The 56,275-nt window shown below is 71.5% G+C and carries 52 protein-coding genes, 1 pseudogene and 1 riboswitch (2 of these 54 only partly in view); of the genes and pseudogenes, 8 read left to right on the forward strand and 45 right to left on the reverse strand.

The window, feature by feature from the left end:
* Window positions 1–1,737: the 5' portion of an ATP-binding protein gene (locus BGP73_RS14705; protein WP_069814911.1), read on the reverse strand. 483 nt of this gene lie to the left of the window's left edge; the window shows 1,737 of its 2,220 coding nt (coding positions 1–1,737); it begins with the start codon at window positions 1,735–1,737; its stop codon lies beyond the left edge, outside the window.
* 351 nt (window positions 1,738–2,088) lie between these two features.
* Between BGP73_RS14705 and BGP73_RS14710 the strand changes: the two genes are divergently transcribed.
* Together BGP73_RS14710 and gabT are read left to right on the forward strand one after the other, a co-directional pair.
* Entirely contained in the window at window positions 2,089–3,399 is a 1,311-nt protein-coding gene (locus BGP73_RS14710) for an ABC transporter ATP-binding protein (RefSeq protein ID WP_069814912.1), read from the forward strand.
* A gap of 430 nt (window positions 3,400–3,829) precedes the next feature.
* A complete protein-coding gene (gene gabT / locus BGP73_RS14715) occupies window positions 3,830–5,179 on the forward strand; it encodes a 4-aminobutyrate--2-oxoglutarate transaminase (RefSeq protein ID WP_069814913.1) in 1,350 nt (449 codons plus the stop codon).
* A gap of 389 nt (window positions 5,180–5,568) precedes the next feature.
* On the opposite strand, the gene BGP73_RS14720 is transcribed toward gabT, so the two are convergent.
* From BGP73_RS14720 to BGP73_RS14740, 5 genes are all read right to left on the reverse strand, one after another.
* Window positions 5,569–6,036, reverse strand: coding sequence for a hypothetical protein (locus BGP73_RS14720; RefSeq protein ID WP_069814914.1), 468 nt, complete (start codon window positions 6,034–6,036; stop codon window positions 5,569–5,571).
* Between the two features lie 193 nt (window positions 6,037–6,229).
* Complete coding sequence (locus BGP73_RS14725; RefSeq protein ID WP_069814915.1) at window positions 6,230–7,069, reverse strand: ABC transporter permease; 840 nt, start codon at window positions 7,067–7,069, stop codon at window positions 6,230–6,232.
* Window positions 7,066–7,980 (reverse strand): ABC transporter permease, encoded by a 915-nt coding sequence (locus BGP73_RS14730; RefSeq protein WP_069814916.1) that lies wholly within the window; start codon window positions 7,978–7,980, stop codon window positions 7,066–7,068. The genes BGP73_RS14725 and BGP73_RS14730 overlap by 4 nt, the downstream gene beginning before the upstream one ends.
* Window positions 7,977–9,110 (reverse strand): ABC transporter ATP-binding protein, encoded by a 1,134-nt coding sequence (locus BGP73_RS14735; RefSeq protein ID WP_069814917.1) that lies wholly within the window; start codon window positions 9,108–9,110, stop codon window positions 7,977–7,979. Before BGP73_RS14735 ends, BGP73_RS14730 begins: the two co-directional genes overlap by 4 nt.
* Window positions 9,111–9,156: 46 nt before the next feature.
* Window positions 9,157–10,404 (reverse strand): polyamine ABC transporter substrate-binding protein, encoded by a 1,248-nt coding sequence (locus tag BGP73_RS14740; RefSeq protein ID WP_069814918.1) that lies wholly within the window; start codon window positions 10,402–10,404, stop codon window positions 9,157–9,159.
* Window positions 10,405–10,641: 237 nt separating this feature from the next.
* On the opposite strand from BGP73_RS14740, the gene BGP73_RS14745 reads away from it, so the two are divergent.
* Entirely contained in the window at window positions 10,642–11,676 is a 1,035-nt protein-coding gene (locus BGP73_RS14745; protein ID WP_069814919.1) for an adenosine deaminase, read from the forward strand.
* Entirely contained in the window at window positions 11,673–12,410 is a 738-nt protein-coding gene (locus tag BGP73_RS14750) for a glycerophosphodiester phosphodiesterase (protein ID WP_079127536.1), read from the forward strand. Before BGP73_RS14745 ends, BGP73_RS14750 begins: the two co-directional genes overlap by 4 nt.
* A 117-nt stretch (window positions 12,411–12,527) precedes the next feature.
* Here the strand turns inward: BGP73_RS14750 and BGP73_RS14755 are convergent, their stop codons facing one another.
* Window positions 12,528–13,967 carry a gamma-aminobutyraldehyde dehydrogenase gene (locus tag BGP73_RS14755; protein ID WP_069814920.1) on the reverse strand — a complete coding sequence of 480 codons (1,440 nt, stop codon included), beginning with the start codon at window positions 13,965–13,967 and terminating at the stop codon, window positions 12,528–12,530.
* 468 nt (window positions 13,968–14,435) lie between these two features.
* Here BGP73_RS14755 and BGP73_RS14760 point away from each other — a divergent pair, with 468 nt between their 5' ends.
* Window positions 14,436–15,188 (forward strand): ABC transporter ATP-binding protein, encoded by a 753-nt coding sequence (locus tag BGP73_RS14760; protein ID WP_069814922.1) that lies wholly within the window; start codon window positions 14,436–14,438, stop codon window positions 15,186–15,188.
* Window positions 15,170–16,366, forward strand: coding sequence for a hypothetical protein (locus BGP73_RS14765; protein ID WP_069814924.1), 1,197 nt, complete (start codon window positions 15,170–15,172; stop codon window positions 16,364–16,366). The genes BGP73_RS14760 and BGP73_RS14765 overlap by 19 nt, the downstream gene beginning before the upstream one ends.
* Window positions 16,367–16,473: 107 nt before the next feature.
* On the opposite strand, the gene BGP73_RS14770 is transcribed toward BGP73_RS14765, so the two are convergent.
* The 9 genes from BGP73_RS14770 to rpsB all read right to left on the reverse strand — a co-directional run bounded on the left by BGP73_RS14770 (window position 16,474) and on the right by rpsB (window position 26,407).
* Entirely contained in the window at window positions 16,474–17,523 is a 1,050-nt protein-coding gene (locus BGP73_RS14770; RefSeq protein ID WP_069814926.1) for an ABC transporter ATP-binding protein, read from the reverse strand.
* A gap of 1 nt (window position 17,524) precedes the next feature.
* Complete coding sequence (locus BGP73_RS14775) at window positions 17,525–19,132, reverse strand: ABC transporter permease (protein WP_069815375.1); 1,608 nt, start codon at window positions 19,130–19,132, stop codon at window positions 17,525–17,527.
* A 107-nt stretch (window positions 19,133–19,239) separates the two neighbouring features.
* Complete coding sequence (locus BGP73_RS14780) at window positions 19,240–20,331, reverse strand: thiamine ABC transporter substrate-binding protein (RefSeq protein WP_069814928.1); 1,092 nt, start codon at window positions 20,329–20,331, stop codon at window positions 19,240–19,242.
* A 39-nt stretch (window positions 20,332–20,370) separates the two neighbouring features.
* A riboswitch (TPP riboswitch) is annotated at window positions 20,371–20,475 on the reverse strand.
* A 96-nt stretch (window positions 20,476–20,571) separates the two neighbouring features.
* Window positions 20,572–21,678, reverse strand: coding sequence for a 23S rRNA (adenine(2503)-C(2))-methyltransferase RlmN (rlmN, locus tag BGP73_RS14785; protein ID WP_069814930.1), 1,107 nt, complete (start codon window positions 21,676–21,678; stop codon window positions 20,572–20,574).
* Between the two features lie 184 nt (window positions 21,679–21,862).
* Window positions 21,863–22,951, reverse strand: coding sequence for a phosphatidate cytidylyltransferase (locus BGP73_RS14790; RefSeq protein WP_069814932.1), 1,089 nt, complete (start codon window positions 22,949–22,951; stop codon window positions 21,863–21,865).
* Window positions 22,951–23,508 carry a ribosome recycling factor gene (gene frr, locus BGP73_RS14795; RefSeq protein ID WP_069815377.1) on the reverse strand — a complete coding sequence of 186 codons (558 nt, stop codon included), beginning with the start codon at window positions 23,506–23,508 and terminating at the stop codon, window positions 22,951–22,953. The genes BGP73_RS14790 and frr overlap by 1 nt, the downstream gene beginning before the upstream one ends.
* A gap of 142 nt (window positions 23,509–23,650) precedes the next feature.
* A complete protein-coding gene (pyrH, locus tag BGP73_RS14800; protein WP_069815378.1) occupies window positions 23,651–24,418 on the reverse strand; it encodes a UMP kinase in 768 nt (255 codons plus the stop codon).
* A 166-nt stretch (window positions 24,419–24,584) separates the two neighbouring features.
* Window positions 24,585–25,439 (reverse strand): translation elongation factor Ts, encoded by an 855-nt coding sequence (gene tsf, locus BGP73_RS14805; protein WP_069814935.1) that lies wholly within the window; start codon window positions 25,437–25,439, stop codon window positions 24,585–24,587.
* Window positions 25,440–25,519: 80 nt separating this feature from the next.
* On the reverse strand, window positions 25,520–26,407 hold the full coding sequence (gene rpsB / locus BGP73_RS14810; RefSeq protein WP_069814936.1) for a 30S ribosomal protein S2: 888 nt from the start codon (window positions 26,405–26,407) through the stop codon (window positions 25,520–25,522).
* A 353-nt stretch (window positions 26,408–26,760) separates the two neighbouring features.
* On the opposite strand from rpsB, the gene BGP73_RS14815 reads away from it, so the two are divergent.
* Complete coding sequence (locus tag BGP73_RS14815; RefSeq protein ID WP_079127537.1) at window positions 26,761–27,504, forward strand: M23 family metallopeptidase; 744 nt, start codon at window positions 26,761–26,763, stop codon at window positions 27,502–27,504.
* On the opposite strand, the pseudogene BGP73_RS14820 reads toward BGP73_RS14815, so the two are convergent.
* The 19 genes and pseudogenes from BGP73_RS14820 to nsdA form a co-directional block, all read right to left on the reverse strand.
* Window positions 27,504–28,040: pseudogene (locus tag BGP73_RS14820) on the reverse strand (TetR/AcrR family transcriptional regulator); the annotation flags it as partial. The gene BGP73_RS14815 and the pseudogene BGP73_RS14820 sit on opposite strands and share 1 nt — an antisense overlap.
* 91 nt (window positions 28,041–28,131) lie before the next feature.
* On the reverse strand, window positions 28,132–29,004 hold the full coding sequence (whiG, locus tag BGP73_RS14825) for an RNA polymerase sigma factor WhiG (protein ID WP_069814941.1): 873 nt from the start codon (window positions 29,002–29,004) through the stop codon (window positions 28,132–28,134).
* A 239-nt stretch (window positions 29,005–29,243) separates the two neighbouring features.
* A complete protein-coding gene (gene dprA, locus BGP73_RS14830) occupies window positions 29,244–30,419 on the reverse strand; it encodes a DNA-processing protein DprA (RefSeq protein WP_069815380.1) in 1,176 nt (391 codons plus the stop codon).
* 26 nt (window positions 30,420–30,445) lie between these two features.
* A complete protein-coding gene (locus BGP73_RS14835) occupies window positions 30,446–32,065 on the reverse strand; it encodes a YifB family Mg chelatase-like AAA ATPase (protein WP_069814943.1) in 1,620 nt (539 codons plus the stop codon).
* Window positions 32,065–32,439, reverse strand: coding sequence for a YraN family protein (locus tag BGP73_RS14840; RefSeq protein WP_069814945.1), 375 nt, complete (start codon window positions 32,437–32,439; stop codon window positions 32,065–32,067). The genes BGP73_RS14835 and BGP73_RS14840 overlap by 1 nt, the downstream gene beginning before the upstream one ends.
* Window positions 32,440–32,633: 194 nt before the next feature.
* Window positions 32,634–32,957: a DUF2469 domain-containing protein gene (locus tag BGP73_RS14845; RefSeq protein ID WP_069814946.1), complete on the reverse strand. Its 324-nt coding sequence runs from the start codon at window positions 32,955–32,957 to the stop codon at window positions 32,634–32,636.
* Window positions 32,958–32,995: 38 nt separating this feature from the next.
* Entirely contained in the window at window positions 32,996–33,487 is a 492-nt protein-coding gene (locus BGP73_RS14850) for an NUDIX hydrolase (protein ID WP_069814948.1), read from the reverse strand.
* Entirely contained in the window at window positions 33,488–34,222 is a 735-nt protein-coding gene (lepB, locus tag BGP73_RS14855) for a signal peptidase I (RefSeq protein ID WP_069814951.1), read from the reverse strand.
* 95 nt (window positions 34,223–34,317) lie between these two features.
* Window positions 34,318–35,229 (reverse strand): signal peptidase I, encoded by a 912-nt coding sequence (lepB, locus tag BGP73_RS14860; RefSeq protein WP_069814953.1) that lies wholly within the window; start codon window positions 35,227–35,229, stop codon window positions 34,318–34,320.
* On the reverse strand, window positions 35,156–36,250 hold the full coding sequence (lepB, locus tag BGP73_RS14865) for a signal peptidase I (protein WP_069814955.1): 1,095 nt from the start codon (window positions 36,248–36,250) through the stop codon (window positions 35,156–35,158). The genes lepB (BGP73_RS14860) and lepB (BGP73_RS14865) overlap by 74 nt, the downstream gene beginning before the upstream one ends.
* Window positions 36,243–37,049: a signal peptidase I gene (lepB, locus tag BGP73_RS14870; RefSeq protein WP_079127539.1), complete on the reverse strand. Its 807-nt coding sequence runs from the start codon at window positions 37,047–37,049 to the stop codon at window positions 36,243–36,245. The genes lepB (BGP73_RS14865) and lepB (BGP73_RS14870) overlap by 8 nt, the downstream gene beginning before the upstream one ends.
* Window positions 37,050–37,094: 45 nt before the next feature.
* On the reverse strand, window positions 37,095–37,442 hold the full coding sequence (gene rplS, locus BGP73_RS14875) for a 50S ribosomal protein L19 (protein WP_069814959.1): 348 nt from the start codon (window positions 37,440–37,442) through the stop codon (window positions 37,095–37,097).
* A 139-nt stretch (window positions 37,443–37,581) separates the two neighbouring features.
* The gene (gene trmD, locus BGP73_RS14880; protein WP_069814961.1) at window positions 37,582–38,397 is read right to left on the reverse strand and encodes a tRNA (guanosine(37)-N1)-methyltransferase TrmD; all 816 of its coding nucleotides are present in this window, start codon (window positions 38,395–38,397) and stop codon (window positions 37,582–37,584) included.
* The gene (rimM, locus tag BGP73_RS14885; protein ID WP_069814963.1) at window positions 38,394–38,957 is read right to left on the reverse strand and encodes a ribosome maturation factor RimM; all 564 of its coding nucleotides are present in this window, start codon (window positions 38,955–38,957) and stop codon (window positions 38,394–38,396) included. Before rimM ends, trmD begins: the two co-directional genes overlap by 4 nt.
* 166 nt (window positions 38,958–39,123) lie before the next feature.
* Window positions 39,124–39,363: an RNA-binding protein gene (locus BGP73_RS14890; RefSeq protein ID WP_069814965.1), complete on the reverse strand. Its 240-nt coding sequence runs from the start codon at window positions 39,361–39,363 to the stop codon at window positions 39,124–39,126.
* 2 nt (window positions 39,364–39,365) lie between these two features.
* A complete protein-coding gene (gene rpsP / locus BGP73_RS14895) occupies window positions 39,366–39,809 on the reverse strand; it encodes a 30S ribosomal protein S16 (protein ID WP_069814968.1) in 444 nt (147 codons plus the stop codon).
* 193 nt (window positions 39,810–40,002) lie between these two features.
* Window positions 40,003–40,644, reverse strand: coding sequence for a hypothetical protein (locus BGP73_RS14900; protein ID WP_079127540.1), 642 nt, complete (start codon window positions 40,642–40,644; stop codon window positions 40,003–40,005).
* 236 nt (window positions 40,645–40,880) lie between these two features.
* Entirely contained in the window at window positions 40,881–42,440 is a 1,560-nt protein-coding gene (gene ffh / locus BGP73_RS14905) for a signal recognition particle protein (protein WP_069814972.1), read from the reverse strand.
* Window positions 42,441–42,561: 121 nt separating this feature from the next.
* Window positions 42,562–44,040, reverse strand: coding sequence for a transcriptional repressor NsdA (gene nsdA / locus BGP73_RS14910; protein WP_079127566.1), 1,479 nt, complete (start codon window positions 44,038–44,040; stop codon window positions 42,562–42,564).
* Window positions 44,041–44,566: 526 nt separating this feature from the next.
* Here nsdA and BGP73_RS14915 point away from each other — a divergent pair.
* Complete coding sequence (locus BGP73_RS14915; protein ID WP_069814976.1) at window positions 44,567–45,241, forward strand: bifunctional DNA primase/polymerase; 675 nt, start codon at window positions 44,567–44,569, stop codon at window positions 45,239–45,241.
* A 143-nt stretch (window positions 45,242–45,384) separates the two neighbouring features.
* Here the strand turns inward: BGP73_RS14915 and ftsY are convergent, their stop codons facing one another.
* The 10 genes from ftsY to coaD all read right to left on the reverse strand — a co-directional run.
* Window positions 45,385–46,587 (reverse strand): signal recognition particle-docking protein FtsY, encoded by a 1,203-nt coding sequence (ftsY, locus tag BGP73_RS14920; protein WP_069814978.1) that lies wholly within the window; start codon window positions 46,585–46,587, stop codon window positions 45,385–45,387.
* Window positions 46,588–46,666: 79 nt separating this feature from the next.
* Complete coding sequence (locus BGP73_RS14925) at window positions 46,667–50,476, reverse strand: AAA family ATPase (RefSeq protein WP_069814980.1); 3,810 nt, start codon at window positions 50,474–50,476, stop codon at window positions 46,667–46,669.
* A gap of 233 nt (window positions 50,477–50,709) precedes the next feature.
* A complete protein-coding gene (locus BGP73_RS14930; protein WP_069814982.1) occupies window positions 50,710–50,922 on the reverse strand; it encodes a hypothetical protein in 213 nt (70 codons plus the stop codon).
* 408 nt (window positions 50,923–51,330) lie between these two features.
* Entirely contained in the window at window positions 51,331–51,612 is a 282-nt protein-coding gene (locus tag BGP73_RS14935; RefSeq protein ID WP_069814984.1) for an acylphosphatase, read from the reverse strand.
* Window positions 51,613–51,690: 78 nt separating this feature from the next.
* Window positions 51,691–52,665: a bifunctional DNA-formamidopyrimidine glycosylase/DNA-(apurinic or apyrimidinic site) lyase gene (mutM, locus tag BGP73_RS14940; RefSeq protein WP_069814986.1), complete on the reverse strand. Its 975-nt coding sequence runs from the start codon at window positions 52,663–52,665 to the stop codon at window positions 51,691–51,693.
* A gap of 104 nt (window positions 52,666–52,769) precedes the next feature.
* The gene (gene rnc / locus BGP73_RS14945) at window positions 52,770–53,645 is read right to left on the reverse strand and encodes a ribonuclease III (RefSeq protein ID WP_069814988.1); all 876 of its coding nucleotides are present in this window, start codon (window positions 53,643–53,645) and stop codon (window positions 52,770–52,772) included.
* A 19-nt stretch (window positions 53,646–53,664) separates the two neighbouring features.
* Window positions 53,665–53,838 carry a 50S ribosomal protein L32 gene (gene rpmF, locus BGP73_RS14950; protein WP_069814991.1) on the reverse strand — a complete coding sequence of 58 codons (174 nt, stop codon included), beginning with the start codon at window positions 53,836–53,838 and terminating at the stop codon, window positions 53,665–53,667.
* 2 nt (window positions 53,839–53,840) lie between these two features.
* Entirely contained in the window at window positions 53,841–54,470 is a 630-nt protein-coding gene (locus BGP73_RS14955; protein ID WP_170837849.1) for a YceD family protein, read from the reverse strand.
* A gap of 146 nt (window positions 54,471–54,616) precedes the next feature.
* Entirely contained in the window at window positions 54,617–55,762 is a 1,146-nt protein-coding gene (locus tag BGP73_RS14960) for an ATP synthase F0 subunit B (RefSeq protein ID WP_069814995.1), read from the reverse strand.
* Window positions 55,763–55,902: 140 nt separating this feature from the next.
* Window positions 55,903–56,275, reverse strand: partial view of a pantetheine-phosphate adenylyltransferase gene (gene coaD, locus BGP73_RS14965; protein WP_212732819.1) — the 3' portion only. It continues 110 nt past the right edge of the window; 373 of the gene's 483 nt are visible here — the last part of the coding sequence; its start codon lies beyond the right edge, outside the window; its stop codon occupies window positions 55,903–55,905.

Consider the following 56,275-nt stretch of genomic DNA (forward strand, 5'->3'; position numbering starts at 1 on the left):
GAACAGCGACCGGTCGGCTCGGGCCACGACGGACTCCGTGAACTGGGCGAGGACGAGCCGGGCCAGCACCCTCGACGCCTCCGCGTGACCCCGCTCGGGCAGGTCGATCCGCACCCGGAGCGGATGTTCCAGGGCCCGGAGCGAGAACGGGCGTGCTTCACTCCCGGTGTCGAAGAAGTCGGCGAACGCCGGCCGGTCCAGCAGGGCGATCCGGTCCGCGAGCAGCGTACGGAGGTCTTCGGACCGCTCCGAGTGGCGTTCCCGGGCGTCGAGCTCCCGGGCCTGCGCGGTCTCGCCGGTCTCGGCGAGCGCCTCCCGCAGGGCGTGCAGGGCCGTTTTGGAGCCGTCGAGCAGCTCCCGTAGTTCGGGCACCGAGGGGAACCGGCCATAGGCCGCACGGAACGGCCCGAGCAGCTGGGCGAGTGTGGTGGCCGCCCGCCGTCCCTGGCCGCCGGGGAGGGTGGGAGCGACATCGCCGACCAGGGCTTCGGCGAGCATCCCGGCCGCCTCGTCCGGGTCGCCGGTCCCGCCGTAAAGGTCCAGGTCGTAGGCCGAGTCGGGGCGGCCGATCCTGACCACGACGTCGAAAGCGCCGTCGGGGGCGAGCCCCGTGCCGGCCGCTCCGACGGCGACCACCACCGCCTGGCCGGCCAAGGCCTGCAGGCAGAGGGTCTCCAGGACGGGGCTGACCAGGCGTCGGGTCTTCCCGGATCCGGAAGGCCCGACGGCCAGCAGGGAGGTGCCGAGCAGCTCGGGGGAGAGGGCGAATCCGGTGGCCCGCCGCTGGTACGGGTTCCGGGCGTCGTCGGCGGCCGTTCCCAGCCGCACCTGCCGGGCGATCAGGTCGTGGTGGGCGGTGCGGACGGGGAGGTCACGGGCGCCGGAGGGGTGCGGGCAGGCCGCCGCACCGTGCCGCAGCACGGTGTCGGTGAAGGTCGGCAGCCTCCCGGGGTGGGCGCGTACCGACTGCCAGGCACGGCCGATACGGGCGTGGTCCACGTCGTTCATCCGGCCGGCGTGCGCTTCGGCGGTGAGCCGTTCGGCGGCGTCCGGGGCCCCCTGCGTACGGAGTTCCGGCCACTGTGCGGGGTCCTCCTCGGGCTCCGGCGGGGGCGCGCCCGCCTCTTCCCGGAGGCGCTTGAAGAGGCGCCCGGGCCAGCGATGCCAGATCTCCGGCCAGCGGCCGAGCCTGCCGAAGAGCACGATGAGACCGCCGGCCACGATGGCGTAGTAGAGGTAGGAGGCACCGACGTACGCGAGTTGTTGGCCTCCCGCCTCACGCCAGGAGTCCGGTGTGAGCAGGAACAGCGGCCAGAGCCAGTAGCTGCCCAGGTAGCCGTTCCAGAGCAGCGACCAGAGCAGCCAGCCGCAGAGGAAGGAGATCAGCGCGCCGCTGATCAGGGACCGGCTGGGGATCCGCTCGGGTTCCTCGGGGGCGCGGGGACGGTACCCGTATGTCCAGACACCGGGCGGCCCCTCCGGGCGGGGGGTCCGGAGCCAGGAGAGGAAGACGTCCGGCTTGCCGCTGGACGTCGGCTGGCCAGACGGCGGTGGCTGCCCCGGCAGGTGCTTGCTGAGGCGGTCGGGAGCCGCCTCGGGGGGGCGCCTGGGCGGCGGAGGGACGGCTGGCGGCTCACCGGTCGCCGCGGCCGGGCCGCCGGGGTGGACGGCTCCGGTTCCCGGAGCGGGCTGCTCCGGACGGCTCCCGCGCGGTTCGTACGTTCCCTCGGTTTCCATCTGCGATTCCCTGCCCCCTGAGCGGCCAACCAGCCTCTGTGCGCGACTACTTCAATCTAAGGGCTGTTCCTCGGCGAAGAGAGCGATCCCGGGACCGCCACGAAGCCCCCGACGCGGGACTGGGTGACGGGGTGTGGCGCACCACGGCTCGGAGGGCGGCTTCCCGCGCCCGACACCGGACCGGCGACACCCGCGCGCCGCGGCACCAACCGGCCATTCCCGGTTGCCAATACGTTCCCCTCCTCCCCCACATGGGCTATTTTCCTCCTGAGCGCCCCCGGTATCCCCAATCTCCCTCCATCCATGACCCGCGTCGTTGCTCGACGCCGCTTCAGAAACCACGGCGGAACCATGACTCGCGCGATTTCCCTCCAGGACGTGTCCAAGGTCTACCCACGCGGGACCCGGGCGGTGGACCGTTTCTCCCTCGATGTCCCGCCGGGCGAGTTCGTCGTGCTGCTCGGACCGTCCGGGTGCGGCAAGTCGACGGTGCTCCGCATGATCGCCGGGCTGGAGCGGATCGACGAGGGCGCGTTGCTGCTCGACGGCGAGCCCGCCAACGAGCTGCCGCCGGCCGCCCGCCGGATGGCGATGGTGTTTCAGAACTTCGCCCTGTACCCGAACATGACCAGCCGGGACAACATCGGCTTCCCGCTGCGGATCGAGCACCCGGGGCAGTCACCCGCCCCGCGGGTCGAGCAGACCGCCCGCACCCTGGGCATCGAGGACGTGTTGGACCGTTTCCCGGCGCAGCTGTCCGGCGGCGAGCGGCAGCGGGTGGCCATGGGGCGGGCCATCGTCCGCCAACCGACCGCCTTCCTGATGGACGAGCCGCTGTCGAACCTCGACGCCAAGCTGCGGAACCGGCTGCGGGCGGAGATCGCCGCACTGACCCGGGAGATGGGGGTGACGACGGTGTACGTGACCCATGATCAGGCGGAGGCGATGTCGCTGGGCGACCGGGTGGTGGTGATGCGCGACGGGGTCCTCCAGCAGGTGGACGCGCCGCGTCAGGTCTACCACCGGCCGGCGAACGTCTTCGTCGCCGCCTTCGTCGGCACCCCGCGGATCAACCTGCTGCGGGCCACCGTCCACGCACCGCTCGGCCAGGGCATGTGGATCGATCTGGGGCGGCAGCAGCTCGGACTGCCGCAGCCGCTGAGCCGGGACCACCAGATGCTCCGTATCCAGGTGGGCCGCCGGCTCATCGTGGGGCTGCGTTCGGAGGCGGTACGGGTCGGTTCCGTGGAGCGGGCCCGGCCGGGAGAGGTCGCTCTCGGCGGGATCGTGGAGCACCTGGAGTTCCAGGGGCACGAATGCCTCCTCCATCTCCGTATCGGGGCGGAGCAGGCCGTGGTGCCGGAGCTGGAGGAGGCCCGCCCCGAGGCCTCGCGGACCCGTTCCCGGAGCAGGCCGGGCCGGAAGGCCCGGTGGGCGGCGCTGGGCCGCGGCGGGACGGCCGCCGTGCAGGAGGCCCCGGTCCCGGAACCGGCGCAGCCGCCAGCGGCGGGAGACCTGGTGGTCCGTACCGGGCCGGAGATCCGGGCCCGGCCGGGCGACCAGGTACCGCTGCTGGTCGACCTGGCCCAGTTGTACGTCTTCGACGACCAGGGCCGCCGGATCTGCCCGGCTCCCTTGTCCGTCCCCGATCTGGGGCTCTGAGGGCTCTCCGGTCATGCCGGGGCAGCGCACGGCGCCGGCCCCGGTGCGTCACCGGGGGGCATCCGCACACCGGGCTCATCCGGACGGTCCGACGAAGCGGTGAGGCGCTGCGGCCGTGGCCATGAGCCCGCCGGGGATCACCGCTCAGCCGCGACGGCACGGGTGTGCCCCCTGCTCGATCCATGCGCCGGGCGATCCATGCGCCGCCGCGGACAACGTGACACGCCCAGCGCTACCGATCGGAGCATGCCTCCGACCGCCTGCCGGTCCTAGTGTCTGTCCTAGGACCACGGTGGTGGCCCCTCCCCATTGCCCGAGCCCGCCGCTCGCTCTCCGCCGTGGCACCCGGAAACAGGCAGCCGGCCTGTGCGGAGCGGCGGGGACGACTCGGGCGCCCGCCCCACACATCCCACGGATCACAGGAGAGCTCATGACAGCAACCGCCGGAGGCCCCTCGCTGCCGCAGGAGCGCCGCGTCGTCACCGCGATCCCCGGTCCGAAGTCCCAGGAGTTGCAGGCCCGCAGGTCCGCTGCGGTCGCCGCGGGTGTCGGATCCGTACTGCCGGTCTTCGCCGCCCGGGCTGGCGGCGGCGTGCTGGAGGACGTGGACGGCAACTCCCTGATCGACTTCGGCTCGGGCATCGCCGTCACCTCGGTGGGCAACAGCGCGGAGGCAGTGGTGCGCCGCGCCTCCGCCCAGCTCGCCGACTTCACCCACACCTGCTTCATGGTCGCCCCGTACGAGGGCTACGTGGAGGTCTGCGAGGAGCTCGCGAGGCTTACGCCGGGCGACCACCCGAAGAAGTCGGCGCTGTTCAACTCCGGGGCCGAGGCGGTGGAGAACGCGGTGAAGATCGCCCGCTCCTACACCCGGCGTCCGGCGGTCGTCGTCTTCGACCACGGCTACCACGGCCGGACCAACCTCACCATGGCGCTCACCTCGAAGAACATGCCCTACAAGCACTCCTTCGGGCCGTTCGCGCCGGAGATCTACCGGGCGCCGCTGGCCTATCCCTACCGCTGGCTGACCGGGCCCGAGCACTGTGCCGAGGAGGCTTCGGCCCAGGCGATCGACATGATCAACAAGCAGATCGGGGCGGAGAACGTCGCCGCGATCGTCATCGAGCCGCTGCTCGGCGAAGGCGGCTTCATCGAGCCTGCCAAGGGCTTCCTCCCGCGGCTGGCCGAGTTCGCCAAGGCCAACGGCATCGTGTTCGTCGCGGACGAGATCCAGTCCGGATTCTGCCGCACCGGCCAGTGGTTCGCCTGCGAGGACGAAGGCATCGTGCCGGACCTGGTCACCACCGCCAAGGGGATCGCGGGCGGACTGCCGCTGGCCGCGGTCACCGGACGTGCCGAGATCATGGACGCGGCCCACAGTGGCGGTCTGGGCGGCACCTACGGCGGCAACCCGGTGGCCTGCGCGGCGGCGCTGGGTGCCATCGAGACGATGCGGGAACTGGACCTGAACGCGAAGGCGCGGCGCATCGAGGAGGTCATGAAGCCGCGTCTCACCGCGATGCAGGAGAAGTACGAGGTGATCGGGGATGTCCGCGGGCGCGGTGCGATGATCGCCATCGAGCTGGTGCGGGCCGGTTCGAAGGAGCCCAACCCGGAGGCGACCGCGGCGCTCGCCAAGGCCTGCCACTCCCAGGGGCTGCTGGTGCTCACCACCGGCACCTACGGCAACGTCGTCCGCTTCCTGCCTCCGCTGGTCATCGGCGAGGACCTGCTCAACGAGGGGCTGGACATCCTCGACGGAGCCCTCGCCAACCTCTGAGCGACGGCCGGCCCGGCCGGTGAAGAATGTGTGCGGAGCTGATGGCGGACGGGTGATCCGGCTGTCCGCCCGGCCTCCCGTGACGTACGGTTCCCGCAGTTGAGAGGAACCTTTCGCCCGCAGGCGACTGCGGGCGAAGCCGGTTCGGGCGCCTCAAGTGCTCCGTCTCGGCCGTGCCCTCGCGCACATCACCGAACCCTCGGGTCCGGTACTCTCCGCCGATCGGACGGCCGCCCGCCCCACACCCCCCGGGGCGCGCGGTACGCCGGTCGCCATGACCGCCCTGGAACCTCCCCCCTGTTCCAGGGCGGTCGCTCTTTTCCCGAGCGTCCCGGCCTTCCGGCGCCTACCCCGGCGTCCCTCCGGTCGCTGAGGGCCGCGGCCGGTTTTCAGCTGCCCGCCGCCCGGGCCTGGGCGATCACCGCTGCCGCCTCGTGCATCGCCAACTCCAGCAGCACCGGATCGGTGAGCCGGCCGGAACCGTCCGGCGGCAGCAGCCAGCGCATGGAGCCGGCCGTGTACCCCGGGCGGGGAACGACGATCCAGGTGCCGCGTCCGGCACACCGCACCCCCGTGCCCAGCCAACGCTCCGCGGTGCCTGGCGGCACGAAGAAGCCCATCCGCCGCTGCCCGAAGTCGGCGAGCACCGGGCCGGGCCGCCGGTCGGGCTGCCCGGTGAGGACGTCGAACGTGGGATAGCCCAGCTCACCCGGGAGGATGAGCACGTCCCACAGCCGCCCCGCGGGCAGCAGCGCCACCCCCCGGGGATCACTCTCCCACTCCCGGCGGCACTCCGCTGGATCAGGAGCCGCCGAGCACAGCCACCCCAGCGCGTTCCGCTCCCCCGTGCCGTCCATGTACGTTCCCTCTTCCTCGACTCGCGCTGGTGACCACCCCGCTCGTCGAATCCGGCGCCGGTCTCGCGCCGGGTTCGACGGTGGGTACGGAGGAGAGGGCCGCAGGGACCACGCATTACGCGGCTTCGACCGAGGCCCGTGGTGATTCGGATCACAACCGGCGGTTCCCGGGAGGTTCGGGCAGGACCACCCGTCACAGCGGTCCACCACCGCCGGAGCCCCGCCCACCACGCGGCCTGAGGGCCACGCTGGACAGGGCGATCAGCAGCGCCACCACGAACATGGCGGTGCCGATCACATAGACCTGCACGGGGATGCCGCGCTGCGCCGCGCCCCACACGTACATGGGGAAGGTGACGGCCGCCCCCGAGTTGAAGTTGGTGATGACGAAGTCGTCGAAGGAGAGCGCGAAGCAGAGCAGCGCGCCGGCCCCGATACCGGGCGCCGCCGTCGGCAGGGTGACCCGGAGGAAGGTCTGCGGCAGCGAGGCGTAGAGGTCGCGGGCCGCCTCCTCAAGGTGCGGGTCCATGCCGGCCAGCCGTGCCTTGACGGCGACGACGACGAAGCTGAGCCCGAAGGTGATGTGGGCGATCAGGATCGTCGGCGCGCCGAACTCGATCCCCATGTTGAGGAACAGTGTCCCCAGCGAGGCACCCATCACCACCTCCGGCATCGCCATGGGCAGCAGGATCAGCGCGTTCGCGGCCGTCTTCCCCCGGAAGCGGTACCGGGTGACGGCGAAGGCGGTCAGCGTGCCGAGGACCGTCGCGGCGAGCGTGGCCCAAGCGGCGATCCGCAGGCTCAGGAGGAGTGAGTCGCACACCCCGGCGGCCGCGCAGGGGTGCGTCCAGGCATCGAGGGAGAACCGGCGCCACTGGTAGTTGTATCTGCCCTCGGGCTGGTTGAAGGACAGCGCCACCACCACGAGGTTGGGCAGGAGGAGGTAGGCGAGTCCGCCCATGGCGGCCACCACCACGAGGTTCCGCCGCAGCCGGCGGGCGAGTCCGGCGCCGCGCGCCCGGCCGTCCCTCATCGGACCTCCCCCGCGCGTGGTCCGCGGAGGTGGTGGGTCACCAGGGCGAGGACCACGACCATCAGGATGAGCGACACGGCCGCCGCCGTCGGATAGTCCAGCACCCTCAGGAACTGGCCCTGGATCACGTTCCCGATCATCTTCTGGTGTGCGGAACCGAGCAGTTCGGCGTTGATGTAGTCACCGGTGGCGGGGATGAAGGTGAGCAGACTGCCGGCGATGGCACCGGGAGCCGAAAGGGGCAGGGTCACCGTGCGGAACGCGGAGAGAGGTGTGGCGTACAGGTCGCCGGCCGCCTCCCTCAGCCGTCGGTCGATCCCGGCCAGTGAGGCGTAGAGCGGCAGCACCATCATCGGCAGATAGTTGTAGGACAGGCCGAGGATCACCGCCAGCGGGGTGGCGAGCACACGCTGGCCCGAGGTCAGCCCGACCCAGTCGGTGGCCTGCAGGAGGTGCGAGCTGCCCAGCAGGGTGACCACCGCACCGGAGTCGGCGAGGATCGTCCGCCAGGCCAGGGTGCGGATCAGGAAGCTGGTCAGGAAGGGCGCGATGACCAGCACGAGCAGGACGCGGCGCCAGCGGCCGGCCCGGAAGGCGATGGTGTAGGCCAGCGGGTAGCCGATCAGGAGGCAGAGCCCGGTGGCGGCGGCGGCGTAGAGGAGGGACCGCAGGAAGTGCGGGTGGTAGTCCAGCAGCGCCTGCCAGTAGGTCGCGGTGTGCCAGGTGACCTCGAAGCCCTCTTCGAGGGAGCCGGTCTGCAGGGAGGTGGAGGCCTGGTAGACCAGCGGTGCGACGAAGAAGACGAGCAGCCAGCAGGCTCCGGGCAGCAGCAGCCAGTAGGGAAGGAGACGGCTGGTGCGGGTCACCGGGGGGTCGGCCGGGCTGGTCGTCGGGGCGTCACCGCGCCTCATATGAGGTCCTCGGTGTCCGCTGCCGCGGGGTTGGGGACGTCGAGGCAGAAGGTGTGTTCCGGGCTCCAGTGCACGACCACCTCGGCACCGGGTGCCAGCCCCGGAGCGCCCTCCACGTTCTGCGCGTGGGCGGCGAGTTCGCCGGCGCTGGCGGTTTCGACGAGGTAGTGGGTGGTGGCGCCGAGGAAGCCGACGTCCGCGATCCGGCCGGAGAGCCGGTTCCGTCCGTCGGCCACCGCCCCCGCCTCGGCGACGGGGGTGAGGGTGACCTTCTCGGGCCGCACGCCGACCAGCACCCGCTCTCCGGTGGCGGCGCCCGGCGGCAGGGCGGTCGAGCGCAGGTCGGTGCCCGCGGCCCGCAGCAGCAGCTGCCCCCGCTCGGTACCGGCGGTCTCCGCCTCCAGGAGGTTGGAGGTGCCCAGGAAGTCGGCGACATAACCGGTGGCCGGGTTCTCGTAGAGCTCGACCGGGGAGCCCGACTGCTCGACCCGGCCCCGGTTCATGACCGCGATCCTGTCGGCGAGCGCCATCGCCTCCTCCTGGTCGTGGGTGACGTGGACGAAGGTGATACCGACTTCGGCCTGGATCCGTTTGAGTTCCAGCCGCATCCTGCGGCGCAGTCGCGGGTCGAGCGCCGCGAGCGGCTCGTCGAGCAGCAGCACCCGGGGGCGGTTGATCAGCGCCCGCGCCAGGGCGACCCGCTGCTGCTGGCCGCCGGAGAGTTGCTGCGGTCTGCGCCGGGCGCAGTCGCCGAGCTGGATGAGTTCGAGCATCTCCTCGACCTGGCGCTTCACCGACCTGACACCCCGGCGGCGGAGACCGAAGGCGACGTTCTCGAAGACGTCGAGGTGGGGGAAGAGCGCGTAGCTCTGAAAGACGGTGTTCACCGGCCGCCGGTGGGCGGGGAGATCGGTGATGTCCGCCTCTCCGAGCCGGACGGTGCCGGTGGTCGGCTCCTCCAGCCCCGCGATCATGCGCAGGGTGGTGGTCTTGCCGCAGCCGGAGGCGCCAAGGAGGGCGAAGAAGGAGCCGGCCGGCACGGTGAGATCGAGCGGGTGTACGGCGGTGTGGGAGCCGTAGGTCTTGCTGATCCCGGAGAGGCGGACGGTGCCGCCGGAGTTCTCGGTCATGGTTCTCTCTCCGGTGTGGCAGGGGTGGGCGCGGGGGCTGACGGGCTCAGGCGCCGATCAGCCGGGAGAACTTCTCCTCGAAGGCGCTCTCCTCGGCCGCGGAGAGCAAGCGGAACTCGTGGGCCTTCTCGGTCATCTCCCGGTCGGGGATGACGAGCGGATTCCGTGCCAGCTCGGGGTCGATCCGGGCGAGTTCCCCGCGTACCCCGTCGACCGGGCAGACGTAGCCGATGTAGGCGGCGACCCGGGCGGCGACCTCGGGCCGGTAGTAGTAGTCGATGAGCCGCTCGGCGTTCGCCTGGTGCCGCGCCCCGTCGGGGACGAGGAGGTCGTCGGAGGCGAGCAGGTAGCCGGCGTCCGGAACGGCGTAGCGGACATCGGGGTTGTCCTGCTGAAGTTGCAGGAGGTCCCCGGCCCAGGCCAGACAGGCGGCGATGTTGCCCCGGTTGAGGTCGTCGAGGTAGTCGTTGCCCGTGAAGCGCCGGATCTGGCCTCGGTCGACGGCGCCCTGGAGGCGGTCCAGCGCGGCGTCGAAGTCCTCGGCGTCGAAGCTCTCGGGCTCCGTTCCCATGTCGAGGAGGGTCAGCCCGACGGTGTCGCGCATCTCGGTGAGCAGGGCGACCCGCCCCTTGAGCCGGGGGTCGGTGAGCAGTTGGTCGACGGAGGTCACCTGCCGGCCGCCGGTCGCGCTCAGGTTGTAGGCGATGACCGTCGGCACCCCCTGCCATGGGTAGGAGTGGGCGCGTCCGGGATCCCACCCGACGGTGCGGAAGGGTGCCGCGAGGTTGGCGAAGGCGGTGGGCAGGTTGGCGGGGTCGAGCCTGCGGGCCCAGCCCAGCCGGATCAGCCGGCCGGCCAGCCAGTCGGTCACGCAGATCAGGTCCCGCCCGGTGGGGCGGCCGGCTGCGAGCTGGGGTTTGAGTTTCCCGAAGAACTCGACGTTGTCGTTGATGTCCTCGGTGTAGGTGACTTCGATCCCGGTGTCCCGGCCGAAGGCCTCCAAGGTCGGCCTGCTCCGACCGTCCTCGCCGGTGTCGATGTACTCGGTCCAGTTGGACCAGACGACCTTCTTCTCGCCGCTGGAGTGGTCCTCGCCCGCGTTCCCGGCGGTTTCGGCCCGGCCGGCCGGCGGGATGCCGCAGCCGGCGAGGGCCCCCAGTGCCGCGGCGGTGAGGGCGCCGCCTCCGGCCCGCCACAGCGAACGGCGGCTGAGGGCGCCTCGTCCGCTGGTCACCGTCCGCCGGATGGCGGCGATCTGAGCCTCCGAGAGCTCCCCCGTGTCCTCGCCGTGCATCGCTGTCCGTCCTTCGCCGGTCGTGCGGCCCGCGCGGGCCCCGTCCTGACTCCGCGGCTCCGGGGGACGGCCGCGGGCGGACACCCGCCGACGAGCCGGGGCGGTTGGTCCGCCGCCCCTCCCCCAGGTCCCGGGTGATCCTCCCCCATGGCCGCTCCCGGACCGCTCCCGCCCCCGCCTACGATGAAGCCCGCGCACCTCGACCACGAGAACCGCACACCACCGCGAGGGAGTCCCATGACCGATCTGCAGCGCTTCATCGCCGGGCTGCCCAAGGCGGAGCTCCACGTCCACCACGTCGGTTCTGCGTCGCCGCGGATCGTCACCGAGCTCTCCGCCCGGCACCCGAAGTCCAAGGTGCCGACCGACCCGGAGGCGATCGCGGAGTTCTTCACCTTCCGGGACTTCGCGCACTTCGTGGAGATCTACCTCTCGGTGGTGGATCTGATCCGCACGGCCGATGACGTGCGGCTGCTCACCTTCGAGGTCGCCCGGGACATGGCGCGGCAGAACATCCGCTACGCGGAGCTGACCGTCACGCCGTTCAGTTCGACCAGGCGCGGGATTCCTGACATCGCCTTCGTCGAGGCGATAGAGGACGCGCGGAAGGCCGCCGAGACCGAGCTGGGCGTGGTGCTCCGCTGGATCTTCGACATCCCCGGCGAGGCGGGACTGCCCGCCGCCGAGGAGACCGCGCGGATCGCGCTGGAGGTGCCCTGCGAGGGGTTGGTCGGCTTCGGCCTGGGCGGCCCGGAGATCGGTGTGGACCGCCCCCAGTTCAAGCCCTACTTCGACCGGGCCATCGCCGCCGGCCTGCACAGCGTGCCGCACGCGGGCGAGACCACCGGCCCGCAGACGGTCTGGGACGCGCTGACCGCCCTGCGCGCCGAACGCATCGGCCACGGCACGAGCGCGCCGCAGGATCCCCGCCTGCTCGCCCACCTCGCCGAGCACCGGATACCGCTGGAGGTGTGCCCCACCTCCAACCTGGCCACCCGAGCCGTCCCGGACCTCGACCGGCACCCGCTGCGGGAGATGGTGGAGGCGGGCGTGCTGGTGACGATCAACAGCGACGACCCGCCGATGTTCGGCACCGACCTGTGCCGCGAGTACGGCATCGCCGCTCGGCTGCTCGGTCTGGACGAGGCGGGGGTCGCGGAGCTGGCGAAGAACGCCGTGCGGGCCTCTTTCCTCGACCCGGCCGGCAAGGCGGAGCTCACCGCGGAGATCGACCGGTACACCGCGGCCTGGTCACCGGCGACGGCGGGATGACCGACCACCGGCACTCCCCCCGGGACGGCGCCGCCGGCTGGCTGCCGAACAGGCGGCCCTGCACCGCCGTCGGCCACCGGGGCTTCCCGTACCGGGCCGTGGAGAACACCCTGCCCTCGCTCCGGGCCGCGCTGGCCGCCGGAGCGGACTCCGTCGAGGTCGACGTCCGGCTCACCCGGGACGGGGTGCCGGTGCTGCTGCACGACCGCACCCTGCGCCGGCTGTGGGGCCGCGACCGACCGCTGTCCGCGGTGCGGCTGGCGGAACTCCGCGAGCTGACGGGCTGTGGGGTTCCCACGCTGCGGGCAGCCCTGTCCGCGGTCCGGGAATCGCCGACGGCGCGCCTGCTGGTGGATCTCCCCGACGAGTCGGCCGTCCGGCGGACACTGGGGGAGGTCCGGGACGCCGGCGCGGCCGACCGGGTGTACTACTGCGGGGCGGGGACGGCGCTCCTCGCGGTGCGTGCGCAGGACCCGGCCGCCGAGACGGCCATCACCTGGACGCGTGGCGTCCCGCCGCCTCCGGCGCTGCTGGCGGCGGTGCGTCCGCGCTGGGTCAACTACCGCTTCGGCCTGCTCAGCAGCTCCCTGGTGGAGCGGGCCCACGCCGACGGACTGCTCGTCTCGGCCTGGACCCCCGACACCCGGTACGCGATGTCCCGCCTGCTGCGCCAGGGCGTCGACTCCGTCACCACCAACCGGATCGACTGCCTGCTCCGCCTGCTCCCCCGCTGAGCCGTGGAAACCGGCGGCGGGCCCGGGAGGTGGCTCCTCCCGGGCCCGCGGTGCGGCCCTTTCCTGCTGTTCGCCTCGCGGGGTGCGGCTGGTCGGCCACGCCCGGCAGCGGCGGGGTCAGTCCTCCAGCGAGGTCATCACGTGCTTGATGCGGGTGTAGTCCTCAAGGCCGTAGGCGGAGAGGTCCTTGCCGTAGCCGGACTTCTTGAAGCCGCCGTGCGGCATCTCGGCGACGAGCGGGATGTGGGTGTTGATCCACACGCAACCGAAGTCCAGCGCCTTGGACAGCCGCATCGCTCGGGCGTGGTCCTTGGTCCACACCGAGGAGGCAAGGGCGTAGTCGACGTCGTTGGCGTACTCGACGGCCTGCGCCTCGTCGGTGAACTTCTGCACGGTGATGACCGGGCCGAAGACCTCGTTCTGGATGATCTCGTCCTGCTGCCGCAGCCCCGAGACGACCGTCGGGGCGTAGTAGTAGCCCTGGTCGCCCACCCGGTGCCCGCCGACCTCGACCTTGGCGTGGTCCGGCAGCCGCTCGATGAAGCCGCCCACCTTGGCCAACTGGTCCGCGTTGTTGAGCGGGCCGTAGAGGACGTCCTCGTCGTCCGGCCGTCCGGTCTTGGTGTCCGCCGCGGCCTTGGCCAGCGCCGTCACGAACTCGTCGTGGATCGACTCGTGCACCAGCACCCGGGTGGCCGCGGTGCAGTCCTGACCCGCGTTGAAGAACCCGGCCTCGGTGATGCCGCCGACCGCCTTGGCGATGTCGGCGTCCTGGAAGACGACGACCGGCGCCTTGCCGCCCAGTTCGAGGTGGACCCGCTTGAGGTCCTTCGAGGCGCTCTCCGCGACCTGCATCCCGGCCCGCACCGAACCGGTGATGGAGGCCATCGCCGGAATCTCGTGCTCGACCATCATCCGGCCGGTGTCGCGGTCTCCGCAGATGACGTTGAAGACCCCCTTCGGCACGATGGAGCCGATGATCTCGGCGAAGAGCACCGTGGACGCCGGTGTCGTGTCCGACGGCTTGAGGACGACGGTGTTGCCGGCGGCCAGCGCCGGGGCGAACTTCCAGACGGCCATCAGCATCGGGTAGTTCCAGGGGGCGACCTGGGCGCAGACGCCCACCGGCTCGCGCCGGACCATGGAGGTCAGGCCCTCCATGTACTCTCCGGCGGAGCGGCCCTCCAGCATCCGTGCGGCACCGGCGAAGAACCGGATCTGGTCGAGCATCATCGGGATCTCCTCGGACCGGGTGAGTCCGAGCGGCTTGCCGGTGTTCTCCGACTCCACCGCGATGAGTTCCTCGGCCCGCTCCTCGAAGGCGTCCGCGATCTTGAGCAGGGCACGCTGCCGCTCGCCGGGCACCAGGTCCCGCCACGCCGGGAAGGCCGCCTCGGCCGCGGCCATGGCCGCGTCGACGTCGGCGGCGCCGGACAGCGGGGCGGTGGCGTAGGCCTCGCCGGTAGCCGGGTTGATGACCTCCGTGGTCCGTCCGTCGGCGGCGTCCCGGAACTCCCCGTCGATGTAGTTGCGCAGACGACGCAGCTCAGTGGTCACTGGGCCACCCCTCCTTAGATGTCCAAAGATTGAGACAACCACACCCTACGGGCTATCCCCCGGTCTCCGGCAGGCGTTCGAAGACCGGGGCAGCGCACGGGCGCTCGCCCGGGGTTCGGCACAGCCTTCGTCCACGGCCGTTTGCCGTACAACATCGGTTGATAGGACCTCCATTAGAAGGAACCTGCGGAGTCCAGCCCCCGACCCGGCCTCATCGGGCCGCTCCACTCTCTACGGTTCCTGTGACCGATCGACCTCGAAAGCGTTCGCCCCGCCAGGGCAACGACCACGGGCTGTCCCGTCATCCCTGGTGGACGGCGCACGGCGTCGGATGCGGCGCGCCGCAAGGCGGAGGGATGCCCCGGTACGCCCCGCGGCCGGAGCTCCCGACGGGTGCGGTGAGGTACCGCCTCCCGCGTCGCGCGCCTGCCAGGACGAAGGGACAGCCCCTAGCGGAGGTGCTCGACGATGGTGTCCCCGCCCGAACCGGACCACGACCAGTTCCGGGCACAGTCCCTGAACTACGCCTACGGCGGCTTCCCGGCGCTCAGCGATGTCTCGATCAGCGTCCGGGAGGGCGAGGTGCTCGCCGTCTGCGGACCCCGCGGCAGCGGCAAGACCACCCTGCTCCAGTGCCTCGCCGGTCAACTGCTGCCGGCTGAGGGCGGCGAGATCTGGTTGGCGGACATCCCGCTGCACGCCCTCAGCGCGTCCGCTCGGGAGCGGGTGCGCCGGGAGCACTTCGGCTGGATCGACACCGATCCGCAACTCGTCCCCGAGCTGAACGGCTGGGAGAACGCCGCCCTGCCGCTGCTGATGCGCGGGGTGGGCCACGGGGCCGCCAAGGCCGTGGCCCTCGAATGGCTGGAGCGGCTCGACATCGGCGGATGCGCTCGGAAGCGGCCAGCCGCCCTCCTGCACGGCCAGCGGCAGCGCATCGCCGTCGCCCGGGGGCTCTGCGCCGAGCCGACCGTGCTCTTCGCCGACGACCCCACCGCCCGGCTGCACCGCACCGACGGGGTACATGTGCTGCGGACCATGCTGGCCGCCGCCCGCTCGCACGGCATCACCGTGCTGCTGGCCACCCACGACCCCGAGGCAGCGGCGCACGCGGACCGCACTCTCCGGCTCATCGACGGCCGTTCCGGCGAGGCGGCGGCACCTCCGCCGGCCGTGCCCGAATCAGCGGAGGGCAGGCCGGCGTGCTCGCTCTCCGTCTAGCCCGGGGCGCGCGCCCGCTGGCGCTGCTGCGCGCGCTGCTCGTCGCCGCGGCGGCCGGCGGCGTCGGCTTCCTGCTGCTCAGCAGCGTGGGCCACGCCATGGCGCATCCGGGCGACACCGACGGTTCGATTCTGCGACTGCTGTGGTGTCTGGTGCCGCTGGCGGCAGTGGTGCAGTTGGCGTCGGCGATGGCCCGAACGACCGCGGCCGGCCGGCCCGGGCGCGGACTGGCCGCGGCCGGGCTGGGGCCGGTGCGGCTCGCCCTCCTCGGTGCCGTCTCGACCGCCCTGTTCTGCACCCTGGGCAGTGTGTCGGCGCTGCTCGCCTTCCTCTTCCTCCGCGGAGACCTCGGGTTCGGGGCCATGAGCGGCTCCGCGGAGGAGTTCCTGGGCAGCAACCGACCACTGCCGCTGGCCGCCTCCCTGACGCTGCTCGCCGCGGTGCCGCTGCTCGCCTCCGCCGGGGCCGCCCTGACCGTGCGCTCGGCTCCGCCGCGGTCGCCGGCCGGCCGCGGGGCGGCTCCCACCGGGGCGCCGGTGGCCGGCCGTGGCCCCTCCGAGAGCCGGCTGCCTGCCGCGCTGCCGTGGGGCACGGCGGTGACGGCGGCCGGGCTGGCACTCGGCGCCTACGCCTACAGCTCCGCTCTCGCTGCCGCGCCCCACGGCCGGGTGGAGAACATCCCGCCGGGCCTGGTCGGCGGCTGGGTGCTCATCACCTTCGGGCTGGCCATCGCCTGCCCCGGCCTCGCCCACGTCTGCGGCCGACTGGTCGCGGCCGGCCGGCCAGGGGCGACGCGCCTGTTGGCCGGCCGGGTGCTCCAGGAGGAGGCGCAGCGGATCGGCCGTCCGCTCGGGGTGCTCTGCTCGGTGGCCGCCGCCGGGATCGCGGCGAGCAGGTTCCGCCAGGCCACGTCGACGCCCACCACCGCCCAGGACTGGGGGCCGCTCGCCGCGCTCGGTGCCGGGCTGGTGCTGGCCTGCGCGCTCGTCACCGTCCTGACCGCGGTGGCGGAGTCCAGGGCGTCCCGAGACCACACGACCTCGGCGCTACGGCGGATCGGCGCCCCCGCCGCGCTGCTCCGGCGTGCGGCGGCGCTCCGCGCGGCGGTGCTGCTGGCGGTGCTGGCACCCACCACCTGGGGCATCGCCGAGCTGGCCACCATGCCGCTGAACCGCTGAACCGCTGGGCCACTGAGCCGGTGAGCTGCTGAGGCGTGGTCTCGCCGCACACCTCGGCTACGGACGGTCACCGTTCCACCAGGGGCGTCCTCGCGGGACGAGCGTTCTCAGACCGCCGAGGACGGGCCCGCCCCGCCCAGGACGACGACGTCCTCCGCGGCGAAGGCGACCCCGACCAGTTCCCCGGTCTCGGGCGCCGCCGGCAACGCGCACACGGCCTCCAACGGCGGCTCCGCCGTAGCGGGCTGGAGCCGCAGGGCGACGTGGTCGCCCTGGAAGGTGCGGGCGGTCACCGTACACGGCAGGCCCTCGGCGGGCGGCACCAGGCGCACCCCCGTGGGCCGGATCAGCAGCCGGCACCCACCGGCCGGGGTGCCCTCGGGGACCGGAACCTTGCCCCACGGTGTGGCCGCCTGGGGACCGGACACCTCCGCGGTGACCACGTTCTCGAAACCGAGGAAGCGGGCCACGAACTCGTCCGCGGGCTGCCGCCACACCTCCAGCGGGCTGCCGGTCTGCGCGATCCTCCCGTCCTGCATCACCACCACCCGGTCGGCCAGCGCGAAGGCCTCTCCCTGATCGTGGGTGACGGCGAGGACCGTGGTACCCAGCCGCCGGAAGAGCGTGCGCAGCTCCACCACCAGGTGCTCCCGCAGCCTCCGGTCCAACTGGCCGAGCGGCTCGTCGAGCATCAGCACCCGGGGCTCGGGGGCCAGCGCCCTCGCCAGCGCCACCCGCTGCTGCTCGCCGCCGGAGAGGGCGTCGACAGTCCGCCGCCCGGCGCCCGGCAGACCCACCATGTCGAGCAGCGAGTCCACACGGCGCGCCCGCTCGGCCGAGGGCACCTTGCGCATCCGGAGCCCGAAGGCGACGTTGCCGGCCACATCGCGATGCGGGAAGAGCTGGTGGTCCTGGAACATCAGCCCCACCCCGCGCCGGTGCGCCGGTACCCCGCTCTGGTCCCGGCCGGTCAGCACCACCCGCCCGGTGTCGGCCTGCTCCAACCCCGCGACGACCCGCAGCAAGGTCGACTTGCCACTGCCGCTCGGCCCCAACAGGCAGACCGTCTCGTGCTCTGCCACCGAGAGGTCCACACCGTCCAGGGCGACCCGGTCTCCGAAGCGCACGGACACCTTTTCCAGCCGCAGCAGCGCCATGTCAGAACTCCCCGGAACGGTTGACGTCGATACGTTCGAGGGCCAGCAGGGCAGCCGCGCATACCAGCATCAGCAGGGTGCTCAGCGCCATCGCCTGGCCGTAGTTGGTCGCCCCGGCCCGTCCCAGCAGCCGGGCCACCGCCACCGGCAGCGTGGGGCTGTCGGCCCGGGCGATGAACACCGTGGCGCCGAACTCGCCCAGCGAGACCGCGAACGCGAAGCCCGCGGCCACCAGCACGGCCCTCCGCACCATCGGCAGCTCCACCTCTCGCCAGGCGCGCAGCGGGGAGGCGCCCAGCACTGCGGCGGCCTCCCGCAGCCGGCCGTCGACGGCCCGCAGCACCGGCAGCATGGTGCGCACCACGAACGGCACCCCGATCAGCGCCTGCGCCAGCGGGACCAGCAGCCAGGAGGAGCGCAGGTCCAGCGGCGGCTTGTCGAGGGTGATCAGGAAGCCGAAGCCGACGGTCACCGCGGAGGTGCCCAGCGGCAGCATCAGCAGCGCGTCGAACCCGCGCACCAGCCTGCCGGCGCGCCGGGTGAGCGCCGCCGCGGCCAAACCGCCGACCAGCAGCGCGATCACCGTGGCCACCGCGGCGTACCCGAGCGAGTTGGCGATCGCCTCCAGCGGCGGGACCAGGAACGTACCGCCGTCGGTGGAGGCGAGCGCCCGGTAGAACCACAGCCCGTAGCCCTCCGGGCCGTGCAGCGACCGTTCGACGAGCACGCCCAGCGGCAGCAGGAGCAGCAGGGCCATCACGGAGACGTTGCCGAGCACGAGTGTCCAGGCCGCCCAGCCGCGCGGTCGGCGGGCCGTCCCCGCGGCGTCCACCAGGCGCAGCTCGCTCTCCCGGCGGCGCACGGTCCTGGCGTGGAACAGCAACAGCGCCGCCACCGCCGCGAACTGCACCAGGGTGAGGACCGCCGCCGTCGGCAGCGCCAGCAGCTGTGCGGTCTGCCGGTAGATCTCCACCTCCAGCGTGGCGTAGCCCGGGCCGCCCAGGATCTGCACCACCCCGAAGGAGGTGAAGGTGAAGAGGAAGACCATCAGTGCGGCGGCGGCCACCGCGGGCGCCAGCGCCGGCAGGGTGATCCTGGTCCAGGCCGCGAGCCGGCCGGCTCCCAGCACCCGGGCCGCCTCCTCCTGCCGCGGGTCGAGCTGCGCCCAGAGCCCGCCCACCGTGCGGACCACCACCGCGTAGTTGAAGAACACGTGGGCGAGCAGGATCGCCCATACGGTGGTGTCGAGCCGTACGCCCCACAGCTCGTCGAGCAGCCCGCCGCGCCCGAGCAGGCCCAGGAAGGCCGAGCCGACGACGACGGTAGGGAGCACGAACGGCACCACCACGACCGCCCGGAGCAGCCGCTTGCCGGGGAAGTCGAAGCGGGCGAAGACATAGGCGCCCGGCAGTGCGACAGCCAGTGTCAGGGCAGTGGACGCCACCGCCTGCCAGCAGGTGAACCAGAGCACGTGGAGGACGTCCGGATCGGTCAGCACCTCCCCGACCCGGCCCAGTCGCCACTCTCCGCCCTCGCGCAGGCCGCGTCCGACGATGGCGGAGACGGGGTAGCCGAAGAACACCGCGAAGAAGGCGACCGGAACCGCCATCAGCGCCAGCCGCAGCGCGGTACTGGAGATCTTCTTCGGCTCCCGGCGGACACCGGGGAGCCGCCGTCCCCCGGTGCCCGCCGGGCCCGCCCCCTGGGGGCGGCCGGTCACTTCCGGACGAGCGAGGACCACGTCTTGACCCACTGCTCCCGGTGCTCGGCGATCTTCTCGGGGGCCAGGGTGGCCGGCTCCTCCACGGTCGCGCCGTACTTGGTGAACAGCTCGGGAAGCTCGGCGTCCTGCCGTGCCGGGTGGACGAACATCTGCATCGGCACGTCCTCCTGGAACTCCTTGCTGAGCAGGAAGTCCAGCAGCTTCTTACCGCCCTGCTCGTTCTTCGCGCCCTCCAGCAGGCCGGCGAACTCGATCTGGCGGAAGCAGGTGCCGGTCGCCACTCCGGTGGGTCCCTCTTCGGCCTCCGGCTCGAGGTCCATCGCCTCGGCAGGCGGGCTGGAGGCGTACGAGACCACCAGCGGCCGGTCGCCCTTGCCCGTGCCGCCCGCCGAGCCCGAGAAGCGGTCGTTGTAGGCCTGCTCCCAGCCGTCGACGACCTCCACGCCGTTGGCCTGGAGCTTCTTCCAGTAGTCCGGCCAGCCGTCCTCGCCGTACTCGGCGACCGTGCCGAGCAGGAAGGCCAGCCCTGGCGAGGAGGTGGCGGCGTTCTCGGTGACCAGCAGGTTCTTGTACTCGGGCTTGACCAGGTCGGCGAAGCTCTCCGGTGGTGCCAGCTTCTTTTCGGCGAAGTACTTCCGGTCGTAGTTCACGCAGATGTCACCGGTGTCGATCGGGGTGACCCGGTGGCGGTCGCCGTCCAGCCGGAGCGCCTCGGGAACGCGGTCGAGGTCCCGGGCCTCGTAGGGCGCGAAGACGTCGTTCTCCAGGGCCCGGGAGAGCAGGGTGTTGTCCACCCCGAAGAACACGTCGCCCGGCGGATTCCCCTTCGCCAGGATCGCCTGGTTCAGCGCCGATCCCGCGTCTCCGGCCCGCGCTATCTCCACCTGGTAGCCGGTCTCGTCGGTGAACTCCTTCAGCACGTCCTCCGAGACGGCGAAGGAGTCATGGCTGACGAGCGTGACGGTCTTCTTCTTGGAGCCGCCTGCTGCGGAGTCCTCCGATTCCCCGCAGGCGGCGAGCGCGGTGAGCCCGAGCGCGCCGGCCACGAGCGCGGCCACGGTTCTGCTCCGGTTCTGGATGGTCATGACTGGGTGCCTCCCATGGCGTGGGCAGGGCACGGCAGCTCGAGGTTGGGACCGAACTCCCTACGCCGGTACTACCCGGTTCAGGTTCTAGGGTCTGCGGCCGGTGCCGCACTCTCAGCGCTGTGCGCTCCCCTGTCGGAATGTTTACTGTTCGACAGTTTTGCTCTGAGCCTACCCCGAGCCCGCCGTCCGCGTTCAAGAGGCCCGGTTCCGGGGGCCGGTGCTACGGCCGGAGGCCGCTCAGCGCTCCGCGGCAGCGAGTTGCCCGCAGGCTCCGTCGATCTCCTGCCCCCGGGTGTCCCGCACCGTGACCGGCACCCCATGCGCTTCCAGCGCCGCGATGAAGGCCTTCTCGTCCTCGGGGCGGGAGGCCGTCCACTTCGACCCGGGCGTGGGGTTCAGCGGGATCAGGTTGACGTGCACCCGGCGGTTCTTGAGCAGCCGGCCCAACCGGTCACCGCGCCACGCCTGGTCGTTGATGTCCCGGATCAGCGCGTACTCGATGGAGATCCGGCGGCCCGACTTGTCCGCGTACTCCCAGGCCGCGTCCAGGACCTCCCGGACCTTCCAGCGGGTGTTCACCGGCACCAGGGTGTCGCGAAGTTCGTCGTCCGGCGCGTGCAGGGAGACCGCGAGCCGGCAGCTGAAGCCCTCGTCGGCGAAGCGCAGCATCGCGGGGACGAGCCCCACGGTGGAGACGGTGATGCCGCGCTGGGAGAGCCCCAGGCCGTCCGGCTCCGGGTCGGTGAGCCGGCGGATCGCGCCGACCACCCGGTTGTAGTTGGCGAGCGGCTCACCCATCCCCATGAAGACGATGTTCGACAGCCGGGCCGGTCCGCCCGGGATCTCGCCGTCCCGCAGCGCCCGCATCCCGTCGACGATCTGGTGCACGATCTCGGCCGTCGAGAGGTTCCGGTCGAGGCCGGCCTGACCGGTGGCGCAGAACGGGCAGTTCATACCGCAGCCGGCCTGGGAGGAGACGCACATCGTGACCCGGTCCGGGTAGCGCATCAGCACCGACTCGACCAGCGTCCCGTCGAAGAGCCGCCACAGCGTCTTCCGGGTGGTGTCCTCATCGCAGCTGATGTGCCGCACCACGTTCATCAGGTCCGGCAGCAGCTCGGCCGCCAGTTTCTCCCGGGAGGCCGCGGGGACGTCGGTCCAGTCGCCCGGCTCGGCCGAGTAGCGGGCGAAGTAGTGGCGGGAGATCTGGCCGGCGCGGAACGGCTTCTCGCCGATCGCGGCGACGGCCTCCCGGCGCTGGGCGGGGGTGAGGTCGGCGAGGTGGCGCGGGGGCTTCTTGGCACCGCGCGGCACGGCGAAAGTGAGTTCTCCGGGCTTAGGCATGGTGCAACCAGTCTCGCAGATGCCCGGTGGTGGCCGACCCCGCTCCGTCGACAGCGGTGGGGACCTGGACTGGTCCCGGCCGTCCGCAGGTCGGGGTGTTCGTGGGGCAGCGGGCCCGGGAGCCGTGCCGAAGAGCGTCCGCCGCCCGGCCGCGACTGCGGCCGGGCGGCGCGCGGTGCCGTGCTCAGCCGGAGCCGACGAAGAGCACCAGGAGCAGCCAGGCGATCGGCGCGGTCGGCAGCAGCGAGTCGAGCCGGTCCATGATCCCGCCGTGGCCCGGCAGCAGGGTTCCCATGTCCTTGATGCCCAGATCCCGCTTGATCATGGATTCGCCGAGGTCGCCGAGGGTCGCGCTGGCCGCGACGGCGAGCCCAAGCAGCACGCCCTGCCACCAGCTGCCGCCGTCGATCAGGAAGTGCACGCACAACGCGCCGGCGGCCATCGCGAAGGAGACCGCCCCGATGAGCCCCTCGCGGGTCTTGCCGGGGCTGATCCGGGGGGCGAGCTTGCGCTTGCCGAAGCGCCAGCCGACCGCGTAGGCGCCGGTGTCGCTGACCACCGTCAGTATCAGGAAGGTCAGCACCCGCCAGGCGCCGTCCTCGGCCGCGAGCATGAGCGCGACGAAGGTGGCCAGGAACGGCACGTAGAAGAGGGCGAAGACCCCGGCGGTGACATCCCGCAGGTACTCCTCCGGCGGTTGCGCCATCCGCCAGACGAGCACCGCCAGCGCGGTGAGCGCCATCGCCACCCAGGCTCCGGTGGCACCGAGCACGTAGCCGGCCGCCACCATCGCCGCGCCCCCGGCCGCGAGCGGCACCAGCGGCGCCCGGATGCCCTTCTTCTCCCGCAACCGGGAGGTCAGTTCCCAGAGTCCGACGACCACCGCAAGGACGATGACGCCGAGGAAGACGTCCTTCACGAAGAAGAGCGAGGCCACGATGACGGCGCCGAGTCCCACTCCCACCGCGATGGCCGAGGGCAGGTCCCGGCCTGCTCGCTTGCCTTTCCCCGGGGAACGTTCCCGGGCCGCGCTCCGCTGTTCCGGCGGCCGTTCCCCCTCGTCCCGCCGCGCACCGCCGACCGGGGAGCCGCTCGGTGCGGCCCTCCCCCGGTCTGGGTCGTCCTGGTCTCCGGCTGCTCCGGGCGCGGTGGGCATGTGCCGAGTCTGCGCCGCCTGCCCTACCGGGTGTGCGGGACCCGCCGAGGCATCCCCCTGGTCGGGCGGTCCCCAGTAGTCGGCGTGCGGTGGGGCGCCCGAGGAAGAGTGGTTCATCAGACCTCGAGCAGCTCGGCTTCCTTGTGCTTGAGCAGCTCGTCCACCTGCGCGACGTACTTCGCGGTGGTGTCGTCGAGCTCCTTCTCCGCGCGGCGGCCCTCGTCCTCGCCGACCTCGCCGTCCTTGACGAGCCGGTCGATGCTCTCCTTGGCCTTGCGCCGGACGCTGCGGATCGAGATCTTCGAGTCCTCGGCCTTGTTCCGGGCGACCTTGATGAACTCCTTGCGGCGCTCCTGGGTGAGCTCCGGGAACACCACCCGGATGATGTTCCCGTCGTTGCTCGGGTTGACCCCGAGGTCCGAGTCCCGGATCGCCTGCTCGATGTTGCGGAGCGAGGACTTGTCGAACGGTGTGACCACGGCCATCCGCGGCTCCGGTACCGAGAACGACGCCAACTGGTTGATCGGGGTCAGCGCACCGTAGTACTCGGCCACGATCTTGTTGAACATCGCCGGGTGCGCACGGCCGGTGCGGATCGCGGCGAAGTCCTCCTTGGCGACCACGACGGCCTTTTCCATCTTCTCCTCGGCCTCGAGGAGGCTCTCTTCGATCACCACTTGCTCCTGGTGTTATCGGTAAGCAGAGACTCGCCCCTGCGCGCGTCTACTCCTGCACGGTGTCGGACCGGCAGGCGATTGTCCATCCCCGAACGCGGTCTTCCCCCACGGGGAAGGCTCCATGTGCGGAGAGAGTGCATCAGCTCCGAGCCCCTTGATCGCTCACGAGCGTGCCGATCTTCTCACCCTTCACCGCGCGGGCGATGTTCCCCTCGGCCAGAAGCTCGAAGACGAGGATGGGCAGCTTGTTGTCCATGCAGAGGGTGATGGCGGTGGCATCGGCCACCTTGAGGCCCCGGGTGATGACCTCGCTGTACTCGAGTGCGTCGAACCGCACGGCGTCGGGGTTGGTCCGGGGGTCGGAGTCGTACACCCCGTCAACGCCGTTCTTGCCCATGAGCAACGCCTGGGCGTCGATCTCCAGGGCGCGCTGCGCCGCGGTGGTGTCGGTGGAGAAGTAGGGCATGCCCATGCCCGCTCCGAAGATCACCACACGGCCCTTCTCCAGGTGCCGCACCGCCCGCAACGGGATGTAGGGTTCGGCGACCTGACCCATGGTGATGGCCGTCTGGACCCGGGAGTCTATTCCCTCCTTCTCCAGGAAGTCCTGGAGAGCGAGGCAGTTCATGACCGTCCCGAGCATGCCCATGTAGTCGGAACGGGCCCGGTCCATGCCGCGCTGCTGGAGTTCCGCGCCGCGGAAGAAGTTGCCCCCACCGATCACGACGGCCAGCTCCGCGCCGTCGCGGACCACGGCCGCGATCTCGTGGGCCATCTTGTGGACGACGTCGGGGTCGACCCCTAGCCCCCCTCCGCCGGCGAACGCCTCACCGGACAGCTTCAGCATGAAGCGGCGGGGTTTGCCGCCATGATCGCTCGTATCGCCCCTGTCGGCGCCCTGATTCATGGAGATCTCCTCGTGCGCATGCGAGGAGGCCATTGCCGGATCGGGTCCTGCTGATCCCTGTGCGGCAATGGCCTCCTCGTCACATCTGCGGTCGTCCGACGCGTAGGCGGTGACTTCCACCCGACCCTGACGGGCCCCGGGCGCAACCGCTGTCGCGGTTACGGACTCAGGCGCCGACCCGGAAGCGCGCGAAGCGCTTCAGCGTGACACCGGCCTCGTCCAGAACCTTCTGGACCGTCTTCTTGTTGTCCTTGGCGAACGCCTGCTCGAGCAGCACGTTCTCCTTGAAGAAGCCGGTCACCCGGCCCTCCACGATCTTCGGGAGGGCCTGCTCCGGCTTGCCCTCCTCGCGCGCGGTGGCCTCGGCCACCCGCCGCTCGTTCTCGACCGTCTCCTGGTCGATCTGGTCCCGGGAGAGGAACTTCGGGCCGAACGCGGCGATGTGCTGCGCCACGTCCTTCGCGACCGCGGCGGCGTCCTCGTCGGAGGCGCCCTGCTTGTCCAGCTCGACCAGGACACCGACCTGCGGCGGCAGGTCGGGGCTGGTGCGGTGCATGTAGGCGGCGACGTAGCCGTCGGTGAACTGGGCGAACCGGTCGAGGACGATCCGCTCGCCGAGGGTCGCGTTGGCCTCGTCCACGTAGGCCTGGACGGTCTTGCCGGCCTCGATCTCGGAAGCGAGCAGCGCCTCGATGTCCGCGGGAGCGCTCTTGGCCACGTGCGCGGCGAGCGCGTCGGCGACGGCGATGAACTTGTCGCCCTTGGCGACGAAGTCCGTCTCGCACTTCAGCTCCAGCAGCACGCCGGAGCTGTTGTCGGCCGGGATGAGGCAGACGACGGCGCCGTTCTCGGCGCTGCGGCCCTCTCGCTTGGCCACACCCTTCTGGCCCTTGACGCGCAGGATCTCAACGGCCTTGTCGACGTTGCCGTCGGCCTCGTCCAGCGCCTTCTTGCAGTCCATCATGCCGGCGCCGGTGAGCTCCCGGAGCTTCTTGACGTCGGCGGCGGTGAAGTTCGCCATGGTCTGTCAGTCTCTTCTCGAAAGTCGTAGGTCTACGGGCGGGACGGCGGGGGCGGCCACCCCCGCCGTCCGCAGACGTATCAGGCCTGCTCGGTGCCGACGGCCGGGGCTTCGGCGGGGGGCTGCTGCTCAGCCTCGGGCGCGGCGGGCTGCTCGGCCTCGGCGGCGGGCTCCTCCTCCGCCTTCTTGGCTTCGCCGCCCTCCAGCAGGTCGCGCTCCCACTCGGCCAGCGGCTCGCCGGCCTTCTCGCCCGGCTTCTGGTCGCCGGCGGCGGCGCCGGAGCGGGCGATGAGGCCCTCGGCGACGGCGTCGGCGATCACGCGGGTGAGCAGGGTGACGGAGCGGATCGCGTCGTCGTTGCCCGGAATCTTGTAGTCGACCTCGTCCGGGTCGCAGTTGGTGTCCAGGATCGCGACCACCGGGATGTGGAGCTTGCGCGCCTCACCGACGGCGATGTGCTCCTTCTTGGTGTCGACGATCCAGACGGCGCTGGGCACCTTCTGCATCTCCCGGATGCCGCCGAGCGTCTTCTCCAGCTTGGCCTTCTCCCGGGACAGGACCAGGAGCTCCTTCTTGGTGAGGCCGGAGGCGGCCACGTCCTCGAAGTCGATCTGCTCGAGTTCCTTCAGGCGCTGGAGGCGCTTGTAGACGGTCGAGAAGTTGGTGAGCATGCCACCCAGCCAGCGCTGGTTGACGTACGGCATCCCGACCCGGGACGCCTGCTCGGCGATGGCCTCCTGGGCCTGCTTCTTGGTACCGACGAACATGATGGAGCCGCCGTGCGCGACGGTCTCCTTGACGAACTCGTAGGCGCGGTCGATGTACGACAGCGACTGGAGCAGGTCGATGATGTAGATGCCGTTGCGCTCGGTGAAGATGAAACGCTTCATCTTCGGGTTCCAACGGCGGGTCTGGTGTCCGAAGTGGACGCCGCTCTCGAGCAGCTCCCGCATCGTGACTACGGCCATGGCCGCACTCCTTGACATACTCGGTTCCACTGCGGCCGGTCGACCGCTGTGCCTGACGCCCCGGTGCGCGCTGTGCCCCGGACTGCTGACCGGGGACCGAGGAGCGCGGCCGCCGTACTGCTCCCGGAGAATCGCTTCTCGGGTGACGGCGGCGGGGCGTGCGAAGTCGATCCGGGGCCCGGATCGCCACCAGAAGTGTAAGGGACGGGCGAACCGCCGGGCGACACACGGCTCCGGGCAAAATCAAGAGCCGGGAAGGGCCACAACCGGTCAAGTTATCCACAACTCGCCGGTAGTCCACAGATTCGCTTGAGCGTCGCACCGACCAGGCCACCGGCTGCCATCGTCACTCCATGCGACGAACCATGAGCGCCGTCGCCGTGCTCGGCGCGGTGGCGGTCGGCCAGCTCTCCCCGCCGGGGGTCTGGTCGGACGGTTCCCGGAGGCTCCCGGCCCCGGTGGCGGCGACGGCCGCGGAGGACTCTGGAGCGCCCTACACCGCCCACCGCGGCTCCGACGGCCACGGAGGCCGGGCCCCGGCTCTCCCGGCCCCGCCGGAGGAGCCGGGACCGCGAGCCTGGCCGGTGACCGGGACGTCGGCCGGCCGGCCCCAGTTGCTCGGGGCGTGGCGTCCGCCACCCTCCCCCTATGCCGCTGGGCACCGCGGGGTGGATTTGGCGGCCCGCCCGGGCCAGCCAGTACGCGCGGCGGCTGCCGGCCGGGTGTCCTTCGCCGGGAGCGTGGCCGGGCGGGGCGTGGTCTCCGTCGAGCTCTCCGGCACCGGCACTCCCCCACTGCGGGTGACCTACCAGCCGGTCGTACCCGAGGTGCGGGAGGGAGAGCGGGTGGCGGCCGGAGAACGCGTCGGAGTCCTGGGGCCGGGGCCCTATCACTGCGCCTCCGGTTGCCTCCACTGGGGACTGCTGCGCGGCGCGCGCTACCTCGATCCGCTCTCGCTGCTCCCGCCCTGGATGCTGCTCGGCTCCCCGCCGAGGCTGCTCCCCGTCTACGGCGTTCCGGAGCCCTCGTCGGCGGAGCCCACGGACGAGGTCGCCGGATCGGGCGCCCCGCCCTCCGGGAGCGGCCCGGCCCCCTGACCCCGGACCCCCCGCAGCGCCATCGCCACCGTGGCCGCGACGATCTCCTCCGGCTCCTCGGCCGCACCGAGCTCGATCCGCCGCACCGCCGCGTCGACGAGCCCCTGGAGCAGCATCGCCGACAGCCTCGGCTGTGGCTGCCCCAGCTCGGCGAGAGCCTCGACGACCATGGCGATCAACCCGCCGTGGGCGGCCCGGATCTTCTCCCGGGCGCCGGGCTCCAGCTCACCGGCGGAGATCGCGACCACGGCGCGGTGTCGCCGGTCGCCGACGAGTGCGAGCTGCTGCCGCACGTACGCCTCGATCTTCTCCTCCGCGCTCTCCACCCGCTCCATCGCGCCTTCGACCTCGGCCGCCCAGACCGGGAAGTCGACGGCGCAGAGCTCCTCGACCACCGCCGCCCGGGAGCGGAAGTACTCGTATACCGAGGACCGGGCGAGGCCGGTTCGCTGGGCCAGGGCGGGGAAGGTCAGCGCCTCCTTGCCGCCCTCGGACAGGAGGGAGCGGGCAGCGTCCAGCAGGGCGCCGCGCTGCATGGTCCGGTGCTCGGCCACTGAGGCCGCTCGAATCCTGGGCACCTCACCACTCTACGAAGGCGTCGGCGGCCTTAGCGACCCATCCCGGTCTTCAGCGGCCGGCGTCGGCCAACTTCGCGCGCAGTTGGAGCACCGACTTGGTGTGGATCTGACTGACCCTGCTCTCCGTCACGCCCAGGACCTGGCCGATCTCGGCGAGCGTGAGCCCCTCGTAGTAGTAGAGCGTGACGACGGTCTTCTCCCGGTCCGGGAGCGTGTTGATGGCGCGGGCCAGCAGCCTGCGCAACTCCCGGGTCTCGGCCACCTCCTCCGGGTCGTCGGCGGCGGTGTCCTGCAGGGTGTCCATGAGGCTGAGCCGGCCGCCGCCGTCGCTACCGCCGTCCCCTCCGACGTGCAGCAACTCCTCCAGCGCGACGACGTTGGCCAGCGACAACTGACTGAAGACGTGGTGGAGTTCCTCCAGCTCGATCCCCATGTCGGCGGCCACCTCGCTCTCCGAGGGGGTTCGGTGCAGCGCGGCCTCCAGGCGGGCGTAGGCCTGTTCCACCGCCCTTGCCTTCTGGCGGACGGAGCGCGGGATCCAGTCCAGCGCCCGAAGTTCGTCGATCATCGCCCCGCGGATGCGCGTGATCGCGTACGTCTCGAACTTGATGGATCGCTCCGGATCGAACTTCTCGATCGCGTCGATGAGCCCGAAGACCCCCGAGGAGACGAAGTCAGCCTGCTCGACGTTGGGCGGCAGGCCCACACTGACCCTGCCCGCCACGTATTTCACCAGTGGCGAGTAGTGCAGGATCAGTTGTTCCCGCAGCCGGCCGTCCGCCGTGGCCTTGTACGACCGCCACAGCTCCTCGAGTGTGGAGGGCGTGGCGGGGCGCACCGTGCCGCGGGCGGCGGGCCGCGCGGTACCACGAGCGGCGGGGGGCACAGCCGCGCGGTCGGACCCGGAGGTGTGCTGGGGCATTCGTCGCCTTGAGCCGTTCTGCCGTCAAAGTGAGGACATCGGTCCGTTTCGGAATCCTGGTGAGCGTAGCGTGACGACGCCGTCGCGGATCGCGACGGCGGACGGCCGCCCGGTGGGCGGCCGCCTCCGGCTGACTGCCCACCGCAAGGACGGCCGCCGGAATTCGCGCCGGCAGCCGAAAGCGCGCAAAGTCGGCTGTCACGGCCATCTCCCCCACCCTTTCACCCGAACGCAGCAGGTCAAGGACCGCCTCGCCGATGGGTGACGGAAGCCTTGGCGGAGGGGGCCAACTGCCATCGCTCGCCGTGTCGTTCGACGAACCCCAGGGACAGCAGTTCGTACAGCTTCGCCAACACCTCCTCGGCCGGGGTGCCGCTGACCCGGGCCAGCCGTCGTACGTCCGTGCCGCCGCGCGCCGGCAGGCTCTCCAGCACCCGGGCCGAGACCGGGTCGAGGAGGTCCCGGGGCACCATGGGCCCCCGCCGTTCGGGCGCCAACTCTCCGATCCTGCCGACCAGCTCCGACACCTCGGCGGCGTCGGTCACCAGCACGGCTCCCTCCCGCAGGAGTTCGTGGACGCCGGCGGAGAGCCCGGAGGTCACCGGGCCGGGCACCCCGGCCGCGATCCGGCCGAGCCGCTGGGCGTGCCTGGCCGTGACCAGCGAGCCACTGCGGTACTCGGCCTCGACGACCACGGTGGCCCGGGCGAGCGCGGCGATCACCCGGTTGCGGAGTACGAACCTCGCCCGGGTGGGGTGCTGGCCGGGCGGCAGCTCGGCGACGAGGAGCCCGTGCTCCGCGACCGCTCGCAGCAGTCCGTCGTGTCCGCGTGGATAGGAGACGTCGACTCCGCAGGCCAGCACCGCGGCGGTCGCGCCGGTGGCGGCGAGCGCCCCGCGGTGGGCCGCGCCGTCCACCCCGTAGGCCGCGCCGGAGAGCACCACCCAGCCGCTCTCGGCGAGTCCCGCACCGAGCCGGGCCGCCATGTGCGCACCGTAGTCGGTACAGGCCCGTGCTCCGACCACGGCCACCGACCTGAGCGCCCACAGCCGCAGTGACGGCCGGCCGCGCACCCACAGCCCGACCGGGCGCGCGTCCTCGAGGTCGTCAAGCTGGCTCGGCCACTCCGGGTCTCCCGGGCAGACGAACCGGCCGCCGACCGCCCGGACGGCGGCGAGGTCCGCCGCCGGGTCGAGTCCGGCCGCCCGGATCCGGTAGCCGGCCAGCCGTTTCCGGCTCACCCGGGACGGCGGTGCTCCCCCCTCGGTGAGGAGGCGGAGCACACGTGCCGGGCCGACTTCGCGGAGCCACCTTCCGATGAGTCTGTCTCCCGGCTCCACGACCCGGGTGAGCGCCGCACGCGCCAGCCTCGACTCATTCTCCTGAGCCGCCCCGCTCCGGAGTTGTTCTTCGATGGGACCCGCATCGTCCTCCGCAGTGATCACAGCGACTCCCCGGCGAGCACCGCACCGCGGCTGACCCCGGTGCGCAGTTGCAGGGCGGCGGCGACGTCCTGGAGTGCCGGCCGGTCGTGACCGGCGAGATCGGCGACCGTCCAGGCGACGCGGAGCACCCGGTCCAGGCCGCGGGCGGTGAGCAGCCCCCGATCCATGTCGCGCTCAGCCAGGTCCAGCGCGCTCGGGGCAGCTCGCCAGCGGGTGCGCAGCTCATGGCCGGGGATCTCGCTGTTCAGCCGCCAGGGAGTGTCCGCCAGTCGAGCGGAGGCCCGGTCCCGCGCTTCGGCCACCCGCTCGGCCACGGTCCGGGTGGCCTCTCCCCCGGCACCGAGGCTGGTGAGCTCCCGGCGGCCGACGGCCTCGACCCGGATCCGCAGGTCGACCCGGTCCATCAGCGGTCCGGAGAGGCGGGACTGGTAGCGGCGGATCGTGGCGGGCGTGCACTCGCAGCCGGAGCCGTGCAGTGAGTGGCGCCCGCAGGGGCAGGGGTTGGCCGCGAGCACCAGCAGGAAGTTCGCGGGCATCCGTACCACTCCACCGCTCCGGGCCACCACCACGTGGCCGGACTCCAGTGGCTGACGCAGCGCGTCCAGCACCCGCCCGCTGAACTCCGGGGCCTCATCGAGGAAAAGTACGCCACGGTGGGCGAGGGAGACCGCTCCCGGTCTCGGGACGCCGCTGCCGCCGCCGACGAGTGACGGGATGGTCGCCGAGTGGTGCGGCGCGCAGTAGGGGGCGGCGTCCACCAGGGGTTTGCCCGCCGGCAGCATGCCGCCCACCGAGTGGACCGCGGTGATCTCCAGGGACTCCTCCCTGGTCAGCGGTGGCAGCAGCCCCGGCAGCCGTTCGGCGAGCATGGTCTTGCCCGCCCCGGGTGGCCCGCTCAGGAAGAGGTGGTGTCCGCCCGCCGCGGCGACCTCCAGTGCCAGCCGGGCCGGGCGCTGCCCCGCGACATCGGCCAGGTCCGGCGCTGGCCGCCCCTCCACGCCCCGCTGGGCCAGCCCGGCCGCGGTGCCCGACCCGGGGATGGAGAGCCCCGCGAGCATCGGGTCCGGCCTGCCTTCCTCCTCCGGCTCCTCGTCGGGGACCGGCTCCTCGGCGAGGATCGCGATCAGTTGCCGCAGACTCCGGACGCCCAGCACCGACACCCCGGGTACCAGCGCGGCTTCGGCGGCCGTCCGCTCCGGCACCACGACCTGCCGGTATCCGGCCTCCGCCGCCGCCAGCACGGCCGGCAGTACCCCCCGGACGGGCCGCACCCGCCCGTCCAGCCCCAGCTCGCCGACCATGACCAGATCGGCCACCCGCCGCGGGTCGAAACGCTCCGAGGCGCCGAGCACCGCACCCGCGACGGCGAGGTCGAAACCGCTGCCGCTCTTGGGCACGGAGGCCGGGCTGAGGCCGACGGTGAGCTTCTTCTGCGGCCACGGGGCACCGGAGTTGACCACCGCGGCACGCACCCGGTCCCGGCTCTCCACCAGGCTCTTGTCCGGCAGGCCGACGAGAGTGAAGGCGGCCACCCCTGGTTCGAGGTCGGCCTGGACCTCGACCACGACCCCTTCGACGCCCAGCAGCGCCACCGAGCAGGCGCGGGCGAAGGCCATCAGACCACCCCCCGGACATGCTCGACCACCGGGGCGCCACGGGCCGGCAGCACCACGGCCACCAGATCGATCCGCACCCCGCCCGCCGGGGGTTCGGAGTGGCGCTCGAGCCACCGCTCGGCGAGCCAGCGGTCGGCGAGCCGGCGCAACCGGTCGCTCTTGGCTGGCCTCACGGCGGCCATCGGATGTTCGTATCCGCCGCCCCTGCGGGTCTTGACCTCACAGACGACCACGGCTTCGCCATCGGCCGCGACGAGGTCGATCTCGCCCTCCCGACAGCGCCAGTTGCGCTCCAGCAGCGTCATCCCCGCTCCGAGGAGCAGCCGAGCGGCCAGGTCCTCCCCGTAGCGTCCGAGCGCACTTCGGGCGTTCATCCGCACCACCTCCGTCACCGACTGTGACGGGTCGCGGAGGATCTGTGGTTCTCGCTCGGGAAACCGTGGACTACTCGCCGGTTGTGGACAACCCGGCCACCCTTCCGAGCGGCCGCCACCGTGGCGGGAATCGGCCTCGGCTCGGCCCGGCACCGGGGGCCGGATGCGGCCGTCGCCCGGAGGACCGAGCCGGCTCAGTCGTTGAAGCCGCTCTCCCCGGGCACGTTGAGATCGCTCTTATTGAGCTCCTCAACATTCACGTCCTTGAACGTCAGCACCCGAACCTGCTTGACGAAACGAGCCGGCCGGTACATGTCCCACACCCAGGCGTCCGCCATCGACACCTCGAAGAACACCTCACCCTGAACGGAGTGGACCTGCATCTCGTAGTCGTTGGTGAGATAGAAACGACGCTCGGTCTCGATCACGTACTTGAACAAACCGACGACGTCGCGGTACTCCCGGTAGAGCTTCAGCTCCATCTCGGTCTCGTACTTCTCGAGGTCCTCGGCGCTCATGAGCGTTCCCCTTCAACCGTGCGTCCCCCCATTGTGCGTCAGTTCCGCTCGGGCTCCAGAGTCACCGGCGCACTCGGGGGACCGTCCGCGAGCAGCGTGTGCAGCAGCTCCGCGAGCCCCATGGGATACACCGTCTCATGCGTGGTGAACAGTTCTTCGACCGTCCACCACCGCAGGCCCGCCACACTGCGCCGCTCCAGCTCCGTCTGGCCGGTCGTCTCGGTCCTGGTCTGCTCGGTGCGGCCGAGGTAGAACCACTCGTCCTGCTCCCAGCGACGGCCGTCGAAGACGAACGAGCAGTTCCGCTGCCACAGCACCGGACCGAGCCGGAGGTCCCGGATCCCGGTCTCCTCCTCGACCTCCCGACGCGCAGCCGCTTCCCGTGTCTCACCGGGCTCGACCCCGCCGCCAGGGGTGAACCACCAGGTCGATCGAGGGTTGGATGGTTCGAACCCGTACATCAGGAGGATCCGGTCCTGCGGACCGAAGAGGACGACCCTGGCCACCCGCCGCCGCACCGGTGCGCTCACTCAGCCACCCGCCTTCCCGGCCCGGCGGGCCGGACCGAGGCGGTTCGCCAGCGACCCGTAGGACGCGCCACCGAAGATCAGCAGCGCCCCGAGGAGTACGGCCACCGCGAGCATCGGCAGCGGTCCCGACTCGGAGCTGCCGCCCGAGAGGGTGTCGAAGGAGGTCGCCCGCGGCAGCATCCCCAGCCCCTCCAGCGGCCAGGCCCGCGCCTCGACGCGCCCGTCCACGGCCGAGCGGGGGACGGAGCCCTGCTCTCCGTCGTCCAGGTGCTCCCGGGAGTCCAGTGAGGCGTCGCGGTGGTCGCCCAGCAGGAAGAGGTGGTCCTTCGGCACCGTGGCGCTGAAGAGCGTCGGCGCGCTGCCGCTGCCCTCGCTGACGTACGGTTCGTCGATCGCCTTCCCGTTGACCCGAAGTCGGCCCTGCTCGTCGCAGCAGGTGATCCGGTCGCCGTCGGTGCCGACTACCCGTTTGACCATCGGCAGGTCGCCCCAGAGCGGGTTGCTGAAGACCACCACGTCCCCGCGGTGGACCGCCCCGCCGTCCACCCGTTGGGCGAGCACCCGGTCGCCGACGCCGATGGTGGGGGCCATCGAGTCGGTCGGAACGGTGTACGGCTGGTAGAGCACCGCGCCGTAGACGAACCCCCCGAGGAACAGCAGGGAACCGATGCCCACGGCCCACCCGGACAGCAGATTGCCCAGCCGGCCACCGTTTCCGCGCCCTGCTCCGCTCATCCCAGCTCCCGCGTCGAAGACCTGGGACCGCACCCTACCGGGCAGTACCGGAGCCGGTCAGCCGGTCTCGCCGGGCTGCCCGCGACCGCTTCGTTTCACTTCCGGCGGCGCCGCCACAGGACGATCGGCACCGCGCCCGCCAGCCCGAGGGCCGGCGGGGCCGCGGCGGCGTTCAGTCCGGGGCGGTCGAAGGTCTCCGGCACCGGCAGCGTCGACCAGCGGTTGACGGGCCAGGCCACGACGACGGCGCGCCCGACGACGTTCTCCTCGGAGACCGTCCCCTTACCGAAGAGGTCCTGGTGGTAGCGGGAGTCCAGGGAGTTCTGCCGGTTGTCGCCGAGCACCCAGATCCGCCCCTCGGGCACCTTCAGCGGTCCGAACGGCTTGTCCCCGCAGGGAGTACTCCCCGGGTAGAGGTACGGCTCGTCGAGCGCCTTGCCGTTCACCTTGACCGGGTTGTCGCCGCCCTTGCACTCGACCGTGTCACCACCGACCGCGATCACCCGTTTGATCAGGTCCTGCTCCTCCGCGGAGGGCATCAGCCCGATGAAGCTCAGCGCTGCCTGGATACCCCTGGCGATCGGCCCGGACTCGGGTACGGCGGTCTCCCCCAGCCAGCCGCCCGGATCATGGAAGACGACCACCTCACCGCGCTTCGGGCTGGAGTCGACCCACGGCGTCAGCTTGTCGGCCATCGGGGTCAGCTTGTCCACCAGGACCCGGTCGCCCCGCTGCAGGGTGTTCTGCATCGAGTCGGAGGGGATCGAGAACGCCTGCAGCAGGCAGGTCTTGATGAAGAGTGCCAGCACGAGCGCGACACCGATGAGGATCGGCAGTTCCTTCCAGAAGGAACGCGGCTTCTGCCCGTCCGCCCGGTGCTTGCGCGTCTCCTCCTCGGACGGCTCGGAGCCGTCTCCAGCGTTCGCCTCGCCGTCACCCGAGGGGGCGGTGAGGCCCTCCGAGCCTTCTTCCGGCTCTTCGCGACCGGATCGGTCGTCGACGGCCAAATCCCCCACATCCACTCCTCACATCGCGCTGCCGCCTGTCCCGTATCCGGTGCAGGCCCACCACTCCCATAACGAGCGGGAGTTCCGCAGGGGTCGGGAGTTGAATCTTTCCTTGCACTTTCCCGACCGGATCCGGGTCCACGGAGCCGGCACGGGGCTGTGCCCGCGCGGTCGGGAGAGGGGCCTGCCCGGCCGGCGCGGCGGCGGTCTCCCCGCCCTCCGCAACCGAAGCGTACGTCGCCGGTTCCTCCAGGTGTCTCCAGTGGGCGAACGGCCAGGCGATCGCCACCGCGCGTCCCACCACCAGACTCTCGGGGATCGTGCCGTGGCCCTCCTCGTCGAGGTGGTAGCGCGAGTCCGCCGAGGCCGCACGGTGGTCGCCCATCATGAACAGGCGCCCAGCGGGCACCCTCACGTCGAACTCCACCTCCGACGGCCGGTTCCCCGGGTAGAGGTACGGCTCCACCAGCGGCGTCCCGTTGACCGTGACACGGCCCTTCTCGTCACAGCACTTCACCGTGTCCCCACCGACGGCCACCACCCGTTTGATCAGGTCCTGGTCATCGGCGGACGGGAGCAGTCCGATGGTGGTCAACGCCCCCATCGCCTGTTTGATGCCCACCGGGGCCTCCCGCGGGTCGGTCTGCCCCTTCTCCAGCCAGCCGCCCGGATCCCTGAAGACGACGACGTCGCCCCGCTCGGGCTTGGAGCCGAACCACGGGGTCAGCTTGTCCACCAGCACCCGGTCACCGATCTGGATGGTCTGCTCCATCGAGCCGGAGGGGATGACGAACGCCTGCACCAGGAAGGTCTTCAGGCCCAGGGCGATCAGCAGGGCCACCCCGACGAGGATCGGGATCTCCTTCAGGGCCGATCGACGGCGGCGCCATCTGACCCGCTTGGCGAGTCTGCGGCGCTCGGCCCGGCCACCGGTGTTGGTGGTCGGTTCCTCGGATGCCTGCGCCCCCGGTTCGTCGGAGACCGGCTGTCTGCCGTCCTTCGGCTTCCCGCGTCTACCCATGGGTGCCGCCCGCTTCCGCGGCGGGGGCGTCCGGTACGGCGCCGAAGCCGTCGGGCCGGGGTGTCGTGCTCCAGCGCCCGAAGGGCCAGCCGATCCAGTCGGCCCTGCCGATGACCTGGTCGACGGGGACCACGCCGCCACCGGGCTCGCCGAGGTGGTCCCTGGAGTCCCGGGAGTCACTGCGGTGGTCGCCCATCACCCAGAGCCGCCCCTCCGGTACCACGGTGTCGAACGGTACCTCGGACGGGGCGTCACCGGGGTGCAGGTAGTCCCCCTCCTCCAGGGCGACCCCGTTCACCTCGATCCTCCCCCGCCGGTCGCAGCAGGTGACCCGGTCACCGCCGACCGCGATGACCCGCTTGACGTAGTCGGTCTCAGCCGGCTGCACCAGCCCCACCGCCGCGGCCACCCCCCGTATCGCTCCGATCACCGCAGAGCCCCCCGCGGGGCGGTCGTGCACGAACACCCCGGTGCCGTCGAAGACCACCACATCGCCACGGCGGGGTTCGGCACCGAACCGGTACGCGAGCTTGTTCACCAGTACCCGGTCCCCGACCCGCAGAGTGTTTTCCATGGACCCGCTCGGGATACGGAAGGGCTGGACCACGTAGGCGCTGAGCAGCGCGAGGAACACGGCGCAACATCCGACCAACACCCCTACCCGCCTCCACGGCCCCCCGCGGTACAGCCAGTCCACCGGCTTTCCCAGCTGAGAACGGACGGAGCGCGACCGCCGTTCCCGCCCCTGTCCGGGGTCGGGAGAGCAGTCGCGCTCCGGGAGCTGTCGGTCGGTGTCCATGGAACCGAGAGTTTATCCGGCCGGTTCCGGACCACCACCGGCGATTCAGCTGCTGCGCCGCTCCTTGATCTTGGCGGCCTTGCCGCGGAGGTCGCGCAGGTAGTACAGCTTGGCGCGGCGCACGTCACCGCGGGTGACGACCTCGATCTTCTCCAGCACCGGGGTGTGCACCGGGAAGGTCCGCTCCACGCCGACACCGAAGCTCACCTTGCGGACGGTGAAGGTCTCCCGGATGCCGGAGCCCTGGCGGCGGATGACCACGCCCTTGAATTGCTGGACACGCGAGCGCGAGCCCTCCACGACGCGAACGTGGACGTTCACGGTGTCGCCGGGGCGGAAAGCCGGTACGTCGGTGCGCAACGACGCCGAGTCGACGCTGTCGAGAAGGTTCATGCCGTCTGCTTTCTTCGTCGATGCCACAGGTCATCAACGGGATCTGGAGGACTGTCGGGGGTCCGCCGATAGGCGGGGTGCGCCGGGCGGGCGGCGATCCCCCTGTGGCAGGGGCGCACACCGGACGCACAGCAGCGGTCTATTCTTCCACGGCCTGTCCCGACCGCCCAAATCGGCCGTCGGGCATCTCCTCCCAGCCCAGGGCGGCCAGGGTCGCGCGGTCCTTCTTGTCGAAGCCGGCCGGGTCGGCCCGCCCGATGAGGTCCGGGCGGGTGCCGGCCGTGCGGCGCAGGGCCTCGTCCCGGCGCCAGCGGGCGACCCTGCCGTGGTGGCCGCTGAGCAGGATCTCGGGGACCTCTCTGCCGCGCCACTCCGGCGGCTTCGTGTAGACCGGCCCCTCCAGGAGGTCCGCCATCGTGCCGGCCGCGAAGGAGTCGTCCCGGTGGGAGTCGGCGTTCCCGAGCACCCCGGGCAGCAGCCTGGCCACCGCCTCGGTGATCACCAGCACCGGGGCCTCCCCGCCGGCCAGCACGTAGTCCCCGATGGACACTTCGACCAGCTCGTGGCGGGCCCCGTACTCCTCGATCACCCGACGGTCGATGCCCTCGTAGCGGGCCGGTGTGAACACCAGCCACGGCCGCTCGGCGAGCGCCACGGCGAGCGCCTGGGTGAACGGGCGCCCGCTGGGTGTGGGCACCACGATGGTCGGCCGGGCCCCGCCCGTGTCCGAGTCGATGACGGAGTCGAGTGCTTCCCCCCAGGGCTCCGGCTTCATGACCATTCCGGGGCCACCCCCGTAGGGGGTGTCGTCGACGGTGTGGTGCCGGTCGTGCGTCCACCGCCGGAGGTCGTGCACCCGGACGTCCAACTGCCCACGGGCCCGGGCCTTCCCGACGAGTGAGACGTTCAGCGGCTCCAGGTACTCGGGGAAGATCGTGATGACGTCGATCCTCATGGCCGGTCCACGCCGTCCGTCCCGGACGGGGGCTCGGCCGCCTCGGCCCGGTCGTCGTCGAGCAGCCCGGGCGGCGGCGTGACGACCATGCGCTGCTCGGCGAGGTCGACCTCGGGGACCACCTCGGCCACGAACGGGATGAGCGCCTCCCCACCGCCGGGCCGCCGTACCACCAGGAGGTCCTGGTAGGGCAGGTGCGAGATCTCCACGATCCGCCCGACCGGCTCCCCGTCGGCGGTGACGACGTCCAGGTCGATCAACTGGTGGTCGTAGAACTCCTCGGGGTCCTCGGGGCTCTCCTCGGGATCCACCTCGGCGATCAGGAGCGTGTTCCGCAGCTGCTCCGCGGCCGTCCGGTCGGTCACCCCTTCGAAGCTGAGCAGCAGGCGGCCGCTGTGGACCCGGCCGGTCGCCACGGCGAGCGGGCCGGCGGAGGCGGGGTCGGTGGCCAGGACCGCCCCCGGTGCGAGCCGCAGTTCGGGCTCGTCCGTGCGCACTTCGACCGTGACCTCGCCCTTGATGCCGTGGGCCCGGCCGATCCGCCCGACTACCAGTTGCACTGCGCTCCCTCCGTTTGCTGAGCGGCTTCTTCCCGCCCCCGTCGCCAACCGCCGGTCCGGCGAGCCGCGGGGCGGGGGCGGTACGACGTCCCCGGACTCGGGGGACACGATCGGCAGAGGCCGGGGAGGCGTTGGCCTCTCCCGGCCTCTGTGGGCGCTGGAGCGCTCAGCGGATCTGGTCCACGTCGACGAGGTCGACGCGCACCCCACGTCCGCCCAGGGCGCCTACGACGGTGCGCAGAGCACGCGCGGTGCGGCCGTTCCGGCCGATCACCTTGCCGAGGTCCTCGGGGTGGACCCGGACTTCGAGCACCCGCCCGCGACGCAGGTCGCGCGCGGTGACCTGCACGTCATCCGGGCTGTCGACGATCCCTCTCACCAGGTGCTCGAGGGCCTCCTCGAGCATCCTCAGGCCTCGGTCGACTCAGTGGACGCCGCGGCCTCGGCCGCGTCGCCAGCCTTCTTGTCCGACTTCTTCGCCTTCGGGGTGACGGCCTCACCCTTCGGCTCGTCGGCGGACTCCTTGGCAGCGGCCTCGAAGACGGCGCGCTTGTCGGCCTTGGGCTCGGCGACCTGCATCGGCTCCGGAGCCGGCAGGCCCTTGAACTTCTGCCAGTCACCGGTGACCCGGAGGATCGCCTGCACCGACTCGGTCGGCTGCGCACCGACGCTCAGCCAGTACTGCACGCGCTCGGAGTTGACCTCGATGCGGGAGGGGTTCTGCACCGGGTGGTACAGACCGATCTCCTCGATGGCCCGACCGTCGCGGCGGGTACGGGAGTCGGCGACGACGATGCGGTAGTGCGGCGACCGGATCTTGCCCAGTCGCTTCAGCTTGATCTTGACTGCCACGGGAGTGGTGTCTCCTGCTCTATGACGTGTTTGAACGCGGCCGTCACCCACGTGGGGTTGTGGGGTCGAAGCGCTCGATGGACGCGTCAGCCGTAGGAGAGAGGGGTCCATGCCGGCTGGCGAGTGCTCAGCGGATTATTCTGCCACACCCCGGCGGAGGGCCGTGCGCCAAGGGTGCCCGGACAGCGGGCCGTCAGGCGGCGGCGACCGTTTCGGGGATGCGGAACGGCTTCCCGCACCCACCGCAGACGATCGGGGCCTGCGCCAGGACGGAGGGAACGACCCGGACGTTGCGCCCGCAGTCGCAGACCGCCTTGACCCGCACCCCGCCCCCGGAGGAGCCGTGCCGCGCGGCCGGCCCGCGGAAGCTGCGGCCGTTGCCGGTGGCGGCGGTCGCGGCGCGGTACGCCTTGAGCGCCCGCTGCAGCCGCTCACTGGTGGAGCGGTACCGCTTGCGCGCCTCGGGGCTGAGGTAGACCAGCGAGAAGCCGCTGCTCGGGTGCGGTTCCTCGGAGTGGTCCAACCCCAGCTCCTCGGCGATCGCCAGGAATCTGCGGTTGTGGTAGCGGCCTGCCCGGGAGGTGTCGCGGACGCCGCGCGCCGCGGCGATTCCGTGTACGGCCTCGTGGAGCAACCGCTCGAAGGAGAGTTCGGAACCGCATGCGGACGAGGACTCGCCGATCAGCGATTCGGGTTCGGCGAGATCCGGCAGCTCCGGGTGTTGTCGTTGGATGTCCGACCACGCGTGGGCCAGCTCTGCGGCAAGAACAAGTGGTGTCGTGCTCACGTCGTGCTTAACGAGCAAGAGTGCCCAGGTGTTCCGATTCCGGGGCATCCCAAATAATTTGCACCTACCAGTCAGTTACTACGCCATGCAGCAGCACGATGGGCGGCTCCGCCGCTTCCACCGCGATCCCGGGCACACCAGGACAGTCGCTGACAAAACCGCAGAACCGGCGCGACTGGAGACCCACGCAACACTGAAATGGGAACTCGGGAGCGGCCGGCCGTCGGCGACCGGCCGCAACACATCCACCGACTGACGGTCCGCGACAGTCAGCCTACACCCCGTTACTTCTCCGAGGGCGGGAGCATGTCCCGGAACTCCTTCGGCAGCTCGAAGGAGTCGGCCTCGGCACCGCCCCCGCCGAACGGGCTCCCCTGAGCCGCCCCGGCCGCCCGCCGCTCCGCGGCGGCCTGTTCCTCGGCCTTCCGCTTCATCGGGTTACCGCTGCGCCGCTTGCCCTTGGCCGCCTTCTGCTGCTTCTTCTTCCGGGCGCCACCTCCCGGTGCGCCCGGCATCCCCGGCATCCCCGGCATGCCGCCGCCCTGCGCCATCTTGGACATCATCTTGCGAGCCTCGAAGAACCTCTCCACCAGGCTCTTCACCGCGCTGACCTCGACGCCCGAGCCCCTGGCGATGCGGGCCCGGCGAGAGCCGTTGATGATGTGCGGGTCCTGCCGCTCGGCCGGGGTCATCGACTTGATGATCGCGGCGGTGCGGTCGACGTCCCGCTCGTCGAGGTTGTTGATCTGATCCTTCATCTCGCCCATCCCCGGCAGCATTCCGAGCAGCTTGGAGATCGAGCCCATCTTCCGGACCTGCTCCATCTGCGCCAGGAAGTCCTCCAGGGTGAACTCCTTGGGGCCCTTCGCCAGCTTGGAGGCCATCTTCTCGGCCTCGGCCTGGCTGAAGGTCTGCTCGGCCTTCTCGATGAGGCTGAGCAGATCGCCCATCCCGAGGATCCTGGAGGCCATCCGGTCGGGGTGGAAAGCGTCGAAGTCGTCCAGCTTCTCGCCGTTGGAGGCGAACATGATCTGGCGCCCGGTGACATGCGCCACGGAGAGCGCGGCGCCACCGCGCGCGTCGCCGTCCAGTTTGGAGAGGACCACTCCGTCGAAGCCGACGCCGTCGCGGAAGGCCTCGGCGGTGTTCACCGCGTCCTGTCCGATCATGGCGTCGACCACGAAGAGGATCTCGTCCGGGCGGACGGCGTCCCGGATGTCCGCCGCCTGCCGCATCAGTTCCTCGTCGATGCCGAGCCGTCCGGCGGTGTCGACGATGACCACGTCGTGCTGCTTGCCCTTGGCGTAGTCGACCGAGTCGGCAGCCACCTTGACCGGGTCGCCCACCCCGTTGCCCGGCTCCGGCGCGTAGACCGCGACCCCGGCGCGCTCACCGACGACCGACAACTGGTTGACGGCGTTCGGACGCTGGAGGTCACAGGCGACCAGCAGCGGCGTGTGGCCCTGCGCCTTGAGCCAGCGGCCCAGCTTCCCGGCGAGGGTGGTCTTGCCCGCACCCTGGAGGCCGGCCAGGAGGATGACCGTCGGCGGGGTCTTGGCGAAACGCAGCCGGCGGGTCTCGCCGCCGAGGATACCGACCAGTTCCTCGTTGACGATCTTGATGACCTGCTGCGCCGGGTTGAGGGCCTTGGAGACCTCGGCTCCGAGGGCCCGCTCCTTTACCTGCTTGATGAAGGCGCGCACCACGGGCAGGGCGACATCGGCCTCGAGCAGGGCGATACGGATCTCGCGGGCCGTGGCGTCGATGTCCGCCTCGGACAGACGGCCCTTGCCCCGGAGGTTCTTGAACGTCGCTGCGAGGCGGTCAGAAAGAGTGTCGAACACGGCGGTCGCGAATCCTCGGATCGGTGACGGAGAGCGGTTGACCCCCAAGGGTATCCGCCCGGCCCCGGTGCGGTCTTCACCGCGGGGCACCGCCGGCGCGATCGCCCGCCCCCGACCCCGGTCAGACCGCCTGCGTGGCAGGTGCGGTTTCGGGGAGGTAGCGGTTGAGCCGGTGGGTGAGTTCGATCACCTCGGCCACCCCGCCGAACTCCCGGGTGGCCTGCTCGACGGTCTTGCGCAGCCTGGTGTTGACGCGCTCCGAGCGCACCCGGCTGGCTACCGGCAGCGCCTGCTCCACCAGGGTGGCCGAGTGTTCCGGTTCACGCCGCAGAAGGTGCACCGTAGCCATGCCGATGAGGTTCAGCGCGTAGGACCGGCGATGCACCTCGTCGTGGCGGAAGAGCTCGACCGCCCTCGCCATCAGGGGCTCGGCGAGCGAGACGTAGGTGGGGCTGCGCCCCGCCACATAGGCGAGGTCGCGATAGGAGTGGGCGTTCTCACTCTTCAGCTCCGCCTCCGTGAAGAAGCGGATCCAGTCCGGGTCGGCCTCGGCGCCGCTCTCCGTCGACTCCTCGAAGGCGTCCTCGGCCATCCGGACGGCACGCTTGCACCTGCTGGGCGCACCGGTGTTGGCGTACGCGCGGGCCTCCACCGCGTAGAGCATGGCCTGAGTGCGGGCGGTGGAGCAGTCCCGGCTGCCGTACTGCGCCAGGTGGATCAGTTCGAGGGCGTCCTCCGGGCGCCCCAGGTGGATCATCTGCCGGCTCATGTTGGAGAGCAGGTACGAGCCGAGCGGCCGGTCCTCGGCCTCCTTCGCCGCGTGCAGAGCCAGCACGAAGTACTTCTGGGCGGTGGGCTGGAGACCGATGTCGTAGCTCATCCACCCCGCCAGCCCGGAGAGTTCGGCGGCTACCCGGAACAGCCGCCGGGAGACTGCAGGCGGCTGCGGCTCGTGCAGCAGCTCCATCACCTCGTGCAGTTGGCCGACCACCGCCTTCCGCCGCAGCCCTCCCCCACACTGCGCGTCCCACCGCCGGAACATCACCGTGGCGGCCTCCAGCAGATCCAGCTCCGGTTCCGAGAGGCGCGGCGGGCGCCGGGGCCGCTCCCGGGACTGGGCCGCGGCCGGGCCGTCCCACGGCCCGGGCGGCTGGCCCGCCGGGGCCAACCAGCGCTGCATGGGTTCGACCAGCGACGGGCCGGCGGACACGGACAGCGCGCCGCCGAGGAAGCCGCGCCGTCCCAGCATCAGGTCGCTGCGGGTGAACTCGCTGATCATCGAGACCGTCTCCGGTCCCGTCCAGGGCAGGTCGACGCCGGAGGCGGAGGACGGCCGGTGTTCCTGCCGCAGGCCGAGGTCCTCGACCGCCACCCCGCAGCCGAAGCGCTCCGAGAACAGGGCCGACAGGATCCGCGGGATCGGCTCCCGCGGCTGTTCTCCGTCGAGCCAGCGGCGGACCCTGGAGGTGTCCGTACTGACGTGGTGGGCCCCGAGCTGCCGAGCGCGCCGGTTCACCTGCCTCGCGAGTTCGCCCTTCGACCAGCCACTGCGCAGGAACCAGGAGGTCAACTGCTCGTTCGGGCACTTTCCGGGGTTCATACCGTCACCGCCGCCGACCACCGGAGCGCCCTCCCGTTCGCGCCGTCCCCACCGGATCGCCGTGCGGCGGTGGGAGGCCGCACGTTCCCTCGCCTCCCCGGAGTCTGTCCGCTCGAGGGCTCCCGCAGACCAGGACCGCCGAAGCAATACGGGGTCCTGCTCGGAAGGGGTACTCCGCAGTCACCAGAACTGGCATAAACCCGCGTGACATTCCGGAGTCTCATGCAACAGAACGTAGCGCCGCCGTCACTCTTTCGGCCCCCGGTCCCAGAAAACGCCACCATTCGCCACCCCTTCGAATGAACCCCTCCTTCGCGCTTAACGCTTCACTGGGACTGTCCCCCCGCGAAACCCGGGCGAGTTGTCCGTATGTCGACACCGCCTCCTCGCTCCACGTCCGCCTCTCCCACACCCTGGTCCGCGCCCTCCGGACCCGGCGCTCGAGCCGGCCGGCGAGCAGCCAACACTCTCCGTCACACGTGACTGCGGATCGTAACCACTCGCTCGGATCACCGTTGGAGGAGGCATGGGCTTCACGATCGGCGGCATCCGGGACCTGCGTTCCGGCGTACGGCGGCGTTCCCGCCCGCCGGAATCCACCGTGGTGGCGGAGTACACCGCCTTGTGGGGGTGGGATGTGGTCCCGGGGGCACGGGCCCGGAGCTCCGGGGGCGAGGACGGCCCCGTCCAATGCTCCTGTGGGGCGGCGCACTGCCCCTTGCCCGGCGCGCACCCACTGCGAACGGCCCGGGAGGTGAAGGCGGGGACCACCCTGGCCGAGGTCGCCGGAGCCTGGACCGCGGCGCCGGGCTCCACCGTGCTGCTGCCGGTGGGCCGCTCCTTCGACGTCATCGAGGTCTCCGAACCGGCCGGTCGGCGCGCCCTCGTCCGACTGGAGCGGATGGGTCTGCCGCTCGGCCCCATCACCGTGACGCCGCTCGGCCGGGTCCAGTTCTTCGTGGCGCCGGGTGCCGCGGCCGCGCTGCCGGAGCTGCTCTACCGGATGGGGTGGGACGACGCCGACCTCGATCTGCGGTGTCTGGGGACGGGCAACCACATCACCGCTCCGCCGTCCGACCTGGCGGGTCGCGGTCCGGTTCGGTGGCTGCGGGCGCCGACGCTGGACAGCGCGGTACAGCCGCCGCAGGCCCGGCTGCTGCTGGGGACCCTCGCCTATGTCTGCCACCGGTCGAGGAGCTGACCGGACGGGGCCGTACGGCCCGGAGCGCCCAGCGCCCCGTCACCCGGAGTCCGGTCCTTCATGAGATCGGGCCGCCCCACTCGGTGGAGGGGGCGGCCCGCGGTGTCTCGGGGGCGGCGGCGATCTGCGGCGCCCGCCGCCGCTCAACCGCCGATCAGCGCGTCGACGAAGGCTTCCGGCTCGAACGGTGCGAGATCATCTGCCCCCTCGCCCAGACCGATGAGCTTCACCGGCACCCCGAGTTCGCGCTGCACGGCGATCACGATGCCGCCCTTGGCGGTACCGTCCAGCTTGGTGAGCACGATGCCCGTGATGTCGACCACCTCGGCGAAGACCCGCGCCTGGACCAGGCCGTTCTGCCCCGTGGTGGCGTCCAGCACCAGGAGCACCTCGTCGAGCGGTCCGTGCTTCTCAACCACCCGCTTGACCTTGCCCAGCTCATCCATGAGCCCGGCCTTCGTGTGCAGCCGGCCGGCGGTGTCGATGAGCACCACGTCGGCCCCCTCGGCGATCCCTTCCTTGACCGAGTCGAAGGCGACCGACGCCGGGTCCCCGCCCTCCGGGCCGCGGACCGTCCGGGCGCCCACCCGCTCGCCCCAGGTCTGCAACTGGTCAGCGGCGGCAGCCCGGAAGGTGTCGGCCGCCCCGAGAACCACGCTGCGGCCGTCGGCCACCAACACCCGGGCGAGTTTGCCGGTGGTCGTCGTCTTACCCGTCCCGTTGACTCCGACGACCATGACCGTGGCCGGTACGTCCAGACCGCCCTCGGTGCGGACGCCGCGGTCCTGCTCCGTACCGACGAGCTTCAGCAGCTCCTCCCGGAGGAGGACACGCAGTTCCTCCGGGCTCCTGGTGCCGAGCACCTTCACCCGCTCCCGCAGCCGCTCCACGAGCTCCTGGGTGGGAGTCACTCCGACGTCGGCGGTGAGCAGGGTGTCCTCGATCTCCTCCCAGGTCTCCTCGTCGAGGTGTTCCCGGGAGAGGAGCGTGAGCAGGCCCTTGCCCAGGGTGTTCTGCGAGCGGGAGAGCCGGGCGCGAAGCCGCACCAGGCGGCCGGCGGTCGGCTCCGGGACCTCGATCGCGGGCGGCGGCGCCACCTCGACCGGAGCCTCGGCGACGGTCGCGCCGCTCGGTGGTAGATCGACCTCTTCGATCGTCCGGCGCGGTTCCTCCCGCCCCGTCTCGGGTTCCTCACCGACCCGGGGTTCGGCAGGCGGTGCCGTGATGGTCGGCGTGCTCGTCGGCTTCTCGGGCGGCTGCTTGCGCCTGCGCGTACCGATCACGAGGCCGCTGATCGCACCGATGACGACCACGGCGATGACTACAGCAAGGATGACGATTTCCATAACGCCCTCAGTATGGTCGACCGGCCTCCGCCCGGGCGCTCCGCCGTGCTCGGCTCGCCCGGGCGGCGTCCGGGTTTCGTCAGCGCAACCGCTGACTGATCACTTTGGAGACCCCGTCTCCCTGCATCGAGACACCGTAAAGCGCGTCCGCGACCTCCATCGTCCGCTTCTGGTGGGTGATCACGATCAGCTGGGAACTCTCCTGCAACTCCTCCATGATGCGGATCAGTCGCTGCAGGTTGGTGTCGTCGAGCGCTGCCTCCACCTCGTCCATCACGTAGAACGGACTGGGCCGGGCTTTGAAGATCGACACCAGCAGGGCCACCGCCGTCAGCGACCGCTCGCCGCCGGACAGCAGGGAGAGCCGCTTCACCTTCTTTCCGGGTGGCCGCGCCTCGACGTCCACCCCCGTGGTGAGCATGTTGTCCGGGTCCGTGAGGACCAGCCGGCCCTCACCGCCCGGGAAGAGGCGGGAGAAGACCCCTGAGAACTCGGCGGCGGTGTCCCGGTAGGCCTCGGTGAAGACCTGCTCCACCCGTTCGTCGACCTCCTTGACCACGCGCAGCAGGTCGGCGCGGGTCTTCTTGAGGTCCTCGAGTTGTTCGGTAAGGAACTTGTGCCGCTCCTCCAGGGCGGCGAACTCCTCCAGGGCGAGCGGGTTGACCTTCCCGAGCTGCCGGTAGGCCCGCTCGGCCGCCTTGAGCCGCTTCTCCTGTTCCGCCCTGACGTAGGGCCGGCCCGGCTGATCTTCCGCCGCCCCCTCCGTCTCACCGTCGGCAGCCTCGCCGGCCCCGTCCTCGGGACGGCTCGGGTGATCGCCGGCCGAGGACGGCGGCACCAGTTGATCCGGGCCGTACTCGGCGACCAGGCCGGCCGGCTCGACGCCGAACTCCTCCAGTGCCCTGGCCTCCAGCTGCTCGATCCGCAGCCGCTTCTCAGCCCCCAGCACCTCGCCCCGGTGCACCGAGCCCGTCAGCTTGTCCAGCTCGCTCTTGAGCATGCGGGCCTGGTCGCGCTCGGTGGTCAGGGCCGCCTCCCACTCCGCCTTGGTGCGCTCCGCCTCCAGGCGTTCCGACTCGGCCCGGACCAGCGACGCCTCGACGTGTGAGAGCAGTTGGCGCGCTCCGTCGGCGACCGCGGAGGCCACCGACACCTCGTGCCGGAGCCTGGCCCGGCGCTGCTCGGCCCTGGCCCGGGCCGCTCGCTCGGCCCTGGCGGCCCGGTCCAGCGAGTCCGCGCGGCCCGCGAGCCCCTTGGCACGCTCTTCGTGGGTACGCGCCTGCAGCCGGGCTTCCATCTCGGTCTGCCTGGCGTTGGCGCCGTCGGCGGCGAGCCGGTCCCGCACCGAGGTGTCCGGCTCCTCCTCGGCCGGCATCTCCTCGGCGGTCCGCAGTCGTTCCTCGAGTTCCTCGGCCTCCTCGGTCGCGCGTGCCAGCGCTTCCTCGGCCCGGGCCGCGGCCTCGGCAGCCCGCTCCGCCTCACCGGCCGCCGCCCGGGCCTGGCCCGCCAGCCGCCCCAGCGCCTGCGCGACGGCCGACTTCTCCCGGTCCGCGGCGCTTCGCCGAGCCGACAACTCCTCGAGGAGCGCGGCGCACCGGGCACGCTCCGCTTCCGCGCGCTGCTGTCCGGCGGACAGCTCAGCGCACCGTTCGGCCAACTCCTCCAACTCGGCCTCGGCTTCGTCGACGGACGCCTGCACCTCGAGCAGGCTGGGCGCTCCGGCCGAGCCCCCCTGCGCGTAGTGCGCCGCGAACAGGTCGCCGTCCGCCGTGACGGCGGTCAGCCACGGGCTGCCGGCCACCAGTTCCTCCGCGTCCCGCAGGGTGTCGACCACCACCACCCGCTCCAACAAGCGCCGTACCGCGGGCATGAGCTCCGGCGGACCGCTCACCAACTCGGCGGCCTCCCTGACGCTGCCCTGGGCGACGGCCGCGGCGGCCTGCTGCCCACCTGGCTCCGGGGCGGTGTCCGCCGACTCGGCGGAAGGCGGCCCGGTGGCTGCGGCGGGTGTCTCCGCGTCGGAACGGCTGCCGACTTCCTCCCGCGGTCCGCTCCCCGCCGTGCCGGCGGGGGAATCCGTCGCCTGGCCGGGAAACCCCTCCGCCGACACCGCGGCTGAGCCACTCCGCGCGGCCGGAACTGCCGAGAGTTCCCCGTCCGCGCCCGCCTGTGCCGTGCCCGGCAGCAGGGCGGCGCGCCCCGCGTCCGCCGTCCGCAGCAGCCGCAGCGCTTCGGCGGCGGTCGCCGGGTCGGCCACGGCCACCGCGTCGGCCGCCGCGCCCAGGGCGGTTGCGACCGGAACCTCGAAACCCGGCGCGACGGTGAGCAGTTCGGCGGCCGGCCCGAGCAGGCCGGCGATCCGGTCGGTTTCGCCGAGCAGCGCTGCGGTGCCGTCCTTCCGGCGCAGCCCCAGGGCCAGAGCCTCCCGGCGGGCGGCGGTGGCGGCCTGCTTCCGCTCCGCCGCGGTGAGGGCTTCTCGAGCCTGGTTCAGCGCGTCCTCACTCTCCGCCAGACGGGCCTTGGCCTCCTCATGGCGACCGGTCAACTCCTCGTCCTCGGCGTCGAGCCCGGCGACCTCGGCCTTGAGCTGCTCGTACTCCTCCTGTGCGGCCACCGCCCGCTGGGCCGCCGCCTCGCGGGCCTCCGACAGCCGGCCGATCTCGGCGTGCGCCGAACCCGCCCGGCTCCGGGCGGCGTTGACCCGCCCCTGCAACCTGGCCAGTTCTTCGCGCCGGTCGGCGATGCTCCGCGCGACGTCCTTCAACCGGCGTTCTTCGCGCGCCAGCTCGCGTTCCAACTCCGCACGGTGGGCGACGGTGTCCTCCAGTGCCCGCTGGGCCGCTTCCAGTGCGGCCTCCAGCTCCGCCTCCTGTTCCCTGATCCGGGCCGCCTCGCGCTCAAGGTCCTCGGGGTCCCGGCCAGGGCGCTCCTCGACCGGTGCGTTGCCGGCGCTCTTGACGCGTGCGTCGGCCAGTCCGATGGTGCCGCGCACCCGCTCGGCCAGTTGGGAGAGTTCGTACCAGGTCTGCTGGGCCTTCTGGAGCCGCGGGGACAGCTCACGCACCCTCTCCTCCAGAGCGGCCTCGCGCCGCTGCGCCGCGTCCAACGCCTCCTCCGCCGCTTCCTTGCGCTCCTTGAGCGCCGCCTCGTCAGCGAGTTCGGCGCGCAGCGCCTCGCGCAGCGTGACGAGGTCGTCGGCGAGGAGCCGCAGCCGGGCGTCTCGGAGATCCGCCTGGATGACGGCTGCCCGGCGGGCCACGGCCGCCTGCCGGCCGAGTGGTTTGAGCTGTCGCCGCAGTTCGTCGGTGAGGTCCTGGACACGCGCCAGGTTGGCCTGCATCGCGTCGAGTTTCCGCAGCGCCTTCTCCTTGCGCCTGCGGTGTTTGAGGACGCCGGCCGCCTCCTCGATGAAGGCCCGTCGGCCCATCGGGTCGGCGTGCAGCACGGAGTCGAGCTGGCCCTGCCCGACGATGACGTGCATCTCCCGGCCGATACCCGAATCGGACAGCAGCTCCTGAATATCGAGCAGTCGGCATGTGTCGCCGTTGAGTTGGTACTCGCTGCCGCCGTTGCGGAACATGATCCGGGTAATGGTGACTTCGGCGTAGTCGATTGGCAGCGCACCATCGGAATTGTCGATGGTGAGGGAGACTTCGGCGCGGCCCAGCGGCGGACGGCCGGTGGTCCCGGCGAAGATCACATCCTCCATCTTGCCGCCGCGGAGGGATTTCGCTCCCTGCTCGCCCATCACCCACGACAGCGCGTCCACGACATTGGACTTGCCGGAGCCGTTGGGGCCCACCACGCAGGTGATACCGGGCTCGAACCGCAGTGTCGTGGCGGAGGCGAAGGATTTGAACCCGCGCAGCGTCAGAGCTTTGAGATGCACGCCGCTGGACTTTACCTCCCGCTTGTCCCCGAGTGTCGCCCTCTTCGGCGGTCCGCGGGCCGCGGTGTTTTCTTCGAGCGACTCCCCTTTCGGTTTCACCGGGGAAGGCGCAGGGCACATCAGACGATGGAGGGAGGAGCATCGGACGGCAGGGGCGCAAGAAAGAAGGGACGCCGAAGCGTCCCTTGCAGGGTCTCAGGCAGTTGCCCCGCGCGACCGGCCTGGGGTACAGGTCAGGTGAGCGCAGGCTCCGCCTGGGATACGTCGATGTCCATACCACCGAGCAGCGAGTCTCCGTGATGGGCGGCGGCCGACAGGGCTTCGTTCTCAGCCTGCATCCGGACGAGCTCGGATTCCAGGTCCTGAACGCGCTGCTGGAGCCGTCGCATCTCGGAGATGAGTCGCGGGTCGGAACCGCCGACGTAGCCGAGAAGCGCCTTTGCCATGATGGATGGTCCTCCACAATGAGTGACCGACCGAAGCGGTGTGGGTCGTGAGGGAAACGCACCCGGTGTCTGCCATCACCAGTGTTCTCGATGTCAAACAGGTAGGGTGCGGGGGGATTCCAGAATCTCACCAAATGGTTTGACGGTCAACACGATCACACCCCGTACACTCGGACGGCCGCGGGCATCGCGCGGCTCGGGGGCGGCGGATCTCTCGGTCGGCCGCCATTCGCTGATCATTCCCGGTCCGTGGGGCGTCTAGATCATTCTTAGTCAGGCAGCCTCGCATGACAGCGCCTCCTTGGCAACCACCAGGCCATTCGCGCTTTGTTGATCTCTGTCCGGCACCCCGGCCCGGCAACCCGCCCGCAGCGGAGAATCGGACTTGTTTTCGATTCGTGGCGCTTTTCAGTGAATCGAGAAGCCTTGGTATCCGCCGCGTGGTGTGTCCCAAATCTCGGTCACCCCGTCCACCCGACCGGGCGTGTCACCCACCCTGAGCCACTCCAGCAACCGCTGGCACTTCGGCTGCGGCCCTTCGGCCACGATCTGCACCCGGCCGTCTTCGAGGTTCGAGGCGAATCCTGAGAGCTCGCCGATCTCGAGCGCGTTCGCTCTGGTGTACCAGCGGAACCCCACCCCCTGGACGGCTCCTCGGACCCAGACGGTGAGGCGGACGTCTTCGTTCATAGGGGGCACGCTACTCGGACGGCGCACCGTCGGCACTCAGGGAGTGGCACCGGCCGGGACACCGGGAGCCGGCCGCGTTCAGGCCGCTCGACGAACGACGGGGGGCCGCTGGCAGCGGGGGCAGAAGTAGCTCGACCGGTTCATCCACGGACGCCGCCGTATCGGCGCTGCGCAGCGCCGGCAGGGCTCGTCCTCCCGTCCGTAGGCGTCCAGGGCACGCTCGAAGTAGCCGGATTCACCGTTCACGTTGACGTAGAGGGCGTCGAAGCTGGTGCCGCCGGCCGCCAGTGCCGCTCGCATCACATCGCGGACGTGGCCCAGCAGTTCGAGGGTGCGCGGACGGGTGAGGGTGGCGGTCGGCCGGTCGAAGTGGAGTCTGGCCCGCCAGAGCGCCTCGTCGGCGTAGATGTTGCCCACGCCGCTGATGAGCGACTGGTCGAGGAGCGCCCGTTTGACGGTGGTGCGCCGCCGACGCAGGGCGGTGTGGAAGGTGCTCTCGTCGAACTCCGGGTCCAGCGGGTCGCGGGCGATATGGGCGATCGCGCTGGGCAGACCGTCCTCAGCACCGGGGGCCCAGTCGTGCAGCGACAGCCCGCCGAAGGTCCGCTGGTCCACGAAGCGCAGCTCCGTTCCGGTGTCGTCGGCGAAGCGCAGTCGGACCCGCAGATGGGTCTCGTCGGGGGCGTCCTCGGGCTGGACCAGCAACTGGCCGCTCATACCGAGGTGTCCGAGGAGGGACTCCCCTGCCCCGGCCGCGGGTCCCGGGGCGGCCACGGCCCGCCCGACCGGGTCGAGCACCGCTCCGATGCCGTCGGCCGGGTCGGCAGCCGCACCCGGCTGCGGGGTCTGCCCCAACGGCAGCCAGAGGTACTTGCCGCGCCGGCGGGCCGGGCCGACCGTGCGGCCCCGGAGTCGGTCCGTGAAGTCGGTCGCACCGGCCTGGTGACGGCGGATCGCCCGAGCGTGCAGCACCTCGGCGGTCGCGATGGTGCGGCCGCTCACCCAGCGCTCCAGGCCCCTTCGGACCACCTCGACCTCGGGCAGCTCGGGCATCGGTTCCTCTCCTCGTCAGGGGCGTGTGACACGGCTCAGCTCCCGGAGATCCCTCCGGGAGCTGAGGTACAGCGGGCACCGGCGGCGCCCGGTCACACGACCGCCTATCCCGGCTCCGCCGCCTCGGGGGTGGGGGCACCCGGGCTCGCGGCGCGCTGCGCGTCCCCGTCCGCCCCGCTCTCCGGAGCCGGCGCACCGGCCTCTCCGGCCTCGCCGGCCTCTCCGGCCTCTCCGGCCTCGGCCGCCGCGTTCTCACCGGCCTCCCGGATCGCCCGCCAGGCGGCTTCGGCGGCCTGCTGCTCGGCTTCCTTCTTGCTGCGGCCCGTGCCGGTGCCGTACGCGACACCACCGACGCGGGCTGCAGCCGTGAAGGTCTTCTCGTGGTCCGGCCCGGTCTCGCTGACCAGGTACTCGGGGACGCCCAGGCTCTCCGTAGCGGTCAGCTCCTGGAGGCTGGTCTTCCAGTCCAGGCCGGCACCGAGGCTGGAGGACTTCTCGATCAGCGGGTCGAAGAGCCGGTGCACCAGCTCCGACGCCGCTTCCAGTCCCTGGTCGAGATAGACGGCGCCGATCACTGCTTCAAGGGTGTCCGCGAGGATCGACGCCTTGTCCCGGCCGCCGGTGCCCTCTTCGCCCCGGCCGAGCCGGATGAAGGCCCCCAGGTCGAGGCCGCGGCCCACCTCCGCCAGGGCTCGCGAGTTGACCACCGCCGCCCGCAGTTTGGCCAGCTGCCCCTCGGGCAGGTCCGGGTGGCCGCGGTACAGCGTGTCGGTGACCACCAGGCCGAGCACCGAGTCCCCGAGGAACTCGAGCCGCTCGTTGGTGGGCAGACCGCCGTTCTCGTAGGCGAAGGAACGATGGGTCAGCGCACGCACCAGAAGGGCGGACTCGATCTGGTATCCGAGCCGCCCTTCCAGGACCGTGTGGGACGAGGCCGTGTCCGCCTGCGGCGCCTTCTTCGGCGTTTTGGCGTCTGACATGGAGCCTCTCACCCGCCGATCAGACCTCGAGGACCTGACGGCGGTTGTAGGTGCCGCAGCTGGGGCACGCGATGTGCTGCTGCTTCGGCTCATGGCAGCGCTCGCACGACACCAGAGTGGGGACCGCAGCCTTCCACTGCGACCGGCGGTGGCGCGTGTTGCTGCGCGACATCTTCCGCTTCGGAACAGCCACGGCTACTTCTCCTGCTTCTCGTCGGCTCCCGGTTCGGGGCCGCTGACGTCGTCCTTCTCGCCGTCCTGATTGGTCCCGGCGAGTCCCTGCAGTGCCGCCCAACGGATGTCGACGGCATCGTGGTGCTGGTGGTCCGGCTCCTCCGCGAGCCGCGCACCGCATTCGGAGCACAGTCCCGGGCAGTCCTCCCGACACACCGGTCGCAACGGCAGCGCGAGCACCACCGCGTCCCGGAGTACGGGTTCGAGGTCGAACAGACCGTCCTCGACGAAGAAGGTCTCCTCCTCGGTGTCCTCCTCCGGCTCCGCCTGGCGGAGTCGGCTGTCGGCATCGGGATAGGAGAACATCTCCTGGAAGTCCACCTCGAGCTCCTGCTCGAGCGGCTCCAGACACCTTACGCACTCCCCCGCGAGCGGCGCACGGGCGGTACCCGTGACGAGCACCCCTTCCACGACCGACTCGAGGCGGAGGTCCAGTTCCACAGTGGCGCCGGCGGGCACCCCGATGACCTCGACACCGAGGTCGGCGGGGGCTTCCACGGAGCGGGAGAGCCGCTGCATGGCACCAGGACGCCGCCCCAGCTCGTGCGTGTCGAACACGAGGGGGTTCCGGTGGTCGAGGCGCGCGTTCAGGGCTTCCTGCTTTCTACGCTGTGGTTCCGTCCACCCCACCCGGCACGGAATGCGTCAGGACAGGGGGAGATCGAGGGTCTGCGCACGATCGAAGAATCAGGATACTGGACGGGCCGAGGATGGCCCAATTCGGACCGGCGGCGGAGTCAGTGTCCGCGCTGGTCGTACTGCTGCAACTGGTTCAGGTCGATCATGGCGGTGTCGAACAGGCTTGTCTCGTCCAGCGCACCGGTCTGCTGCGGGTATCCCTCCGGCTGCTGCGGGTACTGGGCACCCTGCTGGTACTGGTCCGGCTGCTGGGAGTACTCCCCCCCCTGCCCGTACGCGTGCTGCTGCGAATACTCGGGGTAGCCGTAACTCTCCTGCTGGTAGCCCCCCTGGTAGCCGTAGGCCTCCTGCTGCGGGTAGCCGCTCTGGTAACCGCCGTACGGCTCCTGCTGGTAGCCCGCCACCGGTGTGTAGTAGTCCTGCTGGCCGGCCGCGGGGGCCGGCTGCTGCGCCGGTGCCGGCTGCGGCTGCTCGGCCGGGGGGCTGGATTCGCGGGCGACCGGACCGGGCTGCTCCTTGGCCCCGGCGAGATCCGCCAGGTAGTCGGCGTCGCTCCCGGCCCCGTGCTGCCGGGCGGCCTCGCCCTGGGCCGCCAGGTGCGCCCCCAGGTCGTCGATCGGCCGCCGGCCGTGCAGCTTCTGGCGGCCTCGGCCCACCGCGTCCAGGGTCTTGGTGAGGACGGCCTCGAAGGCACCCAGCTTGGTGTCGACGTAGGCGTCCGCGCGCTCCCGCAGTATCTCGGGGTCGGCGCTGCGCTCCGGCGCCTCCTCGTCCTCGTAGCCCTGGTCGTCCAGCCCCGGCCCCCGACCGAGGAGCTTCTCCCGGCCCCGGTCGACCGAACCGATGGTCTTGGTGAGGACGACCTCGAAGTTGGCGAGCTTGCTGTCGACGTAGTCGTCGGCCTCGGCCCGGATCTCCTCAGCCTCCCGGCGGGCCTCCGCGAGGATCCGCTCGGCCTCGTTCTGCGACTGCCGCGCCACCTCGGTACCCGAGATGAGCGAGCCCCGTTCGGCGTGCGCCGACTCGATGATGCGCTCGGCTTCCCGCTGCGCCTCCTCGACCATCCGCTCCCGCCCGCCGAGCAGTTCCTCGGCCTGGGCGAGCGAGCCGGGAAGCGCGTTGCGGACCTCCTCGAGCTGCTCGAGCAGCTCGGCTCGGTTGATCACGCAGGAGGCCGACATCGGCATGGATCGGGCGCTGCTGACCGCCTCGACGATCTCATCGAGCTTCTTCTGCACGTCCATGGTGGCTGCTCTCTCGGGCGGGAACACATCGGGGCGGGGTCGAGCCGCTTCGAGACGACTGTACGGCCACCGCGCCGCCGCCGGAGACTACCTGACAGAGCGTCAGCGGAGTCCCGGCGGCTGAGGTCACACCGCCAAGCCTACCGACGTTCGGCCAGCCGGTCGGAGAGCGCCCGCAGGACGACGGGAGGGACCAGGTGGCCGATGTCCCCTCCCCAGGCCGCGACCTCCTTGACCAGGCTGGAGGAGAGGAAGCTGTAGGTGGGGTTGGTCGGGACGAACAGCGTCTCCACCCCTGACAGGCCGTTGTTCATCTGCGCCATCTGGAGCTCGTAGTCGAAGTCGCTGACCGCGCGCAGCCCCTTGACGATCGCGGGGATGTCCCGCGCCTTGCAGAAGTCCACCAGCAGGCCGTGGAACGATTCGACCTCGACGTTGCCGTACTCGGCGGTGACACGCCGCAGCAGGTCCATCCGCTCCTCCACGGAGAAGAGGCCCTTCTTCGACTTGTTG

Source organism: Streptomyces sp. TP-A0874, assembly GCF_001748085.1.
In the GTDB taxonomy this organism is placed as follows: domain Bacteria; phylum Actinomycetota; class Actinomycetes; order Streptomycetales; family Streptomycetaceae; genus Streptomyces.

What these genes read in the sequence shown, in the direction of transcription:
- lepB (WP_069814951.1), bottom strand. Translation starts at nt 34,222, where the DNA reads ATGAGCGGAGCAGGGCGCGGAAACGGTGGCCGGCTGGGCAATCTGCTG.
- rnc (WP_069814988.1), bottom strand. Translation starts at nt 53,645, where the DNA reads ATGTCAGACGCCAAAACGCCGAAGAAGGCGCCGCAGGCGGACACGGCC.
- BGP73_RS14760 (WP_069814922.1), top strand. Translation starts at nt 14,436, where the DNA reads ATGGTGTCCCCGCCCGAACCGGACCACGACCAGTTCCGGGCACAGTCC.
- pyrH (WP_069815378.1), bottom strand. Translation starts at nt 24,418, where the DNA reads ATGAATCAGGGCGCCGACAGGGGCGATACGAGCGATCATGGCGGCAAA.
- rpsB (WP_069814936.1), bottom strand. Translation starts at nt 26,407, where the DNA reads ATGGCCGTAGTCACGATGCGGGAGCTGCTCGAGAGCGGCGTCCACTTC.
- lepB (WP_069814955.1), bottom strand. Translation starts at nt 36,250, where the DNA reads ATGGGTAGACGCGGGAAGCCGAAGGACGGCAGACAGCCGGTCTCCGAC.
- nsdA (WP_079127566.1), bottom strand. Translation starts at nt 44,040, where the DNA reads ATGAACCCCGGAAAGTGCCCGAACGAGCAGTTGACCTCCTGGTTCCTG.
- BGP73_RS14845 (WP_069814946.1), bottom strand. Translation starts at nt 32,957, where the DNA reads ATGAGCGCCGAGGACCTCGAGAAGTACGAGACCGAGATGGAGCTGAAG.
- BGP73_RS14745 (WP_069814919.1), top strand. Translation starts at nt 10,642, where the DNA reads ATGACCGATCTGCAGCGCTTCATCGCCGGGCTGCCCAAGGCGGAGCTC.
- BGP73_RS14815 (WP_079127537.1), top strand. Translation starts at nt 26,761, where the DNA reads ATGCGACGAACCATGAGCGCCGTCGCCGTGCTCGGCGCGGTGGCGGTC.
- BGP73_RS14725 (WP_069814915.1), bottom strand. Translation starts at nt 7,069, where the DNA reads ATGAGGGACGGCCGGGCGCGCGGCGCCGGACTCGCCCGCCGGCTGCGG.
- BGP73_RS14770 (WP_069814926.1), bottom strand. Translation starts at nt 17,523, where the DNA reads ATGGCGCTGCTGCGGCTGGAAAAGGTGTCCGTGCGCTTCGGAGACCGG.
- BGP73_RS14900 (WP_079127540.1), bottom strand. Translation starts at nt 40,644, where the DNA reads ATGCCCCGGAATCGGAACACCTGGGCACTCTTGCTCGTTAAGCACGAC.
- BGP73_RS14915 (WP_069814976.1), top strand. Translation starts at nt 44,567, where the DNA reads ATGGGCTTCACGATCGGCGGCATCCGGGACCTGCGTTCCGGCGTACGG.
- ftsY (WP_069814978.1), bottom strand. Translation starts at nt 46,587, where the DNA reads ATGGAAATCGTCATCCTTGCTGTAGTCATCGCCGTGGTCGTCATCGGT.
- BGP73_RS14750 (WP_079127536.1), top strand. Translation starts at nt 11,673, where the DNA reads ATGACCGACCACCGGCACTCCCCCCGGGACGGCGCCGCCGGCTGGCTG.
- rplS (WP_069814959.1), bottom strand. Translation starts at nt 37,442, where the DNA reads ATGAACCTTCTCGACAGCGTCGACTCGGCGTCGTTGCGCACCGACGTA.
- gabT (WP_069814913.1), top strand. Translation starts at nt 3,830, where the DNA reads ATGACAGCAACCGCCGGAGGCCCCTCGCTGCCGCAGGAGCGCCGCGTC.
- BGP73_RS14735 (WP_069814917.1), bottom strand. Translation starts at nt 9,110, where the DNA reads ATGACCGAGAACTCCGGCGGCACCGTCCGCCTCTCCGGGATCAGCAAG.
- BGP73_RS14835 (WP_069814943.1), bottom strand. Translation starts at nt 32,065, where the DNA reads ATGGCCTTCGCCCGCGCCTGCTCGGTGGCGCTGCTGGGCGTCGAAGGG.
- trmD (WP_069814961.1), bottom strand. Translation starts at nt 38,397, where the DNA reads ATGAGGATCGACGTCATCACGATCTTCCCCGAGTACCTGGAGCCGCTG.
- BGP73_RS14720 (WP_069814914.1), bottom strand. Translation starts at nt 6,036, where the DNA reads ATGGACGGCACGGGGGAGCGGAACGCGCTGGGGTGGCTGTGCTCGGCG.
- BGP73_RS14775 (WP_069815375.1), bottom strand. Translation starts at nt 19,132, where the DNA reads ATGGCGGTTCCGGTCGCCTTCTTCGCGGTGTTCTTCGGCTACCCCGTC.
- whiG (WP_069814941.1), bottom strand. Translation starts at nt 29,004, where the DNA reads ATGCCCCAGCACACCTCCGGGTCCGACCGCGCGGCTGTGCCCCCCGCC.
- mutM (WP_069814986.1), bottom strand. Translation starts at nt 52,665, where the DNA reads ATGCCCGAGCTGCCCGAGGTCGAGGTGGTCCGAAGGGGCCTGGAGCGC.
- BGP73_RS14790 (WP_069814932.1), bottom strand. Translation starts at nt 22,951, where the DNA reads ATGAACCACTCTTCCTCGGGCGCCCCACCGCACGCCGACTACTGGGGA.
- BGP73_RS14740 (WP_069814918.1), bottom strand. Translation starts at nt 10,404, where the DNA reads ATGCACGGCGAGGACACGGGGGAGCTCTCGGAGGCTCAGATCGCCGCC.
- BGP73_RS14840 (WP_069814945.1), bottom strand. Translation starts at nt 32,439, where the DNA reads ATGAACGCCCGAAGTGCGCTCGGACGCTACGGGGAGGACCTGGCCGCT.
- BGP73_RS14960 (WP_069814995.1), bottom strand. Translation starts at nt 55,762, where the DNA reads ATGGACGTGCAGAAGAAGCTCGATGAGATCGTCGAGGCGGTCAGCAGC.
- BGP73_RS14730 (WP_069814916.1), bottom strand. Translation starts at nt 7,980, where the DNA reads ATGAGGCGCGGTGACGCCCCGACGACCAGCCCGGCCGACCCCCCGGTG.
- BGP73_RS14780 (WP_069814928.1), bottom strand. Translation starts at nt 20,331, where the DNA reads ATGACCATCCAGAACCGGAGCAGAACCGTGGCCGCGCTCGTGGCCGGC.
- tsf (WP_069814935.1), bottom strand. Translation starts at nt 25,439, where the DNA reads ATGGCGAACTTCACCGCCGCCGACGTCAAGAAGCTCCGGGAGCTCACC.
- BGP73_RS14710 (WP_069814912.1), top strand. Translation starts at nt 2,089, where the DNA reads ATGACTCGCGCGATTTCCCTCCAGGACGTGTCCAAGGTCTACCCACGC.
- rlmN (WP_069814930.1), bottom strand. Translation starts at nt 21,678, where the DNA reads ATGCCTAAGCCCGGAGAACTCACTTTCGCCGTGCCGCGCGGTGCCAAG.
- BGP73_RS14935 (WP_069814984.1), bottom strand. Translation starts at nt 51,612, where the DNA reads ATGAACGAAGACGTCCGCCTCACCGTCTGGGTCCGAGGAGCCGTCCAG.
- BGP73_RS14890 (WP_069814965.1), bottom strand. Translation starts at nt 39,363, where the DNA reads ATGCTCGAGGAGGCCCTCGAGCACCTGGTGAGAGGGATCGTCGACAGC.
- BGP73_RS14930 (WP_069814982.1), bottom strand. Translation starts at nt 50,922, where the DNA reads ATGGCAAAGGCGCTTCTCGGCTACGTCGGCGGTTCCGACCCGCGACTC.
- lepB (WP_079127539.1), bottom strand. Translation starts at nt 37,049, where the DNA reads ATGGACACCGACCGACAGCTCCCGGAGCGCGACTGCTCTCCCGACCCC.